The organism is Saccharothrix isguenensis, assembly GCF_052936305.1.
On record NZ_CP193626.1, the window covers coordinates 5,843,219 to 5,900,889 of the forward strand.

The window sequence follows — 57,671 nt, forward strand, 5'->3', positions numbered from 1 at the left end:
CCGAGCAGGGGCGGATGGAACAGCTGCTGCGCACGCCGTTCCGCGGGCAGCCGGTGTCGCTGCTCAAGGGCGACGAGTTCTTCCTCCCCCGGCTCCGGGAGGCCCTGGAGCGGCTGACCGCGGACTTCGACCCCACCCCGCAGGACGCCCGGCCGGTGGACCTGCGGATCACCACCACCCTGCTGGCGGGCGTGCCGACGGTCACCCACGACGACCTCGGCCAGACCCTCGTGCAGGCCTCCCACCAGGGCAGCTTCTCGTTCCGCCGCGACCCGGGCGGCCGGGACGACTTCAGCGCCGACAAGCTGCCGAGACTGGTCGACCGGATGGCGCTGGCCGCACGGTCGTCCGCCTCGTTCCCGTTCGCGTTCGAGCCGTCGTTCATCCCGGTCGCACCCGGCGCGCCCGACGGTGACAAGCCGAACATGGCCGACGTCGCGTCCTGGGCCAACGGCACCGACAACCGGTCCCGCTACGCGGTCGACGGCGGGGTGCTGGTCAACACGCCCACCAAGGAGGCGCTGGACGCCATCGACCGGATGCCCGCCGAAGGCCCGGTGCGGCGGGTGATGCTGCTGGTGTTCCCGCACGCGCCCGAGGCGGTCGTGGAGCCGGTGGCCCCGGTGGACGGCGCGCTGCCCAGCACCATCGCCACCGGCGCCAAGCTGCTCGGCGCGCTGACCAGCCAGAGCGGTCGCACGTACGTCGAGCGCATCGAGGAGCACAACCGCGACGCCGCGTCCCGGCGCGGAGGGCGGAACGCCCTGCTGGAACGCCTAGCGTCGGGCGGTTCGGTCACCGGCAAGCTGTACGCGCTGGCCGCGACCCTGCACGACCACTACGAGGACGTCCGCATCCGGCACGCCGCCCGTGACGTCACCACCCGGCAGTTCGAGGTGCCGGGCGCGAACGCCGCCGGCTGGTCGTTCGAACGGGTGCGCGCGGCGGCCGAGGCGGCCCAGCGTGCGTACCGCGCGGAGCACGGCGAGCTGCCGTACGTGCCGACGAAGCCGCAGCCGGCCGCGTTGCCGGAGCACGGCTGGCCGTGGGGCATCACGATGGCCGACCGGCTCGCGTCCGCCGCGATGGACCTGCTCAAACGCCTGGTGTGGGTGATGCCGGACGCCCAGCGGCTCGCGCTGGCCCGGACGAACCTGTTCGACGTGCGGGCGAAGCTGCGCGCCGCCCGGGTCGAGCTGGACGAGCACTGGACCACCAACGCGCACGAGGACCTGGACCAGGCGTACTGGGATCGGCGGGTCCGCCGGTTCGCGCGGAAGATGCTGGCGGAACCCGACGGGGTCGGGCGGCAGGTCCGGCAGCAGGTGGAGCGGATCGCGGACGTCCTCGGTGACGCGCACGACATCCTCGACCAGCTGGACGACGACCAGCTGCGGGCCGGGTCGCTGCGGTCGTGGCACCGGCTGCTGACCGAGCCGCGCACCGACGCGGAGGCCGAGGTCGGGCTGGTGGCGGGCGACCTGTGGCTGTCCCGCGTGCTGGCGCTGGAGGTCGCGACGACGTGCCTGGCCGACGACTCGCGCGGCGGCATGGACCAGGCCGTGGAGCTGGTGCAGATCAGCCTGCAGACGCGCAACGCGTTCGCCGAGTACAGCCTCACCGCCGAGGACAAGGCGGGCGGGGCGTCGCTGAGCCGGTTCTCCGGGTTCCTGAAGCGGTCGTGGCGGGTGAACGACTGGATCTGGGGACGGCTCGACGGCGCCACCATGCTGTGCAAGGTGGTGTTCGACCCGAAGCGGCTGCTGCGGGTGGACCGGATGACCGGCGCGGGCGGCGACCCGGTGGACCGTGCGTCGGCCAAGGTCGACGAGCTGGTGCTGGAGCTGTTCGGCGAGGGGTTGCCGGACGAGCTGGCGCCCTGCGTGACGCGGGCGAAGGCGGAGCTGGCCGCCGTCTACGCCCAGCCGGACGGTGATCACCCGCCGACGTGCGCGGCGCTGGCGGAGTTGGCGGCGTGGGCGCTGCACATCCGGATCATCTGCGAGGAACTGCCCGCACTGCGCGCCGCGATCCTGGCAGACCGGCACGAAGGGGCGGACCGGCGGTCGCGGGGCGAGCTGTTCCTGGAGGAGCAGGCCGCGTTGCTGGCCCGGCTGCCCGTGCGGACGGACGCGGAGCGGGTCGAGGTGGGCGTGCGGGCGTTGAGCGCGTTCGACCGGGCGGGCATCGGGCGTGAGCCGCTGGTGCAGGAGGCGAGCAGCGACCAGGTGATCCGGACGGCGGCGACGGCCGCGGCGGTGGCGATCACCGTGGCGGACAGCGACAACTCCGGGTTGGGCACGGCGAAGCCGCTGACCAGGACGTTGCGCGGGGCGGCGCTGCTGCCGTACTGGACGATCACGGGGTTGACCCGGGGCGGGCAGTTGGCCCAGTTCCTGGGGCTGCTGGGATTCGCCCTGGGCGGCGCGCTGCTGGTGCTGGCGTTGTTCGACCTGCTGCCGCCGTGGGCGGTCGGTCCGTCGGCGGCGATCGGCGGCGGCACGCTGCTGGCCGCGTTCGGTTACGCCGCGCTGCGGTCCGGGACGTTGCTGCACGGGCTGGTGCTGCTGTCACCGGTGATCCCGCTGGTGACGGTGGCGATCGACCGGACCCGTGACGCGTTGGCGGCGGGTGACACCGGTGACCAGGCCGTGACGGGGATGGTGGCGGTCGGTGGCGTGCTGCTGGTCGTGGTGGGGTTGTTGATCATCGGCAGCCTGCCCGCGCCGGTGGGCACGCCGCTCGCGGTGCTGGGCAGGATCCGGTTCAGGCCGCGGCTGGTGGTGCGGGTGCTGGTGGCGGCGGCGATCGTGGCCGGGGTGTGGGCTGTCGTGCGGTACCGGTTGTACGACCTGGACCCGGCGTTGGTGGTCGCGGGGACGGTGGTCGCGATCCTGTTCGGCGCGGGGGCGTCGTACGTGCTGGGCAGCTCGCTGCGGCGGTGGCGCCAGGTGGACGGGGCGTGGGGCACGGAGGCCGCCGAGCCGCCCGCGTCCGCGACCGCCGGGTGGGCCGCCGTGTACGGGTCGGTGCTGCTGGTGATCGCGGCCGCGGTGCAGGTGTTCTCGCTGCGGTTCACCGGGTGGGAGGCGGTGCTGGCGACGGCGTTGTCGTTCGGGCTGGTGCTGCTGCTGGTGACGACGTGGTGGGTGCCGTTGCAGGCTCGGCGGACGATCGCCCGTTCCCTGGTCGAGCAGATGTCCATCGTGGACTTCGAGTCGGACGACGTGGCGGAGGCCTTGCTGAAGCGGCTGGAGGGCCACGGGATGCTGTTCAAGTTCCTGACCGAGCTGGACGGCACCGGCATCCCCCGCCTGAACTCCACCGGCCTCCGCGTGGCCCACCGCGCCGCCGGCCGTTCCGCCACCGGCCGCGACCCCCACTAACCTCCACCACCCGCGAGTCGTCCACTGCGACACCGCGAGTCCTCCACTCAGACACCGCGAACCTTCCAGTCGGGCACCACGAACCGCGCGCTCGTGGTGTCGGACCGGCTGGTTCGGGGTGTCCCAGTGGAGGACTCGCGGTGTCTGAGTGGAGGACTCGCGGGTGGGTGGGTTAGGCGGCCAGGGCGGGGGTCTGGTGGACGGTGGGGAGGCCGAGGGCGCGGGCGTAGAGGGACTCGAAGGTGTCGAGGGTGGTGTCGATGGCGTGGGCGGCGATCAGGTCGCCGCTGGCGGCGCCCATGCGGGCGGTGACGGCGGGGTCCGCGGTGACGGCGTGCAGGCGGTCGGCCAGGCCGCGGATGTCGCCGGGCGTGAACAGCCAGCCGTTGCGGCCCTGCTTGCACAGGTGCGGCAACGCCATCGCGTCGGCGACGACCACCGGCTTGCCCGCCGCCATCGCCTCCATCGTGGCCAGGCTCTGCAGCTCGGCGATGCCCGGCATGCAGAACACGTCGCTGCCGGCGTAGGCGTCGAGCAGCTCGGACTCGCTGACGAAGCCGCGGAAGCGGACCCGGTCGGCGATGCCGAGATCACGGGCCAGCAGCTCCCACTCCGCCCGGCACGACCCGTCGCCGACGATCTCCGCGTGCAGCCGGGGCACGAGCGCCAACGCCCGCAGCAGCTCGTCCACCCGCTTCTCCTCGTCCAACCGCCCCACGAACAGCACGGTCGGCGCGTCGGTGTGCCGCACGGGCGTCCGCAGCCGGTACCGGTCGATGTCGATGCCGCACGACACCGGCACGGCCCGCTCGGGGAAACCGTTGTCGTGCAACAACTGCACGGCACGCGGGGTGGGCGCGGTCACGACGTCCGCCTGCCCGTACACGCGCCCCAGGTCACGCCACGCCCACCGCGACGCCATGCCCTGCAACCACGCCGGCACGCGGGCGTGGCCGAACAGGTTCTCCGGCATGAAGTGGTTGGTCGCCACCGTCGGGATCCCCAGTGCCGCCGCCTGCCTCAGCACGTACCGCCCGACCACGAAGTGCGCCTGGACGTGCACCAGATCCGGCCGCAACTGCCCCAGCAGCGCGCCGACGTCCTTGCGCACCTCCCACGGCAGCCCGATGCGGAACGAGCGGTGGAACGGCGTGCGGTGCGAGCGCAGCCGGTGCACGGTGATGCCGTCGACGGGTTCCGTCCGGGCCGGGCCGTCCGGCGACACGCAGATCACGTGCACGTCGTGGCCGCGGCCCGCGAGGCCGGTGGCGAGGCTGTGGGCGAACCGGGCCGCGCCGTTGACGTCCGGGGGGAACGTCTCCGCGGCGATCACGATCCGCATGGCGCGTCCGTTGGTCACTGTCGTCTCCGATCTGGTGGGAACTGCGGGAGGAGTGCGGTTGCGGGCCAGCGCCACGACACCGGCGACGGCGACGGCCGCGCAGACGAGTTGGGCGGCGCCCACGAGCGAGCTGGTGCGGGTCGCCTCTCCGAGCAGCCCCGCGCCGATGCCGACGGCGACGAGCGGGTCCACCACGGTGAGGCAAGCGACCGCCACGTGCGGCGGTCCGCTGGCGTAGGCGTGCTGGATGAACCAGCCGCCGACGAGGAGTGCGGCGACGATGCCCGCCGCCGAGAGCGCGGTGGTCCACGCCAGTCCGCCCTGCTGGACGTCCTGGGACACCGACCGCATGAGCACGGAGACGAAGCCGTAGGCGACGCCGCCAGCCGAGCCGAAACCGAGGGCGCGCACCGCCGGACGGGTCGACAGCACACCGATCAGGCCGGGCACCGAGATCAGCCCGAGCGCCAGCAGGGCGGCCTTCAGCTCGGCCTCCGGCACGACCGCCGTGGACGTGGCGCTCCCGGCGGCGAGCAGCACGAACGCCCCCACGCCGAACGTCGTCCAGGCGACCGCCGGCAGCTCACGCCGTCGCCCGTCGAGCACGGCGGTGATGCCGATCGCGACCACCCCGACCGGCTGCACCACGCTCAACGGCGCCATCCCCAACGCCGCCGCGTGCACACCCGCGCCGACGACGAGCAGCACCAGGCCCAGCAGCCACCGCGGTCGGCCCAGCAGCTCCCGGACCCGCAACGCGCCCTCGCTCGCCCGCACCGCCTCGTGCTGGAGGCGTGCGGCGAACGCGAAGAACACGGCGCCGAGGACCGCGAGCAGCACGGCGAACCACGTCATGACGACACCTCACGGCGGAGGACGGCGGAGGCGACGGCGAACAGCAGGCAGTACAGGAACGCGAACAGGATCCGCTCGAAAAGGCCCAGCACGACCGCGCCGCTACCGGGGTAGAGCACTGTGGCGTGACTCAGCATGAATGCCACCGAGGTGATCCCGGCGGCGACCGAGAAACGGCGCACCGTGGTACTCGCGATGAACGTCCGGGAAATCAGCCAGCCCGCCAGCGGGAGGCTCGCGAACATCACCGCCCCCGCGTACCGGTGCACCGCGCCGGAGAACGACGTGGGCGCGCCGGCCGGGTCGGTCGGGAACACGGTGGCCACGGTCAGGCCCGCCGCCCACAGCCCCATCAGCACCGCCACCGGCCCCCGCCTGGGCAGACCGGATCGGACGAGGGCGACGAGCAGGCCGACCGACGCGGCGGCCAGGGACAGCGCGGTGACGGCCAGCAGCCCGCTGCCGTTGTCGACGAAGATGTAGTCGCTGATCGTGTGGCTGATCGGACTAAGTTCGCCCACCGACGCCACGTGCAGGTAAACAATCGGGAACAGCGACAGGACAAGGCCCACAACAGCCAGCGGCAACACCGCCGTCCGACTTTTCCCCCGGATCTCCACCACGAGGAAAATCTTGGTGCGAAATGGCGACCGAAGATATCCGGAACACCCCCGAGTCGACCCTGAGGCCACCCCGAGAACCCTGGTAGGGCTGACCCCACCACCGGGTGGGGTCGGGCACGCCCTAGGCTTCCGCGTCGTGAGCCCGCACCCCCAGCACCCTGCCGTGGAAGTGTCGGGGCTGGTCAAGCGCTACGGCTCCACCGTCGCGGTGAACGGACTCGACCTCACCCTGGAAACCGGCACGGTCCTCGCGCTCCTCGGCCCGAACGGCGCCGGGAAGACGACCACCGTCGAGGTGTGCGAGGGGTTCCGGACGGCCGACGGCGGCGCGGTGCGCGTCCTCGGGCTCGACCCGAAGCGTGACGGCGACAAGCTGCGCCCCCGGATCGGCGTGATGCCGCAGGGCGGCGGCGGCTACCCCGGCGTGCGGGCGGACGAGATGCTGCGGCTCATCGCCGCGTGCGCCGCCAACCCCCTCGACCCCGCGTGGCTGATCGACGTGCTGGGCCTGTCGTCGTCGGTGCGCACCCCTTACAAGCGGCTCTCCGGCGGGCAGCAGCAGCGCCTGTCGCTGGCCTGCGCCCTCGTCGGACGCCCTGAGCTGGTGTTTCTGGACGAGCCGACCGCCGGCATGGACCCGCAGGCCCGCCGCCTGGTCTGGGAACTGGTGTCGGCGCTGCGCGCGGACGGCGTCACCGTGCTCCTCACCACGCACCTCATGGACGAGGCCGAAGCCCTCGCCGACCACGTCGTCATCGTGGACGCGGGCCGGGTCGTCGCCGAGGGCAGCCCCACCGAGCTGACCGAACACCACGCCGACGACCGGCAACTCCGCTTCCGCGCCCGCCCCGGGCTCGAGCTGACGCTCCTGCGCGACGCCCTGCCCGAGGGCCTGAACGTGCGGGAAGCCAGCCGGGGCACCTACCTCGTCCAGGGTCACATCGACCCGCAGGTCCTCGCCACCGTCACCTCGTGGTGCGCCCAGCAGGGCGTGCTGGCCGAAGAGCTGACGGTGGCGAGGCGCAGCCTGGAGGACGTGTTCCTGGAGCTGACCGGCAGGGAGCTGCGCTCGTGACCGAAACCTCCGGCACCGAATCCTCCAGCACCGAGTCCTCCGGCACCCCCGGATCGGGCGCCTTCGACTCCGGTTCCGTCGACTCCGGCTCCGTCAGCTCCGGCACGTTCACGCCGGGCACGTTCACGCCCGCTCCCGGCCGGGGCAGGCTCGGCCGGATGCTGCTCGCGCAGGCCCGCACCGAGACCGTGCTCACGCTCCGCAACGGCGAGCAGATCCTGCTGACCGTGCTCATCCCGGTGGCGCTGCTGCTCGCGATGGGCCTGATGGACGTCATCCCGGTGCCCGAACCGCGCGTCGGCTCGGCCACCGCACGCATCCTCGCGCTCGCCGTCATCTCGTCCGCGTTCACGGGGCAAGCGATTGCGCTGGGCTTCGACCGCCGCTACGGCGTGCTGAAACGCCTCGCCGCGACCGCGTTGCCACGCTGGCTCCTGGTCGCCGGACGGGTCGCCGCCGCACTCGCCGTGGTCGCCGTGCAGGTCACGATCATCGCCGTCGTCGCACTGCTGATGGGCTGGCAGCCGCCGTCCGCGACCGGCGTGCTGTGGGCGGTCGCGCTGATCGTGCTCGGCACCCTGTCGTTCGGCGCGCTGGGCGTGCTGCTGGGCGGGGCGCTGCGGGCGGAGATCGTGCTCGCGCTGGCGAACATCGTGTGGTTCGGGCTGCTGCTCGTCGGCGGCCTGTCGCTCGGCGTGGACAGCCTGCCGACCTGGCTGGCGACGGTCGTGGACGCCCTGCCTTCGGCCGCGCTGGCCCAGGCCCTGCACAACGCGGTGGTCGACGGGACCGCGCCGGGCCTCGGTCACGTCACCGTGCTGGTCGTGTGGGGTGTCGTGGCCGGCGCGATCGCCACGAGGACGACGAAGCTCGGCTGACACCCCGGCGGGCCGGTCTCAGGGTGCGGTACCTACCATCGGTTCGTGTCCGCCCCATCCTGGCTCACCACCTTCCTGAGCACGTTCCAGCGCACGTTCGCCATCGCCGTGGTGATCGCCCAAGGTGGCATCGCGGTCACCGGGTCGATCGTGCGGGTGACCGGATCGGGCCTCGGCTGCCCCACCTGGCCGCAGTGCTTCGAAGGCAGCCTCGTGCCGGTCGAACACCCCGAGGTGGCGTCGCTGCACCAGTGGGTCGAGTTCGGCAACCGCACCCTCACCGGCGTGGTCGGCATCATCGCCGGCCTGTGCGTGCTGGCCGCGTGGTACAACCGGCCGCGCCGCAAGCGGGTGCTCACCCTGGCGTTGATCCAGTTCGGCGGCGTCGTGCTGCAGGCCGTGATCGGCGGCTTCACCGTGTTGACCGGCCTGCTGTGGTGGACGGTCAGCGTCCACTTCCTGGTGTCGATGGTGCTGGTCTGGTTCGCCGTGCTGCTCGTCGCGGCGCTCGGCGAAGGTGACGAACCCGCCCGTCCGCTCGTGCCGAAGCCGTTGATGACGCTCCAAGTTGTGCAGGCCGTCACCCTCGGCCTGCTGCTGACGGCGGGAACTTTCGTCACGGCCGCCGGGCCGCACGCCGGTGACGCCGCGACCCCTCGCCTGGAGCTTCCGGTGGACACGCTGTCCCAGGTGCACGCCGACCTGCTGTTCCTGTTCCTCGGCATGCTCATCGCGCTGGGGTTCGCGTTGCGCAGCCACCCGATCCCCCGGCGGCCCTACTACGCGCTCGTCGCCACGGTCCTCGCGCAGGGGACGTTGGGCATGGTCCAGTACTGGACCGGGGTGCCGGAGGTGCTGGTCTCACTGCACGTGCTGGGCGCGGGCGCGGTCGTCGTCGCCACGGCCGCCCTGTGGGTGTCGACCCGCGAACGGCCTCACCGGGAGGACGAGGGCCTGCGCTCCCAGACGGCCGGCAGCTCGGTCGCCAGCCACGTGTAGAGGTCGTCCACGGTCCGCAGCCGCATGGCACGCTCCGGGTCGCCGCTCATCAGCCGCATCCCGGACTCGGTCAGCTGCCGCACGCTCACCAGCGCGTCCAGCTTGCGCTGGATCAGGTCCACCCACCGCTTCTCGTCGATCCGGTACTGCGCCGCCTGCCGCCCGCGCCGGGTGCGTTTCGTCACCAGACCGGCGTTGACCAGGAACTTCAGGTTCGTGCTGATCGAGCCGCTGCTGGCTTCCAGCTCCTGCGACAGCTCGGCGGCCGTGCGTTCCGTCGGCTGGCACACCAGCAGGTAGCCCAGGATGCGCCCGCCGATCAGCGGGATGCCCTCCTCGGCGAAGTGCGCCGCGAACCGCTCGATCCACGCCGACAGCCGCGTTTCCCGTCCGACGCTCATCCGACCCCCTGTGCTCCCGGACCGACACTTCGGTCGACACTGAAGTGATAGTAGGTCGGATGCTGATCATCGCGCAAAGGCCACGCCGTCCGAGCGTTGCATTCGGGGGGTCAGGAACGGAGGACACGGTCGTCCTGGACGTAGGACTCACGCGCTCCGGAGGTAGGGCTCTCGGGTCAGAGGCGGCGGAGGCCTGCCAGGACCCGTTCCATCAGGCCGAGGTCCGGCTCGTCGCCGTCGGTGGTGGCCGTGCGGTGGACCTCGATCAGACCGCGCTCGGCCATGTCGCCGAGGAGCACCTTGGCGACGCCCAGGGGCAGGCGCAGGAGCGCGGCGATCTCGGCCACCGACCGCGGCCGGGCGACCAGCGCGATGACCTCGTTGTACTCGGCCTTCATCCCTCCCGGGTACTCCCAGTCCACCGCCGAGACCAGCGTCTCGATCTCCAACTGGTACGACGACGTGGTGCGGCCACCGGTCCACGAGTAGGCGCGGACGATCGAGGCCGCCTCCTCCCGCGGGTACTCGAAGTCGTCCTCGTCGTCGAACACCGGCCGATGCGGTTTGGTGTCGCTGGTAGCGGGTTCCACGGGCGGCTTCGGCTTCTGCGGCGGCTTGCGCCGCCGCGAGGAGTCGAGGCTGAACCCGTTGAGCAGAGCGGCGAACGTCTCGTCCGACGCGGGCTCGTCGTTCCGGTCCATGACCACCTCACGCAGACGGGCGGGCCATCATCCGCTTCGCGCCGTGGAGCTGGGCGCGCAGCTCGGGGGTCAGGAGCTGACCGACCTGGTCCACCACCACGGTCATCTCGTAGGCGACCTGGCCGACGTCGGCGTCCGGCGCGGCCAGCACGGCCAGGCACGAGCCGTCGCGGATGGACATCAACAGCATGATCCCGTACTGCATCTCGACCACCGAGCGCAGCACGCCACCGCCGTCGAAGCACCGCGCCGCCGACTCCGTCAGGCTCGCCACGCCCGCGGCGATCGCGGCCAACTGGTCGGCCCGGTCGTCCGGCAGACCGCTCGACGCGGTCAGCAGCAGGCCGTCCACCGAGATCACCACCGCGTGGGCCACCCCGGGCACGCGTTCGGCGAAGTTGCCCACCAGCCAGCCGAACTGGTCGACCTGTCGCGACTTCTGCGTGCTCATCCGTTCTCCTGCCCAGCTCGATTTTCACCGGATCCCCGCACACTCTGCCGGATTCCGGTCTGGTAGCTGGCGAGAAACCCGCGTGTCGCCTGCGGATCCCTCCGAACGGGTGCGATCGCGTCAGGCGCGTTCGGCCGTTCGGCCACCAGATTGGTCCGCGGCTGCCGTTTGGGCAGTTCCGCCGGATTGTCGTTCACTGGCTTCTCGTGCGCTGGCTTGTCGTTCACGGGCGCCTCCCCGCGCGCGTGGATGTCCCCGGCGCGGTGCCGCGCCGGTTCCGCCGGCCCGGCGGGCACCGAGCCGCCGCCGAACCAGGTCGAAGCCGTCCGCCGCGGCGGGGACGCCGGTGCGGACGGAGGTGTGTCGACGGTGCGACCCCGGAACGGCGCCCATCCGTCCTGGGTCGACGGCACGGCCGGCGGTAGGGCCGGCTGTGGCAGACCCGACTGCCGGCCCGAATCCGGCTGGCCCGAATTCGGCTGGCCAGGATTGTGGTGGCCAGGATTGTGGTGGCCAGGATCATGTTGGCCCGACCCCGGCTGCTGGGGCGGGACCGGGAGGTGGGACGTCGCCGGGGGCAGTGCCGCGCGCGGGCCCGTGAGGTGCGGCAGGGCGGGCTGCGGGCCGGTCGAGTGGAGCGGCGCGTACCCGTTCGGGTTCGGCAGGCCCGTGGAGTTGGCGAGACCTGCGGAGTTCGAGAGGCCGCTCGCGGTCGAGAGGGCCGGGGAGTTCGAGAGGGCCGCGGCGACCGGGGCCGCCGCCTGCGCGGGCACCGGTCGGCCGGACAGCGGGCCGGTCGCGCGCACGAGCTCGGCGGGCAGCCCCACCACCGCGCGCAGCCCGTCGCCCTGCTCGCGCAGCATCACCTCGATGCCGTGCCGACCGCCGAGCCGGCCCACCACGTACAGGCCGAGCTGGCGGGACACCGGCAGTTCACCGGAATCCTCCGACGCGGCCAGCGCGATCCGGCGGTTGGCCTGCGCCAGGTCCTCCTCCGACATGCCGACGCCCTGGTCGACCACGTCGACCAGCACACCGCCGCCGGGCCGCGGCCGTCCGCCGACCACGACCTGGGTGCGCGGCGGGGAGAACGCGGTCGCGTTGTCCAGCAGCTCGGCGACCAGCCGGACCAGGTCGCCCGCGGCGTAGCCGACCACCTCCACCGACGGGGTGGTCTGCACGACGACCCGCTGGTACTGCTCGATCTCGGACGCGGCGGCGCGCAGCACGTCGCCCAGCGGCACCGGTCGGGTGAACCGGCGGGCCACGTCGCTGCCGGACAGCACCATCAGGTTCTCGTTGTTGCGGCGCATCCGGGTGGCGAGGTTGTCCAGCTTGAACAGGTTCGCCAGCTGCTCGGGGTTCTCCTCCTGCCGCTCAAGCTCCTCCATCAGCTTGAGCTGCCGCTCCACCAGGCCCTGGCTGCGGCGGGAGAGGTTGATGAACGCGTTGCGCATGCCGGTGCGGAGGTCGGCCTGTTCGGCCGCGGAGCTGACCGCCTGCCGGTGCACCGCGTCGAACGCGCGCGCGAGCTGGCCCAGTTCCTCCCTGGTGTCCACGGGCACGGGTTCCACGGTGATGTCGTGCGCCGCGTTCTCCCGCAGCTGCGCCACCAGCGTGGGCAGGCGGTGTTCCGCGACGTCCAGCGCGGCCGTGCGCAGTGTGCGCAGGGAGCGGAGCAGGTAGCTGCCGATGACGTAGCCGACCGCGGCGGCGGCGAACAGCGACGCCAGCAGGATCACGGACGCCGCGCCCGCGCGGTCGCTCGTGGTGTCCTGCAACCGGGCCGCGGCGGCGGCGAGCTGGTCCTCCAAGGACCGCAGCACGACGTCGATCTGCTTGAGGGTGCTCTCCGCGCCGACGTCCCAGCCCTCGGGGTCGATCATCGTCTTGACCGCGCCCGGGTTGGTGCGGACCTGTTGGTACAGGCTGTTGCGGAGGTCGACCTCCTGGCCCGCGACGGTGCTGCGGTACTCGGCCTGCTGCTGCGGCGTGGCGACGGCGGAGAAGTCGGCCAGCTTGTCGTGCTGGCGGGTGTAGGACTGCTCCAGCATCGTGACCTCGGTGTCGAGCAGCCAGCCGCGGCTGATGCCGGCGTGCACGGTGGCGTGCTGCCACGACACCTGTTCGCCCGCCATGGCGAGGTTGTGCAGGGCGCCGGCGGTGCCGGACAGCGCCGGGTCGCCGAAGTCGCCGACCATCGCCAGGTCGAAGTCGAGCAGTGCTCGCAGGACCACGGTGTAGCCGCCGATGCCGCCTTCCAGGTCGACGCTGCCGGACAGCACGCGCTCACGCAGCTGCGGCAAGCCGTCGAGCTGGACGAGGACGTCGCGGAACCGGGCGTTGGCGACCTCGCCGAGCGACGTGGTGCGGTCCATCAGGTTCCGCACTCCGGCGGCGGCGGTGTCGGTGGCGCGCACCAGGTCCGGGTACTCGGCGGAGTTCGCGCCGGCGCCCTCGGGCCGTCGCGCCGACAACGCGCGCTCCGCCTGCACGCTCGCGATCAACGGGTCGAGGCCGCCGCGCAGCGTCACGATCCGCTGCATGGCGGCGTAGTTGTCCGCGCTCCTGACGTAGCCGTGGATCTGCACCACGCCGGCGCCGACGGCCACGAGCACGGGCACCGCCAGGACGGCGGCGAGCTTCACTGGCAGTCGCCAATTCCGCCAGTCCGCGACGGCGCTCCACCACTGCCTGCGCGCGTTGTTGTCGCCAGTCACCAGAACAAGCCCCGGGGAGTCCGTAGTTGGTTCGAGCAGAACGACGCCGACGCTGCATGACGGCGGACGCGGATGTTGCTGCGCGATAGTAGGTGGTCAACAGGCGTGGGACAACGACCTTGCAGTCGGTCCTCATCCGATCGGCGCAGCGTGACGACCGGGAAGACCATTGGCTCCAAACGAGACGTACAGCCGGTCTGAGGTGCCTCCCGGTGACACGATCGAGGCCTTCTCGTCGTTGACTGACGGCCTAACGCGGTTACGCTGAGCGCTCGCCGCCGGCCCGCGCATCCGCGTGCGCGGCGAGGCAAATCCCCGTGGAGGATTGATGACGAAGGCGATCCTGCCTCCGACGGATTCGCGACCCGCCAGAGGTGGTCGCGGCTTCGCCACCTTCGACGATCCGGGGTCGTCGCTGCTGGTCGACGAAACGGGCGCACCGGACTTCGTCGCGCTCCAGGACAGCGCCGATTTCCGCGAGCTGCGCCGGCGGATCGCCATCTTCGTGGTACCCGCCACGTGCGGGTTCCTGCTCTGGTACCTGGGTTACGTCGCGCTGTCGGCGTACGCGCCGGACCTCATGGGCACGCCGGTGTTCGGCGTCGTCAACCTCGGCCTGCTGTTCGGGTTGCTGCAGTTCGTGACCACGATCGCGCTGACCCTGGCGTACGCCCGTTACGCGCGGCGCAGGCTCGACCCGCAGGTCGACGCGGTCCGCAGGCTCACCGCGGAGGACGAGGACTGATGGGCGGCAACACCGCGATCAACCTGGGCGTCTTCGGCGTCTTCGTGTTGATCACTCTCTACGTCGTGTACCGGGCGGGCAGCCGGAACGCCACCGCGTCCGACTACTACGCCGCGGGCAGCAGCTTCACCGGGCCGCAGAACGGCATCGCGCTGTCGGGCGACTTCCTGTCCGCCGCGTCGTTCCTCGGCATCTCCGGCAGCATCGCGGTGAACGGGTACGACGGCTTCCTCTACTCCATCGGCTGGGTCGTGTCCTGGCTGCTCGGTCTGATGATCATCTCCGAGAGGTTGCGCAACACCGGCAGGTTCACCCTCGGCGACGTGCTGGCGTTCCGGATGCGGCAGCGCCCGGTGCGCGCGGCCGCGGCGAACGTGACCCTGGTGATCTCGCTGTTCTACATGATCGCGCAGATGGCGGGCGCGGGCGCGCTGATGGCCCTGCTGCTGGACGTGCACAGCAAGGTCGGCCAGGCGGTCATCATCGCCGTGGTGGGCATCGTCATGGTGCTGTACGTGCTGGTGGGCGGGATGAAAGGCACCACGTGGGTGCAGATCATCAAGGCCGTGCTGCTGATCATGTGCGTGACCCTGATGACGGTGTTCCTGCTCGGCAAGTTCGGGTTCAGCCTGTCGGCGATCCTGGAGACGGCGTCGCGGAACACCCCGCTGGGGCCGGGGGTGCTGGAGCCGGGCGTCCGGTACGGCAGCACGCCGACCAACAAGCTGGACTTCCTCTCGCTGGCGCTGGCCCTGGTGCTCGGCACGGCCTCGCTGCCGCACGTGCTGATGCGGTTCTACACCGTGCCGAACGCCCGCGAGGCGCGGCGTTCGGTGGTGTGGGCGACGTGGATGATGGCCACCTTCTACCTGTGCACGCTGGTCATCGGCTTCGGCGCGCTGGCGTTGGTGGGCAGCGAGGCGATCGCGTCGGCTCCCGGCGGTGAGAACTCGGCCGCACCGCTGCTGGCGTACGAGGTCGGCGGCGCGGTGCTGCTGGGCGTGGTGAGCGCGGTCGCGTTCGCGACGATCCTGGCGGTGGTGGCCGGTCTGACGCTGACCGCGTCGGCGTCGTTCGCGCACGACGTCTACGCCAACATGATCAAGCACGGTCAGGCGGACCCGCGGTCGGAAGTCCGGGTCGCCCGGCTGACGGCGGTCGTCGTCGGTCTGCTGGCGATCGTGGGCGGTATCGCGGCCAACGGGCAGAACGTGGCGTTCCTGGTGGCGCTGGCGTTCGCGCTGGCCGCGTCGGCGAACCTGTCGACCATCATCTACTCGATGTTCTGGAAGCGGTTCAACACCACGGGGACGCTGTGGGCGGTGTACGGCGGGCTCGTGTCGTGCATCTTCCTGCTCACCTTCTCCCCCGCCGTGTCGGGCGCGAAGTCGTCGATCTTCCCCGACGTGGACTTCGCGTGGTTCCCGCTGAGCAACCCGGGCCTGGTGTCGATCCCGTTCTCGTTCCTGTGCGGGTACCTGGGCACGGTGCTGGGCAAGGACAAGGCGGACCCGGTGAAGCAGGCCGAGATGGAGGTCCGCTCGTTGACCGGGATCGGGTCCGGGCTGAAGTAGCGCTGCTGGAGTAGCGCTGTGGGCGGGGGCCGGATCGCGTGGTTCGCGGTGCCGGACCGCGCGACTCGCGGTGCCCGAGTGGAGGACTCGCGGGTGTTGTGGGTCGGCGGTCAGCGCTGGGCGAGGGCGGCGCGGACGGCGGAGGCGAACCGGAGCGGCGCGGTGGCGTCGGCCTGGCGGAAGCCCAGTGACGGCTCGACCAGTTCCAGTTCCAGCAGCAGCGGCGCGCCGTCGGCGCCGGGGACGAGGTCGACCCGCGCGTACAGGAAGTCGTTGCGGCGCAAGCCGGTCAGCTCCGCGGCGGCGTCCATGACGTCCTCGGCGACGCGGCGCTGCGCGGGCGACGGCGACGCGCCGGACAGCCGCTCCACGACGTAGAGCCCGGATTCGTCGTACTCCGCGTCGGCCGTGAGCATCGCGCCCTTGGTGAACGCGTGCGAGTGCTGCCCGCCGAAGAACACCATCGCCGTCTCGCCGGAGGCGTCCACGTTCGCCTGGTACGGCTGCACGAGCGCGGGCACGTCCAGCGTGGTCAGGTGCGCGGCGGCGGCTTCGTGGTCGCCGGCCGGGACGCGCAGCGCTCCGCGCGACCCCGCGCCGACGGTCGGCTTCACCACGAACTCGCCGTCCGGCCAGTCGGTGAAGCCCGGCTCCGCCACCGCCGTCGGCACCACGGGCACACCCGCGTCCGCGAGTTCGACCAAGTACGTCTTGTCGGTGTTCCACCGGACCACCGACGCCGGGTTCACCAGCTTCGGCTCGGCGTCGCACCACGCCAGGAACTCCGGCAGCCGTTCCGGGTAGTCCCAGGTGGACCGCAGCACGACGAGGTCGGCGTCGACCGGCGCGCCCCATTCCGCCCACGACGCCGGCACGCCGACGTCGGCCAGGACGTCCACCAGCGCGCCGTCGTCGGCGTCCCCGGCGGGCAGCGCCGCGCAGGTGGCGAAGACGACCCTCACCGGCCCGCCATGCGGCGGCGGTGCGCCGGGCCGATCTTCACCGCCTCCGTGGTCTCGCGGTCCCACTCGTGCCGGTCCAGGTCCGGCACCGCCTCGATCACCGCTTCGGCCGACGCCACGTCCGGCAGCACCACGTCGCCCATGGCGCCGTCGTCACCGACCAGCACGATGCGCGCGCTCGTCCGCCCGACGTTCTCCACCACGGCGCGCGCGGGCTTGCCGTGCGCGGCCACGAACGCGGAAGCCGTCTTCACGGCGCGACCGATCTTCTTGTCCTCTGCCACGTCGATCAGACTAGAACCTGTCGGTAACTTACGCGCACGTGACCGCACTCACGGCACCTGACTCCCTTGCCGCAGGTCGCGGATCGCTCTCCTTCTCCCAGCGGGGAACGTAGAGCGTCGACAGGCAATGCCCAACAGGATTCCGCCGCCACCCGATCCGCGCCGACGCGGGGTAGCTTCCGTGGTCGTGACCGGAAACGCACCCCTCGGCCGATTGGTCGAACAGTTCCTGAGCTGGCACTTCGACCACAACCCGGGCAACGCCGCGATGCTCGGATCACTGGCCCACGACCACACGCTCGGTGATTTCTCCGCTACCGCCTTCACCGAGTACGAACGCGGCGCGGAAGCGTGGCTCGACCGCTTCACCGTGATCGGGACCGACGACCTCCAGGGCTCGGTGGACCGCGACCTCGTCGTCGCCGTGCTGCGCGGCACGCGGGCGAAGGCGACCTGGCCGGTGTGGCGGCGTGACCCGTCCGTGTACACCGGCGCGGTGCTGTACCCGTTGTTCAGCGCGTTCCTCAACCGGCTGCGGCCGGAGGCGGAGCTGGTCGCGACAGTGGTGAAGCGGCTGGCCGAGGTGCCGGAGGTGCTGGCCGCGTGCCGGGCGAACCTGGACCCGGGGCTGGCCTCGCCGAAGATCGTGCGGCGGGCCGCCGACCAGGCCAGGACCGGTCGGGCGTTCCTCACCGCGACGCTGCCCGCCGAGGTGTCCGACCCGGCTCTGCGCGCGGAGGTGGCCGAGGCCGCCGAACCGGCCGCACGGGCGTTCGACGAGCTGGCGGCGTTCCTGGACGAGTTCGCCGGACGGGCCGCGGGCGACTGGCGGATGGGCGAGGAGCTGTACTCGACGCTGCTGCGCGACCAGGAAGTCCTGGGCTACGGGGCCGCGGAGCTGCACGAGCACGGCAAGGCCGCCTACGCCGAGCTGGAAGCGGAGATGCGCGAGCTGGCCGGGTCGGACGACTGGCACGCGGTGATGGCGTCGTTCCAGGACGACCACCCGCCGACGCCGGAGGCGATGCGCGCCGAGTACGAGGCGGAGACCCGGCGGGCGCGGGCGTTCCTGGTGGAGCACGGGCTGGTGACGTTCGCGGAGGGCGAGGAGTGCCGGGTGGTGCCCTCGCCGACGTTCCAGCGGCCGGTGCTGTCGGTGGCGTCCTACATGTCGCCGCCGCCGCTGACGGACCAGCGGACGGGCCACTTCTTCGTGCCCTTCCCGCCGGACGGGTTCACCGCCGAGCAGACCGCGCAACGCCTGCGCACCAACTCCCGCGCCCAGCTGGCCACCATCGCGGTGCACGAGGCGTACCCCGGCCACCACTGGCACCTGTCGTGGCTGGCCGCGCAGGACCGGCCGGTGCGCAAGGTGTTCCGCACCCCGTACTTCTCCGAGGGCTGGGCGCTGTACGCCGAGAAGCTGCTGCGGGAGCACGGCTACTTCACCGCCGAGGTCGTCGGCGACGCCGCCAAGGCCCGCGCGCAGGAGCTGGCGCACGTCGAGGCGCGGCTGTTCCGGGCCGCGCGGATGATCGTGGACACCGCGCTGCACTGCGGCGACATGAGCGTCGAGGAGGCCGAGGAGTTCATGACGACCAAGGCGTCGCTCACGCCCGGCACGGCGACCGGTGAGGTCAGCCGGTACTGCGCGTGGCCGACGCAGGCGCCGTCGTACCTGACCGGGGCGTTGGAGATCGAACGCATCCGGTCCGACTACACGGGCTCGCTGCGCGAGTTCCACGACACCATCGCCGGTGCGGGCGCGCTGCCGCTGGGTCTCGCGCGCCGGGTCGTTCTCGGCAGCTGAGAAGCGCCGGACCGCGGAACACACCGGCCGTTGGGACGGTTGGCGTACTGACGTACGGACATCGCTAGAGGAGGACGACTCATGCCCAAGGCAGTGGTGGTGCGCGCGACCGGCGGGCCGGACGCGCTGGAGTTCACCGACGTGGACCCGAAGTCACCCGCCGCCGGCGAACTGCTGGTGGACGTGGCGGCGGCCGGGGTGAACTTCATCGACTGCTACCACCGCGAGGGCCGCTACCCGCTGCCGGTGCCGTTCGGGCCGGGGCTGGAGGGAGCCGGCCGGGTGAGCGCGGTCGGCGCGGACGTGACCGGCTTCGCGGTGGGCGACCGGGTGGCCTGGTCCCAGTCCCTCGGCAGCTACGCGGAACAGGCGGTGGTGCGCGCCGGGGACGCGGTGCCGGTGCCGGACGGCGTGGACGACGACACGGCGGCGGCGCTGCTGCTCCAGGGCCTCACCGCGCACTACCTCGTGGCGTCCACCTACCCGGTGCGGCAGGGTGACGCGGTGCTCGTGCACGCCGCCGCCGGTGGTGTGGGGCTGCTGCTCGTGCAGCTGGCGAAGGCGCGGGGCGCGCGGGTGATCGGCACGGTGTCCACGGAGGCCAAGGAGGCGCTGGCCCGGGAGGCGGGCGCCGACGAGGTGATCCGGTACGACCTGACCGACTTCGCGCCCGAGGTGCGGCGGCTGACCGACGGCGTCGGTGTCGCGGCGGTGTACGACGGCGTGGGCGCGACGACCTTCGACGGCAGCCTGGCGAGCCTGAAGCCGCGCGGCGTGCTGGCGCTGTTCGGCGCGGCGAGCGGCGCGGTGCCGCCGGTCGACCCGCAGCGGCTCAACCAGGCGGGGTCGGTGTACCTGACCCGGCCGTCGCTGGGCGCGCACCTGGCCACCCGCGAGGAGTTGGAGTGGCGGGCCGGCGAGCTGTTCGCGGCGATCGGGGACGGTTCGCTGACCGTGCGGATCGGCGGGCGCTACCCGTTGGCCGAGGCACGGCGGGCGCACGAGGACCTGGAAGGCCGCCGCACCACCGGCAAGCTGCTGCTCGTCCCGTGAACGAACGGGAGGGCGGCCCCGGTGCGGGGCCGCCCTCCCGGTGGAGCGGTCCGGCTCAGCCCTCGACCTTGACCGCGTCCACCACGAAGATCAGCGTCTCGCCGGGCAGGATGTCGCCCCGGCCCTCCGGGTAGCCCTTGTCGGACGGCACGACGAGCAGCCGGCGGCCACCCTCCTTCAGCCCGATCAGGCCCTCGTTCCAGCCCTGGACGACCTGGGCCTGGCCGACGTTCTCCACGGTGTACGGCTGGCCGTTGTCCCAGGAAGCCTGACGGGTCCGCTGGTCGCGGAACGTCGCCAGCACGTAGTGGATCGTGGCGTTGGAGCCCGGCTTGATCTCCGGGCCGGTGCCCTCGGTGATGTCCTCGACGACCAGCCCGTCCTGCGGCGTGCAGCCGGTCGGGACGGTGATCTCCGGCTTCTCGCCCGGCGCACCGGCCACCTCGTACTGCGAGACCTCGCACGGCGGGCCGCTCGGCTCCGGCAGCTGGGACCGGGTGGTCTCCCGCGCCTCGGGCTGGGCGGCGGTCGCGGACGGGGTGTTGGTGAGGGTGGACGGCCGGTCGCTAGCGGTGCACGCGGTCAGCGCCAGACCGGCGGACAACAAGGACACGAGAGCGAGGGCCGTGCGGCCGACAGTACGCATGGTTGTCGAGCTTAAGGTCAACGCCCGGACGCCCCGCCGCAGACCCCACCGGCAGGCCCAACGCGATCACGGTCCGTTGTCACCGGGTGCCAAATTAATCCGCAAATATGCCACTAATTGCGGCTTCCGCGCGTGCGTACTCACGAGTACAGTAACTCCGCGCACTTGATCGGACACCCAGAGCATTCGTCCGTTCGAGTGCCCATCAGGGAGGTGACGCTGTGTCCGCGGAGCCGAAGGGCGTCCGCACCACCTTGCTGCAGGAATTGTTCTGGACCCGGACCGGTCTGCTCCTACTGATCCTCGTCGTCACTTCCGGCAGTTGTCTCGCTATTTCCAGCACAATGGATCAAGGTGCCCTCCGCACGTTCCTCACGTCGGTGGGCACCGGCACGTTGATCTCGGCCGTGGTCGGTTTCGGGCAGACGCTGATCACCAGCTCGGCCGCGCAACGGGCGTTGATCACCCCGGTGGTGGAGGAGAGCCGCAAGGCGCTGCGCGACCTCACCGCCGAGTACCGGGCGCTCGACCGCGAGTTCTTCCCCAGCCACGTGTTCGAGCCGACCGCCAAGCCCGACCCGGCGTTCAACCAGGTCATGATGCAGGACCTGGACCGCACCCGGCTGTACGTGTTCCGCGGCTTCGCGGGACGCTACGCCGCCTGCCGGTTGCTTCTGTCCCACACGGAGTGCGAGCTCAAGGCCGTCCTGGCCGATCCACGGGACGGTGACGCGCTCAGCGGGCGGGCTCGGTACCTGCTGCGCAACGAAGGCGCGGACGGCGACTACGACGCGATCGTGGCGAGGCTGCGCGAGCAGATCTACGTCGGCCTGGTGGGCCTGTTCCTGGCCCGCGGCCGGTGCTCGCGGATCGACCTGACGATCGTGTCCGACCCGCCGCTGGACCGGCTGGAGCTGTTCGACGACAGCGTGTGGCTCACCCTCTACAGCAACACCAGCGCGGGCGTCGTCCGCCTTTACCCGCGCACGGTGCGGTTCACCGAGGGCTCGTTCGTCTACGGGATGGAGCGCGCGGAGTTCCTGCGCATCAGCAATTCCAAGGCAGGGCTCCACGTCGTCATCACACCGGGAACCAGTCGGGCGGACTTCCTCGCCCTGTTCGAGAAGATCACCGGGACCGCGCTCACGGAGGACGGGTTCCGGTCACTCGAGGAGAAGTTCCACCTGTTCCGCAAAGAATTCTCCGCCTTCGCCCAGTTGGGGAGCTGATAAGTCGTGCTGACCGAGTTCACCGGGTTCTCCGCCCTCGCGGAGCTCGCCAGGATCGTCGCCGTGGCCGACCCCCCTGTCGTCGACCACTGGGAACACGTCGAGAGGCGGTTCCGCGAGTGGGCGGGTGGACCCGGCCTGAGGGAGAGGCTGCGCGGGCACCTGCGCGCCCTCTCACCGCAGGACGAGATGCGCGTGGTGGCCAGGTCCCGCGAGACGACCACGCACTTCGCGTGGTGCCTGCGGGACGAGCCGGCCGAGCCGTTCACGTTCTGGCTGCACGAGTACAAGCCGCAGCGCGACTGGCGCCCCGGCTACGCCGACTCCATCCACAACCACCGCTACCACTTCTGCACCATCATCCTGTCCGGCTCCTACCTGCACGAACGCTTCACCGCGGACGTGGCGGACGACGGTCGGGCGATCCTGTCGACCACCCTGCTCCGCAGCGCCGAGGCCGAGGAGGGCACCTCGGGGACCATGCTGGCGCACGAGTTCCACCGCATCCCGAAGGCGGCGGACGACACCATCACCTTCCTGGTGAAGTCACGCGCGGTCCGCCCGTGGAGCCTGAGCTACGACCCCGACACCCGGACCAGCCACCGGCACGTGCCGGTCGAGGCCCGGTTGGAGGTCCTGACGAACAGCCTGTAACCAGCGCCGAGGATCATCCCGCGCCCTTACCATCGGCCCACCCGGCACGGGAGGGTCCAATGAGCACTGTCACGAGTGGTGTCACGGCGCGGGCGATCTCCGAGGTGGAGCACGAGGTGTGGCGACTGTGCCGCGACCTCGCCGCGAAATTGCAGTTCCACGGCTGGCACCACGTCAGCTTCGTGCGGGACAAGGCGGTGCACTTCGCCCGGCGGAACGGTTCGGACGCGCCGCTGGTCGAGGTGGCCGCACTGGTCCACGACGTCAACTACATGGTCCGCCGCAACTCGCTGCCGGTGGACGGCCGCCGGCTGCGGCTGGACATCCTGACCCGCGCGGGCGTGCCCTCGGGTGTCGCCGCCAGGGTGGACGAGGTGGTGGACGAGGCCGAGATGCGCACCCGCCACCGCGACATCTCGCTGGAGGCGCAGGCCCTGTCCGACGCGGACACGCTGTTCAAGGCGCTGCCGGTGACGCCGGTGGTGCTCGCGCCGAAGTACCTCGAAGAGAACGGGATCACGCTGAAGGAGCTGGCGCACAAGATCGTCGGCGAGCAGCGGGACAAGCACGACGCGGGGTACTACTTCTACGACCCGGAGGCGGCGGCCACCTATTCGCGGTGGGTGAGCGCGAACCTGGAGCTGTGGTCGTGCATCGTGGAGTCGCTGGACGACCCGATGGTGAACGACCTGCTGTCCGCCGTGTCGTAGGACCTGCCGCCTCCCGCCCCTCCGAGGTCTTCACGCAGACCGCCGCGCCCTCCCCCACCTTGATCGACTCGACGTAGTCGTCCAACCCGGTGGCCGCGGCGCAGTCCTCGCGCGACGGCGGCGCGTCGAGGCCCTTCTCGGCGACGACGACGATGTACGGGGACCGGGAGCCGCCCTCGTAGGTCAGGTCGGTCTTCAGCGACGACTTGTCGGTCACGCCGCCGTTCTCACCGGTCGAGTCCAGGTCGATGAGGAGGCCGGCTACCCGCAGAAATGCGCTTAGAACGGCCAGCCGAGGACGGGCAGGCCGACCACCGCGTCCACGGCGAGGCCGCAGAACACGAGCATCAGGTACAGGTTCGAGAGGTGGAAGAACTTCATCGTGTTCGTCGACCCGCCGCGCCGCACGACCCCGTGCAGCCGGTGCGCGAACACCGCGAACCAGAGGCCCGACACGGCGGCCACGGTGACGTAGATCCACGACGTCACCGGCGCCAGCAGCAGCGTGCACACGACCGTGATCCACGAGTAGATGACGATCTGCCGGGTGACCTGCTGCGCCGTCGCCACCACCGGCAGCATCGGCACGCCCGCCCGCGCGTAGTCCTCCTTGAACTTCATCGCGAGCGCCCACGTGTGCGGCGGCGTCCAGAAGAAGATCACGCCGAACATCACCAGCGCGGGCCACTCCACCGTGCCGGTCACCGCGGACCAGCCGATGATCACCGGCATGCAGCCGGCCATGCCGCCCCAGATGACGTTCTGCGAGGTGCGGCGCTTGAGCACCAGGGTGTAGACGAAGATGTAGAACAGGATCGTGGCCACCGCGAACACGGCCGACACGAGGTTCGTGGTCAGCCACAGGAACCCGAACGACACCACCCCGAGCACGATGCCGAAGATCAGCGCGTTGCGCGGCGGGATGGAGTCCTTCGCCAGCGGCCGGGCGCTGGTGCGCTTCATGACCGAGTCGATGTCGGCGTCGAGGTAGCAGTTCAGCGCGTTCGCCGAGCCCGCCGCCAGGGTGCCACCGGCCAGCGTGCAGGCGATCAGCCACAGCGGCGGCAGGCCGCGGGCGGCCAGCAGCATCGCCGGGATCGTGGTGATCAGCAGCAGCTCGATCACCCTGGGCTTGGTCAGCGCGACGTAGGCGCCGACGACCTGCCGGGGCGACCGCGCCGGAGCCTCGGTGACGGCACTCATCGCGTCACGCTCCTCGTCAGCTCAGGGATGTGCGCAGATCGTAACCGCGGGTTCCGCGAGCAGCCCGTTCGGGTACTCCCAGAACGCACCGACCACGCCTGTGCGTACACCCACAGAGCGTGAGTAGTACGAGTGTCCGCTCGTCAGACTAGGCTGGCTGCGGACCTTGGTAGCCGCGGATCGGGCCTGACGGGATCGATTAAGTTCACCGCCGGCCGTCACAACCGCCGCCTAGTGAGTTTGGAGCTGGAAGTCAGTGTCCGTCACCGATGACATCGCCCGGTTGACCGAAGCCCACCTGCCCGAGGACTGGACCGACCTGGACAAGCGCGCGGTCGACACCGCCCGCGTCCTGGCCGCGGACGCCGTGCAGAAGGTCGGCAACGGCCACCCCGGGACCGCCATGAGCCTCGCGCCGCTGGCCTACACGCTGTTCCAGCGCGTGATGCGGCACGACCCCGCCGACGCCGACTGGATCGGCCGCGACCGGTTCGTGCTCAGCGCCGGCCACTCGAGCCTGACGCTGTACGTGCAGCTGTTCCTCAACGGCTACGGCCTGGAGCTGGACGACCTCAAGGCGCTGCGCACGTGGGGCTCGCAGACCCCCGGCCACCCCGAGCACCGCCACACCCGCGGTGTGGAGATCACCACCGGCCCGCTGGGCCAGGGCCTCGCCTCCGCGGTCGGCATGGCGATGGGCGCGCGCCGCGAGCGCGGCCTGTTCGACCCTGACGCCCCGCTCGGCGAGAGCCCGTTCGACCACCACATCTTCGTGATCGCCTCCGACGGCGACATCGAGGAGGGCGTGACGTCCGAGGCGTCGTCGCTGGCGGGCACCCAGAAGCTGGGCAACCTGACCGTGATCTACGACGACAACGAGATCTCGATCGAGGACGACACCGCGATCGCGCTGTCCGAGGACACCGCGAAGCGGTACGAGTCCTACGGCTGGCACGTGCAGGTCGTCGAGGGCGGCGAGAACGTCCAGGGCATCATCGAGGCCCTGGAGAACGCCAAGGCGGAGACCGACCGCCCGTCGTTCATCGTGCTGCGCACGATCATCGGCTACCCGGCGCCGAACAAGCAGAACACCGGCGCGGCGCACGGCGCGGCCCTGGGCGCGGACGAGGTCGCCGAGGTCAAGCGCATCCTGGGCTTCGACCCGGAGCAGACCTTCGAGGTCTCCGACGAGGTGCTGGAGCACACCCGCTCGGTGATCAAGCGCGGCGAGGCGGCCAAGTCCGAGTGGCAGAAGTCCTTCGACGCGTGGGCGCAGGCGAACCCGGAGCGCAAGGCGCTGCTGGACCGACTGATCGGCCGCGGCCTGCCCGAGGGCTGGGCGGACGCGCTGCCGACGTGGGAGCCGGACGCCAAGGGCGTCGCGACCCGCAAGGCCTCCGGCGAGGTGCTGAACGCGCTGCGCGACGTGCTGCCGGAGCTGTGGGGCGGCTCGGCCGACCTCGCGGAGTCGAACAACACCACCATGAAGGGCGTCGACTCGTTCGGCCCCGAGGCGATCTCCACCAAGATGTGGAACGCCAACCCGTACGGCCGCACGCTGCACTTCGGCGTCCGCGAGCACGCCATGGGCTCGATCCTGAACGGCATCGCGCTGCACGGCCCGACCCGCCCGTACGGCGGCACGTTCCTCGTGTTCAGCGACTACATGCGGCCGGCGGTCCGGCTGGCGGCGCTGATGAAGTCCGCGGTCACCTACGTGTGGACGCACGACTCCATCGGCCTCGGCGAGGACGGCCCGACGCACCAGCCGATCGAGCACCTGGCCGCGTTGCGCGCCATCCCGGGCCTGACCGTGCTGCGCCCCGGTGACGCGAACGAGACGGCCGCCGCCTGGCGCGCGGTCATCGAGAACCCGACCGGCCCGGCTGGCATCGCGCTGACCCGGCAGAACCTGCCGGTGCTCGAAGGCACCAAGGAGAAGGCCACCGAGGGCGTCGCGCGCGGCGGTTACGTGCTGGAGGGCGACGGCGAGCCGGAGCTGATCCTCATCGCGACCGGCTCCGAGCTGCAGATCGCGGTGGAGGCCCGGAAGGTCTTCGAGGCCGAGGGCGTCGCCGCCCGCGTGGTCTCCATGCCGAGCGTCGAGTGGTTCGACGCGCAGGACGAGTCCTACCGCGAGCAGGTGCTGCCGTCGTCGGTGAAGGCGCGCGTGGTGGTCGAGGCGGGCATCGCCCAGCCGTGGCACCGGTTCGCCGGCGACGCGGGCGAGATCGTCTCCATCGAGCACTTCGGCGCTTCGGCGGACTACCAGACGCTGTTCCGCGAGTTCGGCTTCACGACGGAGAACGTCGTCGCGGCGGCCCGCCGGTCGTTGTCCCGAACCAAGTAGGCGCCGAACCAAGTAGGCGCCGAACCGAGCAGGCACCGCGCCCAGTAGCCACCGGGCCTGGCGGACACCGGGCCAAGTGGACACCGGACCGAGCAGACACTTCAGGGAGTTGACGAGATGACCACCACACCGCTGGCCGCGCTCAGCGACGCGGGCGTGTCGATCTGGCTGGACGACCTTTCGCGCGAGCGACTGAACACCGGCAACCTGGCCGGCCTCATGGCCGACCAGCACGTCGTCGGCGTGACCACCAACCCGACGATCTTCGCCGCCGCCCTGTCCAAGGGCACGGCGTACGACGAGCAGGTCCGCGAGCTGGCCTCGCGCGGCGCCGACACCGACGCGGCGGTCCGCGAGATCACCACCACGGACGTGCGCAACGCGTGCGACCTGTTCCGCGACGTCTACAACGCCACCGACGGCGTCGACGGCCGCGTGTCGATCGAGGTCGACCCGCGGCTGGCGAACGACACCGAGGGCACCGTCGCCGAGGCGCTCGACCTGGCCAAGACCGTGGACCGGCCGAACCTGCTGGTCAAGATCCCGGCCACGGTCGAGGGCCTGCCCGCGATCACCAGGGTGATCGCCGAGGGCATCAGCGTGAACGTGACGCTGATCTTCTCGGTCGAGCGGTACCGGCACGTGATGGAGGCGTTCATCGCGGGTCTGGAGCAGGCCAAGGCGAACGGGCACGACCTGCGCGGCATCCACTCCGTGGCGTCGTTCTTCGTGTCCCGCGTGGACAGCGAGATCGACAAGCGGCTGGACGCGCTGGGCACCCCGGCCGCGGCCGAGCTGCGCGGCAAGGCCGCCATCGCGAACGCGGTCCTGGCCTACGCGGCGTTCCAGGAGACGTTCACCGGTGAGCGCTGGGAAGCGCTGACCGGTGACGGCGCCCGCGCGCAGCGTCCACTGTGGGCGTCCACCGGCGTGAAGGACCCGCAGTACTCCGACACCCGGTACGTGGACCAGCTCGTGGTGGCCGACACGGTCAACACGATGCCGGAGAAGACCCTGCACGCGGTCGCCGATCACGGCAAGATCGAAGGCGACACCGTGACCGGCCGTGCGACCCAGGCGCAGGAGGTCTTCGACGGGCTGGTCGAGGTCGGCATCGACCTCGACGACGTGTTCGTCGTGCTGGAGACCGAAGGCGTCGACAAGTTCGAGAAGTCGTGGGTCGAACTGCTGGAGACGGTGACCGGACAGTTGAACCAGGCCAAGGGCTGAGGCCGAGCCAGATCGGGAACGGGTACAGAAGATGACCGAGGTGATCTCCGTGGAGATCGTCCGCACGCCGAACCAGGACCAGGTCGACACCGTCATCGGCGACCTGGTCCGGGATTCGGCGCCGAGCAGGCTGACCGCCGGCGACCCCACCCTGTGGGGTTCGGAGGCGGAGTCGGAGGCGTCGATCCGGCTGGCGTGGACAACCTTGCACGAGACGTCCCGCCCGCTGGTCGCGGAGATCACCGCGCTGCGCGACGAGCTGCTGGCCGACGGCGTGGACCGCGTGGTCCTCGCCGGCATGGGCGGCTCGTCGCTCGCGCCCGAGGTGATCACCGGCACCGCGGGCGTGCCGCTGGTCGTGCTCGACACCACCGACCCCGGCCAGGTGGCCGAGGCGCTGGCGGGCGACCTCCAGCGCACCGTGCTCGTGGTGTCGTCGAAGTCCGGCGGCACCGTCGAGACCGACAGCCACCGGCGGATCTTCGAGGCGGCGTTCGAGGCGGCGGGCATCGACCCGTCGTCGCGGATCGTCGTGGTGACCGACCCGGGCTCCCCGCTGGAGGCGGCGTCCGCGGAAGCGGGCTACCGCAGGGTGTTCCTGGCCGACCCGCACGTCGGCGGCCGGTACTCGGCGCTGACCGCGTTCGGCCTGGTGCCGTCGGGCCTGGCGGGCGCGGACGTCGGCAAGCTGCTGGACGAGGCCGCCTCGGCCGCGCCGCTGGTGTCGGCCGACTCGCCGGACAACCCGGCGGTCGTGCTGGCCGCCACGTTCGCCGTCGCGCACGCTCACGGCGCGGAGAAGGTCGTGTTCGCCGACACCGGGTCCGGAATCGCCGGGTTCGGCGACTGGGCCGAGCAGCTGATCGCCGAGTCGACCGGCAAGAACGGCACCGGCCTGCTGCCCGTCGTGGTCGAGGGTCCGGGCGCGGCCGGCTTCGTGGACGCCCGCACGGACGCCACGACCGTCGCGATCGGACCGGCCACCGGCTCGTCGTCCATCGCGGTGGAAGGCTCGCTCGGCGCCCAGTTCCTGCTGTGGGAGTACGTGACCGCGCTGGTGAGCCGGGTGCTGGAGCTCAACCCGTTCGACCAGCCGGACGTCGAGGCGGCGAAGAAGGCGTCCCGGTCCTTGTTGGACGCGTCCGCCGCGTCCCCCGTGGACCCGGCCTTCGTGGACGGTCCGATCGAGGTCTACCCGAGCGAGGGCTGGCTGTCAGCGGACGTCAAGACGGTCGCCGAGGCGTTGAAGGCGCTCGTCGCCGCCGCGCCGGAGCACGGCTACCTGTCCGTGCAGGCCTACCTGGACCGGATCGACGACGCGTCGTTCGCCCTCGTTCGCCCGGAGTTGGCGCAGCGTTCGCACCTGCAGACCACCTTCGGGTGGGGGCCGCGCTTCCTGCACTCGACCGGCCAGTACCACAAGGGCGGTCACCAGAACGGCGTGTTCCTCCAGCTGACCGGTGCGTCCGAGGCGCGGCTCGACGTGCCGGGCAGGCCGTACGACCTCACCACGCTGCAACTGGCCCAGGCCCTGGGTGACGGTCAGGTGCTCGCCGAGCGGGGTCGTCCGGTGCTCCGCCTGCACCTGACCGACCGCGTCGCCGGGCTCGCGCAGCTCGTCGAGGCAATCCAGGAGGATGGTTCGTGACGGCGCCTACGAAGCGCAACCCACTGCGCGATCCGCGGGACAAGCGGATGCCGCGCATCGCCGGGCCCTCCGGCCTGGTGATCTTCGGCGTGACGGGTGACCTGTCGCGCAAGAAGCTGATGCCCGCGATCTACGACCTGGCCAACCGCGGCCTGCTGCCGCCGGGCTTCGCGCTCGTCGGCTTCGCCCGCCGCGACTGGGCCGACCAGGACTTCATGCAGGTCGTGCACGAAGCGGTCAAGGAGCACGCGCGCACGCCGTTCCGGCAGGGCGTCTGGGACCAGCTCGCCGAGGGCATCCGGTTCGTCCAGGGCACCTTCGACGACGACGTCGCGTTCGACACGCTCGCCAACACGCTCGCCGACCTGGACCGCGACCGCGGCACCGGCGGCAACCACGCGTTCTACCTGTCGGTGCCACCCAGCGCGTTCACCACGGTGGTCAACCAGCTGAAGCGGGCGGGCCTCGCCACGCCGCCCACCGACAACCCCGGCCAGTGGCGCCGCGTGGTCATCGAGAAGCCGTTCGGCCACGACCTGGCCAGCGCCAAGCAGCTCAACAAGACCGTCAACGAGGTCTTCCCCGAGGAGTCGGTGTTCCGCATCGACCACTACCTCGGCAAGGAGACGGTGCAGAACATCCTGGCGCTGCGCTTCGCGAACCAGCTCTACGAGCCCATCTGGAACGCGAACTACGTCGACCACGTGCAGATCACCATGGCCGAGGACATCGGCCTCGGCGGTCGCGCGGGCTACTACGACGGCATCGGCGCGGCCCGTGACGTGATCCAGAACCACCTGCTCCAGCTGCTCGCGCTGACCGCGATGGAGGAGCCGGTGTCGTTCCGGCCCAGCGACCTCCGCGCCGAGAAGGTGAAGGTCCTGTCGGCGACCCGCCCGCTGGCGCCGTTCGACGAGACCACCGCGCGCGGCCAGTACACCGGTGGCTGGCAGGGCGGGCAGAAGGTGCCCGGCCTGCTGGAGGAAGGCGGCTTCGCGCAGGACTCGACCACCGAGACCTACGCGGCCATCACCTGCGAGGTGAACACCCGCCGCTGGGCGGGCGTGCCGTTCTACCTGCGCACCGGCAAGCGGCTCGGTCGCCGCGTCACCGAGGTGGCCGTGGTGTTCAAGCGCGCGCCGCACCTCCCGTTCGACGACACCGCCACCGAGGAGCTGGGGCAGAACGCCCTGGTGGTGCGGGTGCAGCCGGACGAGGGCGTGACCATCAGGTTCGGCTCCAAGGTGCCCGGCAACACCATGGAGGTCCGGGACGTCACGATGGACTTCGGCTACGGCCACGCGTTCACCGAGTCGTCGCCCGAGGCCTACGAGCGGCTGCTGCTCGACGTGCTGCTCGGCGAGCCGTCGCTGTTCCCGAAGAACGACGAGGTCGAGCTGTCCTGGGAGATCCTGGACCCGGTCCTCAGGCACTGGGGCGCCGACGGCGCGCCGGAGAAGTACAAGGCGGGCACGTGGGGGCCGGCGTCGGCGAACGACATGCTGGCCCGCACCGGCAGGCACTGGAGGCGTCCGTGATCATCGACCTGCCCTCGACGACCACGTCGCAAGTCAACAGCAAGCTCGTGCAGCTGCGCGAGGAAGGCGGCGCCGTCACCCTCGGGCGGGTGCTGACGCTGGTCATCGTGACCGACGACGGCTCCAAGACCGAGGCCGCCGTGGACGCGGCGAACGACGCCAGCCGCGAGCACCCGTGCCGGGTGATCGTGGTGGCCCGCGGCGCGCGCAAGGCCGCTCCCCGGCTCGACGCGCAGATCCGCGTCGGCGGTGACGCGGGCGCGTCCGAGGTCATCGTGCTGCGCTTGTACGGCGAGCTGGCCAACGAGGGCGCTTCCTGCGTCGTGCCGCTGCTGCTGCCGGACACCCCGGTGGTGGCGTGGTGGCCGCACGAGTCGCCCGCCGTGCCCGCCGAGGACCCGATCGGCCGGCTCGCGCAGCGCCGGATCACCGACGCGGCGGCGGAGAAGAACCCGATCCGGGCGTTGGAGCAGCGGCGCGAGTCCTACGCGCCGGGCGACACGGACCTGGCGTGGACGCGGCTGACGCTGTGGCGGGCCATGCTCGCGTCGGCGTTCGACCTGCCGCCGTACGAGAAGGTCACCGACGCCGAGGTGAGCGGGGAGAGCGACTCGCCGTCCACCGACCTGCTGGCCGCGTGGCTGGCGGGGTGCCTGAAGGTGCCGGTGAAGCGGGCGAAGGCCAGCCGCGGTGAGGGCATCGTGGACGTGCGGCTGGAGCGCCGGTCCGGTGTGGTGTCGCTGACCCGGCCCGACGGGAAGGTCGGCACGCTGCGGCAGCCCGGCCAGCCGGAGCGGCGGGTCGCGTTGCAGCGCCGCGAGGTGCGGGACTGCCTGGCGGAGGAGCTGCGCCGGCTCGACCCGGACGAGGTGTACGCGTCGGCGTTGCGGTCGCTGGGCAAGGTCGTGCGCGGCAAGCCCGCGACGAAGTCCGCCGCCGCCCGCAAGTCCACGTCGAAGCCGTCCTCCAAGCCCGCATCGAAGCCCGCCGGCAAGCCCGATGCCAAGTCCGGAGCCAAGCCTGACGGCGAGGTGGACGCCAAGCCTGCGTCTTCGGCTTCGGCTTCGGCTTCGGGTCCGGCTTCGGCTTCGGCTTCGGCCAAGTCGTCCGGCCGGTCGTCGTCGGGCAAGGCGAAGTCCGACGGTGAGCCCGGAGGCCAGGCGAAGTCCGCCGCCTCGAAGGCGGCCAAGGTCAAGGCCGGCTCGTGAGCCGCCCGGAGGTGGTGGTCCACCGCGACGGCGACCTGCTGGCCGCCGCCACGGCCGCCCGCCTGGTGACCAGCCTGGTCGACGCGCAGACCGCGCGCGGCTCGGCGTCGCTGGTGCTGACCGGTGGGCGAACCGGCATCGCGGTGCTGGAGAACCTGCGCGACACCCCGGCCCGGGACGCCGTGGACTGGACCCGCGTCGACCTGTACTGGGGTGACGAGCGGTTCCTGCCCTCCGGGCACCCGGACCGCAACGAGACCCAGGCGCGCGAGGCGTTGCTGGACCACATCCCGGTGCCGGTGTCGCGGGTGCACGTGATGGAGCCGTCGGACGGCCGGTTCGGTGACGACCCGGACGCCGCCGCCGACGCGTACGCCGAAGTCCTCGCCGCCGCGCGCCCGGAGGACCTCGGCCCGGTGCCGTCGTTCGACGTGTGCCTGCTCGGCGTCGGGGAGGAGGGGCACGTGGCCTCGATCTTCCCGGACAGCCCGGCCGTGCACGAGGGCGGGCGCAGTGTCGTCGGGGTGCGGGACTGCCCCAAGCCGCCGCCGACCCGGGTCAGCCTCACCCTGCCCGCGATCCGTGCGGCCCGCGAGGTGTGGCTGATGACCACGGGGACGGCCAAGGCGGACGCCGTGGCCACGGCCCTGACCGGCACGGCCGAAACCGACCTCCCGGCCGCCGGCGCCCTGGGCCGTCACCGCACCCTGTGGCTGCTCGACTCGGCCGCCGCCGCGAAGGTGCCGGACCCGCCCGTGGCGTGATGCTCGTCCAGCTGCCGCTGCCGCCGTCGCCTTCGGGCACGGCGGCAGTGGCGTCTCCGCGGGTGATGTGGCGCACTCGCCACCCGCCGCCCAGCCACGATGTCCGCTCACCGGACGTTCGCGCTCGCAATTTTGTTGGCTGCCCCGCGTCCCGTTCGGGTAATCAGCGCATCTCGAATGGTGAGCGGGTCGATCGAGCACGTCGGGGGCGGGAAGGCGGGTCATGCCAAGCGTGATGGCGGCGCAGTACGGTGAGGACCGGCGGATAGCTGACACAGGAGGTCCGACCCTGGCCGGCAATGCTGTCGAGAGGCTGCCGAGCGGTCGGGTCAACGGCGTTCCGACCGGACGGGTGCGCCGGCCTGCCGTGGTGGAGGCGCTCTCGCGGTTGGTCGGACGGCACCGGCAGTTGGCGTTCGACGTGGCGGCGGTGGCGATCGCGGCGCTGGACGTGTGGCTGCGGGTCGTGCCCGAGGCGGAGACCTACAACTACGTGCTGTCGATCGTGTCGGTGGCGGCGGTGGCGCTGCGGCGGCGGTTCCCGTTCCTGGTGGTGCTGATCGCGGTGCCCGGGTTCCTGGCCGGGTGGGCGCAGCTCGCGGCGATGATCGCGCTGGGCACGTTGGCGCGGCGGAAGCTGCTGTCGACGCAGACGTACATCGCGGCGGGGTTGGTGTGGCTGAGCCGGTTCTTCCTGTGGCCGCCGGCCGAGTTCCTGGCGTTGGACTGGAAGTCCCACGTGCACAACGCGATCTACGGGTGCATCGTGGCGGGGATGCCGATCGCGATCGGGTTGCTGGCGCACGCCCGGGAGGAGCTGTCGGCGCGGATCACGGAGCTGGCGGTGAGCCGGGAGCGGGAGCGGGTGCTGCACGCGCATGCCGTGCGGGCGGATGAGCGGGCGCGGTTGGCGCGCGAGATGCACGACGTCGTGTCGCACCAGGTGAGCTTGATCGCGATGCAGGCCGGTGCGCTGCGGATGGCGGCGGCCGATCCGGACGCGCGGCAGGTGGCGGGGACGATCCGGATGCTGAGCACGCGGACGTTGGACGAGCTGCGGCAGCTGGTGAGCGTGCTGCGGACCACGAGCGGCGACGACTCCCCCCAGCCCAGGGTCGAAGACCTGCCGCAGTTGGTGAGCAGTGCGGGGATTCCGGCGACGTTGACGGTGCGGGGTTCGGTGGACGACCTGCCGGCGCCGGTGTCCGGAGCGGTGTACCGGACGGTGCAGGAGGCGTTGACGAACGTGCGGAAGCACGCGGGTGGGGCGGTGACGTCGGTGTTGGTGGTGGCGGATGCCGAGGAGCTTCGGGTGGAGGTGCGCAACGAGGCCCCGAACGGTCCGCGCGAGTGCGGGACGTCGCCGTTGCCGAGCGGTGGGCACGGGTTGGTCGGGTTGCGGGAGCGGGCGGCGTTGCTGGACGGTGAGTTCGAAGCCGGCCCGACGGACGGCGGCGGCTTCGCGGTCACGGTAACGTTCCCCCTGGTCAGGCCCCGGACAACCTGACCCGGCAGGTACACCATCGGGTGATCATCAGATAACAACTCCAGAAAACGCTGTTATCGTCAACCTGAAACGTCGGTTGGAACAACGAGGCCCCGCAACCACCCGGTCCCCACCGACCGCAGACTCAGGCGCAGACTCAGGCGCAAACGCGGGTGCGGACGCGGACGCAGTGAAGATCAGCTCCAGCGAACACCTTCGCCTCGCGAAAGAGCTGGCCGAGGCAGGTTGGCAGGCAGGGGCCGCCCGACAGGAGGAGCTGAGCGGGCACCTGCCTAGCGGAGGGCGGCCCGGCGAGTGGCCACGGCCGTGCACACAGCCGCCGCCACACCCAGCCCGCCGCACACCAACGCCGGCCACAGGTCGGGCGTGTGGCGAAGCAGCACGGACGGCAGCAGCCACACCGCCACGCCCAAGCAGAAGCCCAGCGGCACCGTGACGATCACCGCCCCCGTACCCGCCTGACGCCGTCGCAGCGACCGCAGGATCGACTCCAGGTACGCGAGCGCGAACAGCAGCAGCACCACGCTGCCCGCGCCCATGATGCTGATCAACGGGTGCGTGTCCGGCTGGAGCGAGTACTCCTGCGACCTGCCGTCGACCGTCACCGTCGCCACGGCCGCGCCGCCCACGATCCAGCGGCTCGCGCCGGGGAGTTCGAACGCCGGCGGCACCGGGGTGCCGGGCGGTGTGGCCGGGTCGGCTGCCGGTGGGGTCACGGCGGGGACGTCGGCGAGGGTGATGCCGGCGGCCGTGAGGGTCAGCCGGGTGGTCGCTGGGTCGCCGGAGGTTGGGTTGCCGGTCGCTGGAGGGTTCGTGGCCGACTCGCCGGTGGTCGGCGAGCCGGTCGCCGGTGAGTTGACGGCTGCGGCTACCTCGACCGGCTTGCTGAGGTCGACCGAGAGGGTCGGCAGGTCGCGGTTGGCGATGGTGAAGGGGATGGCGAGCATCAGCGCCGCGGTGAGGGCGGCTGCGAGCGTGAACCAGCGGGCGGGTGCGGGGGACGCCAGGACCTGTGCCGCCGGCACCAGGGTCTGGGCGCCCAGCTGCACGGGCGGCGCGGACGGTGGGTCGGCCGGCGTCGCCCGGACGGGGAGGTTGAGGGTTTCGCGCTGCGAGGCGGGAACGGCGGTCGGCGGTCGGGTGACGGAGGCGGCGACCTGGGGGGACAGGTGGACCGGGATGCCCAGGCGGAGTAGCCAGTCCGGGCCGAACAGGGCCGCTGCGGCGCCTGCCAGGTCCACCGCGAAAGTCTCCGCGTTCCGGTACCTGGCCTGGGGGTCGCGCTCCAGCCCTCGCATGATCACCCGCGCCAGCGGGTCCGGCACCTCGACCAGTTGGCGCGGCTGCTGGTACACGTGCCGCTGGATCATCGCCAGCGCCCCGCCACCGCTGTCGAACGGCAGCCGCCCGCTCAGCAGCTCGTACAACACCGTCGCCGCGCCGTAGACGTCGGCGGCCGGGCTCAGGGGGTTGCCCAGAGCCTGCTCGGGCGACAGGTACGCGGGCGTGCCGAGGACCTGGCCGGCGTGCGTCACGAGGGTCGCACCCTCGCTCACCACCTGCGAGATGCCGAAATCTGCGACCTTCAGCACCCCGCCCGCCGTGAACAGCAGGTTCTTCGGCTTCACGTCCAGGTGCAGCACCCCGGCACCGTGCGCGGCGTGCAGGCCGGAGAGCACGGCCAGGCCGAAGGCGCACGTCTGTGCCGGCGTCACACCTGAATCGGTGAACTTCGACCACACCGTGCCGCCGTCGAGCTTCTCCATCACCAGCAGGTGCTCGCCGCGGTCCTGGACGTAGTCGTACACGGGCACGATGTGCGGGTGGTCCAGCCGCGCCAGCAACCGGGCCTCGTGCGCGAACCGAGCGCTCATCCGCTCGTCCTCCGCCAACACCCCCGGCAGCCGCTTGACCGCCACCGGCCGCCCCAACGGCCGGTGCACGCCCGCGTACACGACCCCCATGCCGCCGCGCCCGATCTGCGCGCCGATGTCGTACTGCGGCAGCGCCGCGACGACGTTCGCGGACACCGTCACGCCCCACCGCCGGGCAACGGCCGCGTGATGCGGTGCGTCGATTCCGGGTCGACGAAAGGCTGGTCGACGAAAGGCTGGTTCGCCGCAGGCGCATCCGGCGAAGGCCGGGCAGGGGGCGGGGCGGGAGGCGGGACCGGCGGCGGGTCGGGGCGCAGGTCGTCGGCGTCCGGGTGCGGCGTCAGGTAACCGAGGACGAACGCCGCGGCGGCAGCGCCGAGGATGAACGGGATCTCGGCGGCCGGTGACGGCGCCATGATCCGCAGCACGGACAGCGAGATCACCGCGACCAGCCCGGTGCCGACGCCGGCGGGCAGGAACCGCATCGCGCGCTGCCAGCGGTTCGCCGGCAGCCGACGCCGGGCCAGGGCGAACAGCGCCCCGGCCCACGCCAGCACGGTCAACCCGAACACGGCCAACCCGAACACCCCGTACACCGACCACATGGACCCGCGCACGTCCCCGGTCGTCTCCATCGACGCGATCACGTCGCGGTTCGCCGCCAGCACCTCCAGCTCGGTCGGCAGCAGGCCGGTCGCCTGCTCCCCCAGCTGGCCGAGGTCGAGCACGAACCCGCGGGTGACGCTCTGCTTCGCCGGCACGTCGAACGGCACCGTCGTGTCGTAGGAGAAGAACGTCAGCGCCAACGCCGTGCCCGACAGCCGGATCGTCTTGACGTGCCGGACGGTGTCCGTTCCGTTGTGGACGGTCACCGAGATGCGGGAGGAACCGGTCGGGTCGAGCAGCAGCTCGTCCTCGCCGACCGGGGTGCCGTCCACGGTGACGTCGATGGTGACCTCGTCACCTGCGGCGGCTGCCGGGCCGACGCCCAGGAAGATCCCGCACAGGAGCAGTAAACCGACGCTGCTCATAATGCGTCTCACAAGGACACCTCGTCGGGTGGGTAGCGGACTAGTCCGGGAGTCGGGTATGCGATCGGCAGGAACACTAGCTTTACTCGGTGCCTTGGCGTACGGCGTTACGGCGCTTGTGGCTGCACCGGTATCGGCGCAGCAGCAGGGAAGCGCCACCGCGACCCCCGATTCGGGACCGGCGGGGAGCACGTTCACGCTGAGCTGGTCCGGTGTGTACCTCGATCCGGACTGCCGCGACTACACCGTGCAGATCCTGTGGGACGGCAGGCAGGTCATCGGCAGCGGCACGCACTCGTGGCGCGGCTCGGGCTCCGGAACGGCGACCGTGCCCAACAAGGCGGACGTCGGAAGCCACCGGGTCACGGCGAAACCGGTGTGCGCGGCGACGTCGAACCCGACGGACGGCTTCACCGTGACGCCGACGGCACCCGTCACGACGACCACCCCGCCGCCGGTCGTCACCACGACCACCGCTCCCCCGCCGCCGACCACGACGACCCAGCGCGCGACGGTCACCACGACCACCACTACGACGACGACCACCACCACCACGAGCACGACCACGACGACCGAGACGCCACCGCCGGCAGTCACGACGACGCCGTTCGACGGTGACGGCGCGCTGACCCTGGACAAGGACAACATCCAGCCGGGCGATCCGCTGACCGCCACCGGCACCGGCTGTGATCCGGGTGCGTCGGTGCAGCTGAGTTCACTGGGCGAGGACGTCGGCACGGCGAAGGCGGACAGCTCGGGCACGTTCAGCACCAGGGTCGAGTTCACCATGATCCAGCCGGGCCGGCACGTGATCCGGGCGGACTGCGGTGTGGTGCTGGTCGGCAGCGTGGACATCGCCTTGACGAGTTCGACCGGCGGCACCACGTCCACGCTCGTGGTCCTGGTGTTCTTCGTGCTGGTGGGCGCGGTCATGGTCCGACGCCAGTTCACCGGCCTGTTCACCAAGCGCCGCTGAGGCAGCCGCCGAGGCGAGGTAGGCAGCTGAGGGACGACCGGAACGGCGACGGCCCCCGCGGGAATCCCGCGGGGGCCGTCACACCGTTCTCGCCTGACTAGGGCTCTTCGCGCTGCTTGCGCAGCTTGATGAGCGCCTCTTCCAGGATCGCCTCACCGTCCGCGTCGGAGCGCCGCTCCTTCACGTACGCCAGGTGCGTCTTGTACGGCTCGTTGCGCGGCGGAGCAGGAGGAGCCTGCTCGTCACGCCCGGCCGGCAGGCCGCACCGGGGGCAGTCCCAGTTCTCCGGGATCTCGGCTTCGACCGCGAACGACGGCCGAGACTCGTGCGCGTTCGCGCACCAGTACGACACCCGACGTCGGGGCGCGGACTCGCCGCGCTCCGATTCGCCCATCGGGCCTGCGCCGACGCGGGTACCGCGAATCGCGTTACCACCAGCCATCGACCCTCACACCCCCACCACGTGGTTTCCCTGCTGTCAGTTGACCTTCATCAGCAGTCCGACGCCCACGATGGCGATGACCCAGACCGCGCCGACGAACAGCGTCAGCCGGTCGAGGTTTTTCTCCACCACGCTGGAACCGGACAGGCTCGACTGCATGCCGCCGCCGAACAACGAGGACAGACCGCCGCCACGCCCGCGGTGCAGCAGCACCAGCAGGATCAGCACGAGACTGGAGACGATCAACAGGATCTGAAGGAACAGGATCATTTCTTCCTCGCTGTCAGGCAGGTGACGCCACAGAGTACCCGGTCGACTGCCGACCGTGGACCACCGTAGTAGGAGTGCGTGTCAATCACATCAGGGTAGAGGTCCGCCTGCGGCGAGCGCGCACAGCTTGGCGAATTCGTCCGCGTCCAGGCTCGCACCACCCACAAGGGCGCCGTCGACGTCCTTCTGGGCGACGAGTTCGGCGATGTTCCCGGACTTGACGGAACCGCCGTAAAGCACCCGAACGGCCGAAGCGACGTCCTCGCCGTACAGCTCGGCGAGCTTCACCCGGAGCGCCGCGCAGACTTCCTGCGCGTCCGCGGACGACGCGACCTTGCCGGTGCCGATGGCCCACACGGGTTCGTAGGCGACGACCACGTCGCGCACCTGCTCGGCGGTGAGGCCCTTGAGGCCCGCGACGAGCTGGTCGGTGCAGTGCTCGACGTGCCGGCCGGCCTCGCGGACGTCCAGCTGCTCGCCGAGGCAGAAGATCGGGGTGACGCCGTGCTTGATCGCCGCCTTGACCTTCTTGTTGACGGTGGTGTCGTCCTCGTTGTGGTACTCGCGGCGCTCGGAGTGGCCCACGGTGACGTAGGAGCAGCCGAGCTTGGCGAGCATCGCGCCGGAGATGTCACCGGTGTAGGCGCCCGAGTCGTGCGGCGACAGGTCCTGCGCGCCGTACTTGAGCTTGAGCTTGTCGCCGTCGCACAGGGTCTGGATGGACCGGATGTCGACGAACGGCGGCAGCACCGCGACCTCGACCTTGGCGAAGTACTTCTCCGGCAGCGAGAAGGCGATCTTCTGCACCAGTGCGATGGCCTCGAGGTGGTTGAGGTTCATCTTCCAGTTGCCCGCGATGAGGGGCTGACGCTGAGCCATCACGCCTCCAACACAGACACGCCGGGAAGTTCTTTGCCTTCGAGGTACTCGAGGGAAGCCCCACCACCGGTGGAGATGTGCGAGAACCCGTCCTCGGGGAGGCCGAGCGCGCGCACGGCCGCGGCGGAGTCGCCGCCGCCGACCACGGTGAACGCGTCGCTCTTGACGAGCGCCTCGGCCACCGCGCGGGTGCCGCCGGAGAACGCCTCGAACTCGAACACGCCCATCGGGCCGTTCCAGAAGACGGTCTGGGCGTCGGCGAGCTTGGACGCGAACAGCTCGCGCGTCTTCGGCCCGATGTCGAGGCCCTGCCGGTCGGCGGGGATGGCGTCGGTGGCGACGACCTCGAACTCCGCGTCGGGCGCGAAGTCCACGGCGGCGAGCACGTCGACGGGGAGCACCAGCTCCACGCCGCGCTCCTCCGCCTGGGCGAGGAAGCCGCGGACCTGGTCGAGCTGGTCCTCCTGGAGCAGCGAGCCGCCGACCTCGTGGCCCTGGGCCTTGAGGAAGGTGTAGGCCATGCCGCCGCCGATGAGGAGCCGGTCGACCTTGCCGAGCAGGTTCGCGATGACGCCGAGCTTGTCGGAGACCTTCGCGCCGCCGAGCACGACGACGTACGGGCGCTTGAGGTCGTCGGTGAGCTTGCGCAGCACCTCGACCTCGGCCAGCACGAGTCCGCCCGCGTAGTGCGGGAGCTTCTCGGCCACGTCGTAGACGGAGGCCTGCTTGCGGTGCACGACGCCGAAGCCGTCGGAGACGAACGCGTCGGCCTTGGCGGCCAGCTCGTCGGCGAGGGCGGCGCGTTCGGCGTCGTCCTTGCTGGTCTCGCGGGCGTCGAAGCGGATGTTCTCGAGCAGCACCACGGTGCCGTCGCCGGCGGTCTCGGTGCCGATCTCGACCGCCTGGCCGAGGAGCTCACCGAGCCGCGCCGCGACGGGCGCGAGGGAGAACTTGGGGTCGGGCTCGCCCTTGGGGCGGCCCAGGTGGGCGGCGACCAGCACACGGGCGCCCGCGTCAACGAGCGCCTTGATGGTGGGGACCGACGCGCGGACGCGGCCGTCGTCGGTGATCCGGTCGCTGTCGAGGGGGACGTTCAGGTCGGCGCGCACGAGGACGCGCCGACCCGAGACACCCTCGCTGAGCAGATCGTCGAGAGTCTTCACAGCGAGTGACCTGTTTCGCTCAGAGCTTGCTGGCGACGAGGTTGACCAGGTCGGCGAGGCGGTTGGAGTAGCCCCACTCGTTGTCGTACCAGCCGACGACCTTGACCTGGTTGCCGATGACCTTGGTCAGCGGCGCGTCGTAGATGCACGACGCCGGGTCGGTGACGATGTCGGCCGACACGATCGGGTCGGTGTTGTAGCGCAGGTAGCCCTTGAGCGGGCCGTCGGCCGCGGCCTTGTAGGCGGCGTTGACCTCGTCGAGGGTGACGTCGCGGCCGAGGGTGACGGTGAGGTCGGTGGCCGAGCCGGTGGGCACGGGCACGCGCAGGGCGTAGCCGTCGAGCTTGCCCTTGAGCTCGGGCAGGACCAGGCCGATCGCCTTCGCGGCACCGGTGCTGGTGGGCACGATGTTGAGCGCGGCGGCCCGGGCGCGGCGCAGGTCCTTGTGCGGCGCGTCCTGGAGGTTCTGGTCCTGGGTGTAGGCGTGGATCGTGGTCATGAGGCCACGCTCGATGGTGAAGCTGTCGTGCAGCACCTTGGCCAGCGGGGCCAGGCAGTTCGTGGTGCACGAGGCGTTCGAGATGACGGTCTGCGAACCGTCGTACTGGTCGTCGTTCGCGCCCAGGACCACGGTGAGGTCTTCACCCTTGGCCGGTGCGGAGATGATGACCTTCTTCGCGCCACCCTCGTCGACGTGCTTGCGGGCGGCCGAAGCGTCGGTGAAGAAGCCGGTCGACTCGACGACGACGTCGACGCCGAGGTCCTTCCACGGCAGCTTGCCGGGGTCGCGCTCGGCCAACGCCTTGATGACCTTGCCGTCAACCGCGATGCCCTCGTCGGTCACGGTCACCTCGCCGTCGAGACGGCCGAGGATGGAGTCGTACTTGAGCAGGTGGGCCATCGTGTTGACGTCACCGAGGTCGTTGAAGGCGACGATCTCGATGTCGTGCCCACTGGCCTGAACGGCGCGCCAGAAGTTGCGACCGATGCGGCCGAAACCATTGACACCTACGCGAACCGTCACGGTGAGTCTCCTCGGTACTCGACTGGCGTTGTCCGCCAGGGGCGTGCAAGTCATGGGCTGACCAGGCAGCCAGAGCCAGCCTAGCCTTCGCGCTGCGGCCCTGGTCACGTGGACCACCAGGATCTCTTTATCGAGCAAGAAAATCCAGCTCGACGGGCTTATTACTTCCAGGTAACACAGCGCCGGCCGTTCGGGACCCCGGAGTACGCGGCTCACGGGCGGCTCACCTGGACCGGCCCGGTTGCCAGCGTAGGTCTCACGGTGCGTGAACGCAGAACTCGCGGTGTCCGAGCGGACAACTCGCGGTGTCGGAGTGGAGAACTCGCGGGGTGGGGGGTGTAGTGCGGTCAGACCTCGGCGTCGAGCATGTCGGCGGTCACGGCGGACTCGGTGTCGGGCATGCCCAGCTCCTTCGCCCGCTTGTCCGCCATCGCCAGCAGCCGCCGGATCCGGCCCGCCACCGCGTCCTTCGTCATCTGCGGCTCGGAGAGCTGGCCCAGCTCCTCCAGCGACGCCTGCCGGTGCGCCAGCCGCAACTCACCCGCCGCCGCCAGGTGGTCCGGGGCCTCCGCGCCCAGGATCTCCAGCGCGCGCTGCACCCGGGCCGCCGCCGCCACCGCCGCCCGCGCGGAACGGCGCAGGTTCGCGTCGTCGAAGTTCGCGAGCCGGTTCGCCGTCGCCCGCACCTCGCGGCGCATCCGGCGCTCCTCCCAGGCCAGCACGCTGTCGTGCGCGCCGAGCCTGGTCAGCATCGCGCCGATCGCGTCGCCATCCCTTATCACCACGCGTTCCGCGCCGCGCACCTCACGCGACTTGGAGCCGATGCCCATCCGCCGTGCCGCGCCGACCAGCGCCAGCGCCGCCTCCGGCCCCGGGCACGTGACCTCCATGGAGGACGACCGACCGGGTTCGGTGAGCGAGCCGTGCGCCAGGAACGCGCCGCGCCACGCCGCCTCCGCGTCGCACACACCGCCGGACACCACGGGCGCGGGCAGGCCGCGGACCGGTCGTCCGCGCGGGTCGAGCAGGCCGGTCTGCCGGGCCAGGCCCTCGCCGTCCTTGACCACCCGCACCACGAACCGGGTGCCCTTGCGCAGGCCGCTGGAAGTGATGGTGAACACGTCGGACTGGTGCCCGTACAGCTCGTGGATCTCGCGCCGCAGCCGCCGCGCCGTGGAGCCCAGGTCCAGCTCCGCCTCGACGACCACCCGGCCGCCGACGATGTGCAGTCCGCCCGCGAAGCGCAGGAGGGAGGCGACCTCCGCACGGCGGCAGCAGGTCTTCGAGACGGCCAGCCTGCTCAGCTCGTCCTTCACCGCCGACGTCATCGCCACGGCGCCTCGCCTCCCCTGCTCGCACGGTCTTCCTGGAGGGTTGTACTCGACGCCCCGCCGGTCTCGTCACCAGGGCCGGCCAACGCCCGCTCGATGCTCGACGCCAGCGCGACCGGGTCGTGACGGTCCGGCGCGCCCGCCACCGCGATCGGCGCGAGGTGCGCCGCAGCGCCGAGAGCTGCGGCGGCCCGTCCCAGCCGGTCGGGCACGGGCACCGCGCCGACGTCCGCGATCACCGCGTCCACCCGCAACGCCGGCGCGTGTTCGCACAGCACGTCCAGGTGCAGCTCCGGCGAGAACCCGGCGGTTTCCCCCGGTTGGGGGACGAGGTTGAGCACCACGACCTTCCGCGCGGACGTCCGGACCAACGCGTCGTGCAGCTCCGGCACGAGCAGGTGCGGCAGCACGCTGGTGAACCACGAGCCGGGTCCGAGCAGCACGACGTCCGCTTCCAGGACCGCCTCGACGGCCTGGGCGCAGCCGCGCGGAGCCTCCCCCGGGCCGCCCGGACCGTTCAGCCGGATGCGCTGCACCCGGCCCGGCGTGGTGGCGATCGCGACCTGGCCGCGGATGCGGCGCACCACGTCGGCGTCGTCGTCCAGCCCGGTCACGTCGGCCTCGATCGACAGCGGCTCGGTGCACATCGGCAGCACCCGGCCGCGCACGCCGAGGAGCCGTCCGGCTTCCTCCAGCACCGCGACCGGGTCGCCCAGCTGCTCCAGCAGACCCGCGAGCACCAGGTTCCCCACGGCGTGCCCGGCGAGCGCGCCCGTGCCGCCGAACCGGTGCTGGAACAGGCGCGACCACAACGCGCTCGACGCGTCCGCGCCGGCCAGCGCGACCATCGCCTTGCGCAGGTCGCCGGGCGGCAGCAGGCCGAGTTCGCGGCGCAGCCGTCCCGAGGAGCCGCCGTCGTCGGCGACGGTCACCACGGCGGTCACGTCGTCGGTCAGCCGGCGCAGGGCGGTGAGCGTCGCGTGGAGCCCGTGCCCGCCGCCCAGCGCTACCGCTCTCCGGTTCACTCGCGTCCCAGGTCCCGGTGGACCACCTTGACCGCCATGCCGTCCTCGCTGGCCAGCCGGCCCGCCAGCTCCTCGGAGATGGCGACGCTGCGGTGCTTGCCGCCGGTGCAGCCGACCGCGAGCGTCAGGTACCGCTTGCCCTCGCGCCGGTAGCCGGCGCCGATGAGCCGCAGCAGCTCGTGGTAGCGGTCCAGGAACTCCTCCGCGCCCTCCTGCGTGAGCACGTAGTTGCGCACCTCGCCGTCCAGGCCGGTCTGCTCGCGCAGCTCCGGGATCCAGAACGGGTTCGGCAGGAACCGCACGTCCATCACCAGGTCTGCGTCCATCGGCAGGCCGTACTTGTAGCCGAACGACAGCACCGTGACCCTGGTGCGCATCGCCGACTCGGTGCCGAACGTGTCCTCGATCTTGGCCCGCAGCTGGTGCACCGACAGCGCCGACGTGTCCAGCACCAGGTCGGCTTCCTCGCGCAGCGGCGTGAGGAGGATCCGCTCGTTCTCGATGCCGTCGGCGAGCCGCCCGTCCGCCTGCAGCGGGTGGCCGCGCCGGACCGACTCGAACCGGCGGATCAGCACGTCGTCGGTGGCCTCCAGGAACAGCACCTTCGGCTTGTAGCCGCGCGCGTCCAGGTCCTTGATCACCGCCGCCAGGTCCTCGGTGAACGCGCGGCTGCGCACGTCCATCACGACCGCGACCCGGGTGATGGCGCCCCTGGCCTGCGCGCCCAGTTCCACCATGGTCGAGATCAGCTCGGGCGGCAGGTTGTCCACCACGAACCACCCGAGGTCCTCCAGGCACTTCGCGGCGGTGCTGCGGCCCGCGCCAGACAGGCCCGTCACCACCGCGACCTCGATGCCGGACTTCTCGCCGGCCTGTGCGCTCACGTTCGCTCCTGTCCGATTGTCGACTCCGTCGACGGTCCTCCACTGCCGGCCGCGCCCAGCGTCGCGTGCACGGCCTCGGCGGTGCGCCGGCCCACGCCGGGCACCCCGCTGATCTCGTCGATGCTCGCCTCGCGCAACTTCTTGAGCGAGCCGAAGTGCTTCAGCAGCGCGGCTTTGCGCGACTGGCCCAGACCCGGCACCTCGTCCAGCGCCGAGGTCGTCATCCGCTTGGACCGCTTCTGCCGGTGGTAGGCGATGGCGAACCGGTGCGCCTCGTCGCGCACCCGCTGCAGCAGGTACAGGGCCTCGCTGGTGCGCGGCAGGATCACCGGGTCGGGCTCGCCGGGCACCCAGACCTCCTCCAGCCGCTTCGCCAGGCCGACCACCGCCACATCCGTGATGCCCAGCTCCGCCAGCACGTCGGAGGCTACCTGCGCCTGTGCCGCGCCGCCGTCCACGACCAGCAGGTTCGGCGCGTAGGCGAACTTGCGCGGCTTGCCCGTCTCCGGGTCTATGCCGGGCGTCGAGCCGTCCTTGTCGTCCCGGTTGTCGCGCAGGTAGGCCTGGAACCGCCGCCGCACCACTTCGGCGATGGAGCCGACGTCACCCTGGTCGGCGCCCTCCCGGACGGCGAACCGGCGGTACTCGGACTTGCGGGCCAGGCCGTCCTCGAACACGACCAGCGACGCGACCACGTCGGTGCCCTGGACGTGGCTGATGTCGGTGCACTCGATGCGCAGCGGCGCGGTGTCCAGGCCCAGGGCCTCCTGGAGTTCCTGGAGGGCCGCGGAACGGGCCGTCAGATCGCCCGCGCGGCGCAGTTTGTGCTGCTGGAACGCTTCCTTCGCGTTGCGCTCCACCGTCTCCATGAGCGCGCGCTTGTCACCGCGTTGCGGCACCCGCAGGGCGACCTTGCCCTTGCGCAACGCGGACAGCCACTTCTCGACCGCCTCCGCGTCGTCCGGCAGTTCCGGCACCAGCACCTCGCGCGGCACCGGCGCCGCCTCCACGCCGCCGGCCAGGGCGGACTCGACCTGCTCGCCGTAGAACTGGGTGACGAACTGGTCGACCAGCCCGGCGACGCCCGTCTCGTCCACCTTGTCGACCACCCAGCCGCGCTGGCCGCGCACCCGTCCGCCGCGCACGTGGAAGACCTGGACGGAGACCTCCAGGTCGTCCTGCGCGAAGGCGACCACGTCGGCGTCCGTGCCGTCACCGAGGACGACGGCCTGCTTCTCGAGGGCGCGTTTGAGGGCGGCCTGGTCGTCCCGGAGGCGGGCGGCCTTCTCGAACTCCAGCTCCTCGGCGGCGGCCGTCATCTCGCGTTCGAGGCGGCGCACCATCGAGTCCGTCTTGCCGGCCAGGAAGTCGCAGAAGTCCTCGACGATGTCGCGGTGCTCGTCCGCGTCGACCCGGCCGACGCAGGGGGCCGAGCACTTGTCGATGTAGCCGAGCAGGCAGGGGCGGCCGATCTGGCCGTGGCGCTTGAACACGCCCGCCGAGCAGGTGCGGGCGGGGAAGACGCGGAGGAGGAGGTCGAGGGTCTCGCGGATCGCCCAGGCGTGCGCGTAGGGGCCGAAGTAGCGGACGCCCTTGCGGCGCGGGCCGCGGTAGACGTGCAGGCGGGGGAACTCCTCGTTCAGCGTCACGGCGAGGACCGGGTAGGACTTGTCGTCCCGGTAGCGGACGTTGAAGCGCGGGTCGAACTCCTTGATCCAGTTGTACTCCAGCTGGAGGGCCTCGACCTCGGTGCCGACGACCGTCCACTCGACCCCCGCCGCGGTGGTCACCATCTGCCGGGTGCGCGGGTGCAGGCCGGCGACGTCGGCGAAGTAGGAGTTCAGGCGTTGCCGCAGGCTCTTGGCCTTGCCCACGTACACCACGCGACCGCCGGCGTCGCGGAACTTGTACACGCCGGGGGCTTCGGGGATGGTGCCTGTCGCGGGGCGATAGGTCGACGGATCGGCCACGGCGCAAGCCTACTGTGCTGAATTGCCGTGCTGAATCGCCGCTGCTCCGCAGGCGGCGGCTCGGTCACCTGGAAGTCGACCGCTCGCGACCCGTTTTCCGACGATCGAAGAGCGTGATCGCCGGAAGACGGGTCGCGAACGGTCGACGCGACCTCGCGGGGTGGTTCTGTTGGGGGCCGGTGGTGCGGGCCGGGGGTGACGGTGAGGGCGCGGGGCGCGGGTGCGGGGCGCGGGTAGAGCCGGGGAGTCCGCTTGTGGTGGGGGTGGCGCGCGGGTAGGGCCGGGGGGCGGGGCGCGAGGGGCGGCTCGCGGCGCCGGCTGCCCGGATTGGGCGGGTGGTGGGGTTAGGCCAGGACGATCTGGCCTGCTTCCACCTTGACGGGGACCTCGGTCAGGCCCTTGGTGGACGGGCCCTTCGTCACCGCGCCGTCCGAGGCGTTGAACGTGCTGCCGTGGTTCGGGCACGTGATGACGCCGCCCTCGGGCGGCGACACGGCGGTGCCCTGGTGCGGGCAGGTGGCGTCGTAGGCCTTGACCGTCTCCCCCGTGCGCACGAGCACCAGGGGCTTGCTGTTGGACGGGTTGCCGGCGAGCGTGCCGCCACCGTCGGGCACGTCGGCCAGCGCGGCGATGATCGCGGGGCCGGACGGGGTGCCGCCGGGGGTGTCACCGGCCGGCGCGGTGCCGGCGCCGGGTGGTGTGGTCTCGCTGCCGCAGGCGGCCAGTCCGCCCGGCACGGCCAGCGCGACCAGCACGCCGCACAGCATCGAGCGGCGAGACAGCGCTGTCTTCTCCACGGAACTCAAAACGATCCTCCGCTGCGTGGTGGGTAGTCGTTCGGATGCACAGGGAATACGACACCACGTGAAAGCGGGGTTCAACGCGCCCAGCAGTTGGGATGGTTCTTTCAGGAAAGCACCACGTCGGGCCCGGACACGGCGACCGCGATCCCGGTCAGCCCCCGGGGTGACGGGCCGGACAGCACGGCCCCCGAAGCGGGGTCGAACGCGCTGCGGTGCGTGGGGCACGTGATGACGCCGGCCGTGGGCGGGTTGACGGTCGTGCCCTGGTGGGGGCAGGCGGGGTGGAACGCCCGCACCTCCGACTCCGACGGTCTGACCAGCAACAACTGGCCGTCGTCACCGACGTCGACGAGCGCCCCGGATCCCACCGGCACGTCGGCGAGCGCGGCGATCCGCTCCCCCGGCCGGGCCGAGCCGACACCGGGTTCGCGCGCGGGCGCCGCTGTTCCGCACGCGGTCAGCGGCGCGCCGGCGGTGAGGGCGAGCAGTCCGCACAGGAGGGTCCGTCGGTCCACCCGCCCATCCTCGCCTACCGGTCCTTCGCGGCCGCCGTCCGGGCCAGGGCCAGCACCGCGGTGAACGGCGGGAACCAGTGCCGCGAGTGCGACGGCGGGTTCGCCCACCTCAGCGACCCGTACCGGGTCATGGTGGGTGGCAGGGCGATGCGCTGGGGCGAGCGGACGAACTGCACCTCGGCGGGCGCCTTCAGGTGCGTGGGCAGCAGCGCGACCAGCTCGGCGAGGAAGATCCAGTGCTCCCGCGGGCCGGGGATGACGGTGACGGGGCCGGCGAGCATCCGGGCCTTGAGGTCGGCCAGGACGCGGGAGCCGATGCGGGCGGGCATGGCGAGTGCGGTCGTCGCCGGGCCGAGCGGCAGGAAGACGCCCTGCTCGGTGACGGACACCTTCCAGCCCAGCAGGCGGTAGCCCGCGATCGCCTCGCCGAGTGCCTGCTGGTGCGCGCGGTCGCGCGGGCCGGATCGCGGGCCGGTGTCTGCGGTGGTGGAGGCGGTGATGCTCATGGGCGGAGGTCCCTCCCCGGTCGGGTGGAGCGGGCGGAGCGCACGGGCCGCGAGGTCGTCCCGGCACTGGCGCACACCACGGAGGGTCCGACCATCCGGCGCACTCCACAACACCGTTGTCGGGTGGGAACCATGCACCGTGCGGATCCACTCCATCCACCACACGGCGTCACGGGGGCTCCGGCATGGGGCCCACCGCCGCTTATGCACGAAATGCATGGACTCCCGATCACATCTCTATAGACTGGTGACCACGCTCAGTGACGGGAGCGAGCCGATGGAACGCAAAGCTCGAAGAGCAGCCAGTACCAGACGCGCATGCCCGTCGTGCGGGGCGTTGATCGCCGCCGACAACACCGACCTGCTCTGCCAGCGTTGTCGCCGCAACGCGCGGACGGAGCTCTACGGACCACCCGAGGTCCCCGGGGACTTCTGGGACCACGAGGCGATGACTGCCGCATTCGCCGACCGGGACATGGGCGCCCTCCTCGCCGCCTACCGGCACCACCCCCAGCACGTCAGCCGCGTCACCCAAGACCGCATGGCGTCCTGGTTGGGCATCTCCCAGGCACAGCTGTCGCGCTACGAGACCGGTGAGAACCCGATCGACCGGATCGACCGCCTGCGCCACTTCGCGCGGGTGCTCGGCATCCCGGCCGACCGGCTGTGGTTCGACCGCGTCGGAATCCCAAGCCAGGCGGGCCCCGATCGCGGTGCCCCGCCCGATGTGCTCGGCGCGGCGTGGGACGCGTCGAGCATTGCCAGATCGGTCGAGGAGACGGCGAGGAACGACTTGGCGATCAGCAGACGAGCGGCGCTCACCGGAGCTGCCGCGGTGGCGATGGGTCCCGCACTGGTCGAACCGCTCCAGCGGTGGCTCCACCCGTTGCAGCCCCTGTCCAAGTGGTCGTCCAGCGCGGCGATCAGCGAGGAGGAGTTGGCGGCGTTGCAGCGCGTCGCCGACGGGCTGCGCGGGTGGGGCGGACGAGGCGGGTACGGGCTGGCGCGCAAGGCGGTGCTCGGGCAGTTGGAGGAACTGGCCGAGCGGTTGTCGCGTGCGCCGGCGGGCCCGACGACGGAACGGGCGTTCTTCATCGGGGCGGAGTTGTCCAAGGTCGCGGCGAGCATGTCGTGGGACGCGGGCATGCACGACGCGGCGCAGCGGTACTACGTGCTCGGCGTGCGCATGGCGAAGGCGGGCAAGAACGATCCGTTCGCCGCGCTGTGCCTGGCCGCGATGGCCCGGCAGATGTTCGACCTCGGCCGCCCCGAGGACGGGTTGGAGCTGGTCCAGCTGGGCCAGTACGGCACCAGGCGGACGGCCACGCCGACGTTACAGGCGCTGCTGCTGACCCGTGAGGCGTGGGCTTACGCGCAGATGGGCAGGGTGCGGGAGTTCCACCGGGCGGTCGGCGAGGCGCAGGACAGCTTCGCGCAGCGGCGGTCCGGTTCCGACCCGTGGTGGCTGGACACGTTCGACGAGGCGGAACTGGAAGGCGTCATCGGGGCCCGGATGCGGGACTTGGCCGGGCACGACCCGAAGCAGGCGCCGATGGCCGAGCAGCACATCCGGCGGGCGCTGAGCCTGCGGGACCCGTCACGGGTGCGGAACAGGGCGTTCGACGTCATCGGGTTGGCCCGCACGAAGATGGTGGCGGGCGAGCCGGAGGAGGCGTGCGGGTTGATCCAGGAGGTGCTGCCCACGGCGGCGGGCCTGGCGTCCGGGCGGGTGGTGCGGAAGCTGCAGGACTTCGCCAAGGAGGCCGAGCGGCACCGCGACCTGGCCGTGGTGCGGGACACCCGTGAAGCGATCCGCGGGGTCCGGACGGCCTAGTGATGCGGGTGGGAGTCACCGGGCACAGCAAGCTGATGCCCGATTGCGTCGACGCCGTGCGTGGAGCGATTCGCTCGGCGTTGGAGGCCGAGGCGGCGGGCGGGTCATCCCTGGTCGGGGTGACCTGCCTGGCGCCGGGCGCGGACCAGCTGTTCGCGCGGGTGGTGCTGGAGCTGGGCGGGCGGGTCGAGGTCGTGCTGCCCGCGATGGACTACCGGGACAAGCTGAAACCGGAGAAGCGGGCCGCTTACGACGAGTTGCTGGCCCAGGCGCACGTGGTGAGCGTGCTGCCGAACGAGCTGTCGGGGCGGCACGCGTACGTGATGGCGAACGAGCGGATGCTCGCGTCGGTGGAGCTGCTGATCGCGGTGTGGGACGGGCAGCCGCCGGACGGGCGTGGCGGCACGGCGGACGTCGTGGAGACGGCGCGGGCGTCGGGTGTGCCGGTGGTGGTCGTGTGGCCGGAGGGTGCGCGACGCGGACAGTAGTTGTCCGCGTTGGCCGGCAGACTCCGGCTCATGCTGGAGACCTCGGCCCGTCTGCTGAAGCTGCTGTCGCTGTTGCAGGTGCGCCGCGACTGGACCGGTGCGGACCTCGCCGAGCGGCTGAGGGTGGACGTCCGGACCGTGCGGCGGGACGTGGACAAGCTGCGCAGCCTCGGCTACCCGGTGAACGCCGCGCCCGGTGTGTCGGGCGGCTACCAGCTGGGTGCGGGCGCCGAGCTGCCGCCGCTGCTGCTGGACGACGACGAGGCCGTGGCGGTCGCGGTCGGGTTGCGGACGGCGGCGAACGGGACGGTGGCGGGCATCGAGGAGACGTCCGTGCGGGCGTTGGCGAAGCTGGAGCAGGTTCTGCCGTCCCGGTTGCGGCGGCGGGTGAACGCGTTGCAGGCGCACACCATCGCGTTGCCCGCGCGCGGGGTGCAGGTGGACGCGGGCACGTTGACCACGATCGCGAGCGCGTGCCGTGACCACCAGCGGCTGCGGTTCCCGTACGCGGGGCGTGACGGGGACACGAAGCGGCACGTGGAGCCGTTCGGCCTGGCCCACACCGGGCGGCGGTGGTACCTGGTGGCGTGGGACGTGGACAAGGCGGACTGGCGGACGTTCCGGGTGGACCGGATCGAGGGGGAGCCGACGCTGGGCGCCCGGTTCACGCCTCGGGAGCCGCCGGCGGAGGACCTGGCGTCGTACGTGTCGCGGCAGCTGTCGGTGGCGCCGTACCAGCACGAGGCCCGGTTGATCATGCACGCGCCCTACGACGTGGTCGCGGCGCGGACTTCGTACACCTCGGTGCACCTGGAGCGGATCGACGACGAGCGGACGTTGCTGACGGTCGGCACGCCGGCGTTGGAGGACGTCGCGCCGTGGATCGCGATGATCGGGGTCGAGTTCGAGGTGGAGGGCCCGGAGGAGCTGAAGCAGCACCTCCGGGCCTTGGCGGAACGGCTCTTCCGGGCGTCCGGCGGCACGTGACGGCCGCGTTCCGCCGAGGGCTCAGAGGGTGAGCGGCGGGAAGCCGTCCACCGCCTCCACCACTGCCTGCGCCAGCCGCTGCTCGAACGCCTCGTTGGGCTGGGTGCCGTCCAGCAGTCCGGCTTGCGCCTTCTCCGGCGCGGCCGGGTCGCGCACCGCCGCGTCGAAGTCGACGAACTGGTCCGCGCCGAGGTCGATGTAGCTCGCCCGGATCAGGTCGTTGACCTGCTTGCGCAGCACCTCCGTGGGGTCGGTCGCGCTCAACCCCTTCGGCGGGATGGTGGTGAGCACGACCGACAGCGGCGTGCCGTCGGTGCGGGAGAACTTGCGCAGGCCCAACGGGCTGTTGGCGGCCATCAGCTTCTCCAGGCGCTGCCGCACCGAGGCCGGTGTGTCATTGGTGCCGACCTGGTTCATGTTGACGATCACCGTGCGCACACTCGGCTCCGCGAGCACGAACCGCTCCCTGGACCGGGCGGCCTCGTCCGCCCCCGGGTAGCCGACGTGGGTGATGCTGCCGGGCAGCCGGTCGCCGAGCGCGGACGACAGGAAGTCGGTCCACACCGGCGACCACTCCGGGTAGCGGTCGCCGTAGGAGAACCAGTCGTCGCTCAGCACCGCCACCGTGCCGTGGGTCGGGTCGGTGGAGCTGATCTCGATGCCGCTCAGGTAGTAGGAGTTGCCGTAGATCGACGCCCACTGGTCGCCGTACGGGACGCCGTCCACGTTGCCGGTCACGTCACCGGGCGCGTCGAACGCCATGTTGTTCCCGGTGACGTTGGTCGCCACCTGGGGCGCAGACGGCGGCAGCGCGACGCTGACCACCAGGTTGCCCGAACCTCCCGCCGTGCTGGGGAACGCGACGGGGTCGCTGAAGACATCGCCGCCCGCCGGGATGGTGACGCTCGCGCTGCCGTTGAACAGGACCGCCGTCGGCGTGGCCATCGCCGCGGCGGCGATGCCGGATTGCGCGGCCACCGTGGTGCGCAGGATGGTCGCGGGCACCGTCGCCCCCGTGTTGGACAGCCGGATCCGCATGGTCTGCCCCTGCTCGGAGGGCCGCACGACCATCCGGAACGTCTGGCCGGCCGGGCTGCTCTTGTCCTGCGTCTGGTCGATCGGCGCGGCCCACGCGCCGAGCCACCCGGCCGCCACCGGGGCAGGGGCGATCGACAGCACGTGCAGCGCGGGTGCCGGACCGCAGGTGTTGCTCATGAACGCGGTGCCGGTGTTGGGCAGGGTGATCGACGCGAGGGTCTTGGTCGGGTCGACCGGTGCGAACACCGCGTACGTCTTCGGCTTCTTCGTCGTGTCGGGCGTCGTGCCGCCGAGCCAGTGGGACAGCGTGGCGGCGGCTGCCGGCTGTGAGCCGCTGATCCAGTCCGGCACGCCCGGCACGACCGGGTTGGACGTCGTGCCGTCGGTGTAGGTCACCGTGGCCGTGGTGGGCTCGGTGTCACCGCACGTGCTGATGGCCAGCAGGCCGATCGCGGTCGCCTTCACCCGGTGCTCGGCGGGCAGCGGGATGGTCTGCCCCATGGCCACGACGTTGTCGTTGCCGGTGACCGGGTTGGCGGTCGGAATGGTGAACGTGGCCCGGCCATGGGTGACCTTCGTGCCCGGCTGGAGGCCGGCCGCCGCCAACGCGGTGCTCGACAGCGACTGGCCGTTGAAGTCCAGGCTCGCGGCCGTGGTGCCGTCGGTGCCGAAACCCCGGTTGTTCATCGCGTCGGTGAAGCTCGCCGCCGTGACGCCGTTGATCGCGACCGCGGTCAGGTAGTCGACGCCCGCCGTGTACCCGGACGAGCCGTCGTTCTTGCCGACGACCGTGATGGTGAGCCGGTGCTGACCGGCCTTGAGGTGCGCGCCGCCCAACGGCAGGTACGCCACCTGTCCATCGGTGGCCTGGTACCCGTCCCACGGTGCGGTGTCGGTGCGCCGCAAGGGCACGCCGTCCACCGCGATCCGCAGTTTGCCCCGGTCCGCCCGCTTGCTCAACGCGATTCCGAGCGCGTAGTCGGCCTCGTCGCGCACGGTGAACACCAGGTCGAACGACTTGTTCTGCACCGTCGCGCCGAACAGCAGGTGCGCCCCCTCGGAGAACGGGCCGTTGCCGCCGGCCTGCTGCTCGACGGTGAGCGGCACGCCCTGCCCGGTGGGCTGCGACGGCGTCACCTGCGCGGGCAGCTCGGCCTCGTAGCGGGTGGTGTGCGCGATCGTGATGTGGTCGAGGCCCGCCTTGTAGCGCAGCCCGACCGTGCTCGGGTGCGTGCCGGTGACGGTGACCTTGAACGTGTGCGTGCCCGCGGTCAGCCGCCTGATGCCCAGGTTGGTCAACGCGTTGATCGGCTCCGGGTTGTACCCCTCGATCGGGCCGACCGCGGCGGCCGGGTTGCGCCGTCCGATGGGCTGCCCGTCCAGGCTGAACGCGGCCTGTCCGTAGTCGGCGGACTTGGTCATGCCGATCGACACCTGGTAGTCGGCCTCGGTCGCCACGGTGAAGGAGACCGTGAACGACTGCCCGGCGGCGTCGCTCGACATCTCCAACTGCCGGTTCCCGGACCAGGTCAGGTTGCAGCACTGGTCCTGCCGCACCAGCGGCTTGTTCTGCCCGGTCGGCTGCGAGTGCGGCAGGTCCTCGGCCTCGTAGCGGATCGCGGCCTGTCCGGTGTTGGGCGCGACGTAGAAGACGTGCGCGGACGACTCAGGGGACAGGTTGTGCGCGTGGTCGAAGCCACGCACGTGCATGGTGTGGTACCCGACGCTCAGCCCGTGCGGGATGGGCAGCCAGGTCGGACCGTCCGCGCTCGCCGGCGCGAAGTTGCCGTTGGCCGTGTACCCGGCCGGTGTGTAGTCGCACGTCGTGGTGTTCGGCACCGGCTCGGTCCCGGAACCGGAGAACGTGTAGGTGAAGCCCGCCAGTCCGGTGGTGCCGCCGGAGTCGACCGCGATCGCGCCCAGCTCCCCCTTCGGCGCGCCCCAGTAGTTCGCCGGGTAGTCGACCGACGAGACGATCCGAGGGGCGGTGGCGGGAGCTGTGGCCTTGACGCGGAACCAGTGCCACGGCGACCAGGTGCCGTTCCACAGGTTCTTGGCGGGGTCGCCGGGGAACACGTTGTGGACCGCGATCCGGTAGGCGTAGTCACCGTCGGGGAGCGCGTTGGCCGGAGCCCACCCCTGCCGCACGCCTGACGCGCCGGACGTGGTGCCACTGGCCTTCAGCGCGATGCCGTCGCTGTCCCACACCTCGAAGGCCAAGGCGACGTTGAGCGGCGGGCTGTTGTTGTCCGACGCGGTGCCGTACAGCGTCGGCCGGGCGTCCGGGGTGATCGCCAGGCCCGTGCAGGCCACTGCGTTGGACACGCCGTGCACCGACGCCGGGCCGGGCGGGAAGCTGAACACCACGTCGAAGTGCGGCGCGGCGGTGCCGCTGGTGGCGAACTTCTTCCACTGGTAGTCGTTGCCCTCGTTGGGCGCGGCCAGCGCGACGTGGACGCTGCCCCAGTTGTTGTTCGCGCTGGTCTGCGCGTAGTTCTTCACGGCCGCCGCGTTGAACCTCACGCCACCCGGGCCCGAGCACTGGGTGCCCGCGCCCGAACTCCTGGTGTCCAGCGCGTTCGACAGCGTGCCGGTGCCCAGCGGCTGGTTGGACCACGTGATGCCGCTGTCGAAGTAGCCCGACGAGTACAGCGACACCGGTTCGGCGACGCACAGGTGCGCGCCCCAGACCTGGGTGAACCACATCTCGGCGGAGAACACCACCGCGGTGTAGCCGTTGCGCTTCTGGAGCGGCGCGGTGTCAAGCCGGAAGTAGGAGCGGGCGAGGGTGAGCGAGCCGCAGTGGCCCTCGCGGTTGTAGCAGCGGCCCACTTGGGCGTCCATGGCGGCGTTCCAGTACTTGTAGCCGTTGGCGGTGACCTCGGCCCACGCCTGCTGCCCGCCGGCCATGCCGGGGTCGATGTAGACCGGGTAGGTCACGCCGGGACCGGTGAGCGCGGCGCGGTCCGGCTGGACGCGCAGCTCCTTCACCTCCGACCGCGCGGCCTTGCGGGCCGTCAGGCCGACCTTGGTGACCTTGGCCCCGCCGGGGTCGGTGGCGGTCGGCGCGGGGGCCTTCTCGTCCTGCCGGGAGCCGTCCCACATCACGGGGGTGGAGCCCGCGAACACGAGTGCGCCCTTGGCGTCACGGGCGTTCAGCACGCCTTCGCCCACGTCCAGCGTCAGGCCCTGCGTCTCGGCGGTGAGCACGATGTCCAGCAGGGCGGGGTTGGCCGCCGCCTTCGCGTCGCGCACCACGAGCACGTGCGAGTAGCCGACGACGCTCGCCGCGACCACCAGGTCGACGCCGGGGAACACCTCCGGGTAGGTGGCCTTCGCGCCGTCCACGACGGGCGCGGGCAAGGCGGTCGGCCAGCTCAGCGAGACCCGGGCGTCGCCCTCGCGCAGGCTGATCACCGGCCCGGTGCCGCCGCCGGAGAACGCCACGTCCACCAGCGCGGCGGCGGGCGAGAGCGTGCCGTCCGGGTTGGCGCGCAACGACGTGTCGACCGGCGTCCACGCACCGTCCCGCTTCACCCGCTGCGGTGCGGCGTACGTGCGCAGGGTGAACGTGCCCTCCGGGTTGGCCAGCACCTCCCGCGTCTCGGTGGTGTGCTCGGGCACGACCACCTGTCTACCGGTCTCTCTCGCCTCGTCGAGCGCGGTGCGCTCGGCGGGCGTGGCGGGTCCTTGGACCTGCTCGGCCGCAGCCGCGGGCTCCGGAGCCGGCGGCTCCGGAGCCGCAGCCGCCGGTGCGGCGGGTACCAGCACGGATGCGGCGACGACCAGCGTGAGGATCGCGCGGCAGATCGCCGCGCGAGGTGTCCGTTCCACGGAAAAGCCCCCTGGGAAAGCGGATGAACGACATGTGGTTGACAAGTGGGGTTCTGGTCGCTCGGCTTTCCGTTGAACGTCCTCGACACCCGTGGGTCTATGCGGGCCCGACCCGGAGGATGACCCTGCGGCCCCGCTCGGCGTGCTCGATCACGACAGCCTCGACCGGCGTGCCGACGGCCGGAAAGGCCACCGGCTCCACGACTGCGCCGCCGGGGCGGTAGGAGTCGGTAGGGATGAAGGCCGCGACA

General features: G+C 71.6%; 48 protein-coding genes (2 of these 48 running past the window's edge). 22 read left to right on the forward strand and 26 right to left on the reverse strand.

Annotation, left to right across the window (positions count from 1 at the left end; all coding sequences use genetic code 11):
• Positions 1 to 3,386 carry the 3' portion of a patatin-like protein gene (locus ACRAKI_RS25820; RefSeq protein WP_447003102.1) on the forward strand. The gene continues 268 nt to the left of window position 1, outside the view, so 3,386 of the gene's 3,654 nt are visible here — the last part of the coding sequence; its start codon lies off the left edge, out of view; it ends in the stop codon at positions 3,384 to 3,386.
• Positions 3,387 to 3,558: 172 nt separating this feature from the next.
• Here ACRAKI_RS25820 and ACRAKI_RS25825 read toward each other — a convergent pair whose 3' ends face one another.
• Entirely contained in the window at positions 3,559 to 5,583 is a 2,025-nt protein-coding gene (locus ACRAKI_RS25825; RefSeq protein WP_447003103.1) for a glycosyltransferase, read from the reverse strand.
• A complete protein-coding gene (locus ACRAKI_RS25830; protein ID WP_447003104.1) occupies positions 5,580 to 6,155 on the reverse strand; it encodes a DUF998 domain-containing protein in 576 nt (191 codons plus the stop codon). The genes ACRAKI_RS25825 and ACRAKI_RS25830 overlap by 4 nt, the downstream gene beginning before the upstream one ends.
• Positions 6,156 to 6,342: 187 nt before the next feature.
• On the opposite strand from ACRAKI_RS25830, the gene ACRAKI_RS25835 reads away from it, so the two are divergent.
• From ACRAKI_RS25835 to ACRAKI_RS25845, 3 genes are all read left to right on the forward strand, one after another.
• Complete coding sequence (locus ACRAKI_RS25835; RefSeq protein WP_447003105.1) at positions 6,343 to 7,281, forward strand: ABC transporter ATP-binding protein; 939 nt, start codon at positions 6,343 to 6,345, stop codon at positions 7,279 to 7,281.
• 158 nt (positions 7,282 to 7,439) lie between these two features.
• Complete coding sequence (locus ACRAKI_RS25840) at positions 7,440 to 8,159, forward strand: ABC transporter permease (protein ID WP_447008511.1); 720 nt, start codon at positions 7,440 to 7,442, stop codon at positions 8,157 to 8,159.
• A gap of 45 nt (positions 8,160 to 8,204) precedes the next feature.
• Positions 8,205 to 9,158 (forward strand): COX15/CtaA family protein, encoded by a 954-nt coding sequence (locus ACRAKI_RS25845; protein WP_447003106.1) that lies wholly within the window; start codon positions 8,205 to 8,207, stop codon positions 9,156 to 9,158.
• Here ACRAKI_RS25845 and ACRAKI_RS25850 read toward each other — a convergent pair.
• The 4 genes from ACRAKI_RS25850 to ACRAKI_RS25865 form a co-directional block, all read right to left on the reverse strand.
• A complete protein-coding gene (locus ACRAKI_RS25850) occupies positions 9,095 to 9,559 on the reverse strand; it encodes a GbsR/MarR family transcriptional regulator (RefSeq protein ID WP_447003107.1) in 465 nt (154 codons plus the stop codon). The genes ACRAKI_RS25845 and ACRAKI_RS25850 overlap by 64 nt on opposite strands.
• A 176-nt stretch (positions 9,560 to 9,735) precedes the next feature.
• On the reverse strand, positions 9,736 to 10,260 hold the full coding sequence (locus ACRAKI_RS25855; protein WP_447003108.1) for a DUF742 domain-containing protein: 525 nt from the start codon (positions 10,258 to 10,260) through the stop codon (positions 9,736 to 9,738).
• Between the two features lie 7 nt (positions 10,261 to 10,267).
• On the reverse strand, positions 10,268 to 10,711 hold the full coding sequence (locus ACRAKI_RS25860) for a roadblock/LC7 domain-containing protein (RefSeq protein WP_447003109.1): 444 nt from the start codon (positions 10,709 to 10,711) through the stop codon (positions 10,268 to 10,270).
• Positions 10,708 to 13,431 (reverse strand): nitrate- and nitrite sensing domain-containing protein, encoded by a 2,724-nt coding sequence (locus ACRAKI_RS25865; RefSeq protein ID WP_447003110.1) that lies wholly within the window; start codon positions 13,429 to 13,431, stop codon positions 10,708 to 10,710. The genes ACRAKI_RS25860 and ACRAKI_RS25865 overlap by 4 nt, the downstream gene beginning before the upstream one ends.
• 328 nt (positions 13,432 to 13,759) lie before the next feature.
• Here ACRAKI_RS25865 and ACRAKI_RS25870 point away from each other — a divergent pair, with 328 nt between their 5' ends.
• A complete protein-coding gene (locus ACRAKI_RS25870) occupies positions 13,760 to 14,176 on the forward strand; it encodes a DUF485 domain-containing protein (protein WP_447003111.1) in 417 nt (138 codons plus the stop codon).
• Complete coding sequence (locus tag ACRAKI_RS25875) at positions 14,176 to 15,750, forward strand: solute symporter family protein (RefSeq protein ID WP_447003112.1); 1,575 nt, start codon at positions 14,176 to 14,178, stop codon at positions 15,748 to 15,750. The genes ACRAKI_RS25870 and ACRAKI_RS25875 overlap by 1 nt, the downstream gene beginning before the upstream one ends.
• A 110-nt stretch (positions 15,751 to 15,860) precedes the next feature.
• Here the strand turns inward: ACRAKI_RS25875 and ACRAKI_RS25880 are convergent, their stop codons facing one another.
• Together ACRAKI_RS25880 and ACRAKI_RS25885 are read right to left on the reverse strand one after the other, a co-directional pair.
• Complete coding sequence (locus ACRAKI_RS25880) at positions 15,861 to 16,712, reverse strand: ATP-grasp domain-containing protein (protein ID WP_447003113.1); 852 nt, start codon at positions 16,710 to 16,712, stop codon at positions 15,861 to 15,863.
• A complete protein-coding gene (locus ACRAKI_RS25885; RefSeq protein ID WP_447003114.1) occupies positions 16,709 to 16,996 on the reverse strand; it encodes a hypothetical protein in 288 nt (95 codons plus the stop codon). The genes ACRAKI_RS25880 and ACRAKI_RS25885 overlap by 4 nt, the downstream gene beginning before the upstream one ends.
• 187 nt (positions 16,997 to 17,183) lie before the next feature.
• On the opposite strand from ACRAKI_RS25885, the gene ACRAKI_RS25890 reads away from it, so the two are divergent.
• Positions 17,184 to 18,806 (forward strand): DUF885 domain-containing protein, encoded by a 1,623-nt coding sequence (locus tag ACRAKI_RS25890; RefSeq protein ID WP_447003115.1) that lies wholly within the window; start codon positions 17,184 to 17,186, stop codon positions 18,804 to 18,806.
• Between the two features lie 81 nt (positions 18,807 to 18,887).
• Entirely contained in the window at positions 18,888 to 19,859 is a 972-nt protein-coding gene (locus ACRAKI_RS25895; protein WP_447003116.1) for a quinone oxidoreductase family protein, read from the forward strand.
• A 55-nt stretch (positions 19,860 to 19,914) separates the two neighbouring features.
• Here the strand turns inward: ACRAKI_RS25895 and ACRAKI_RS25900 are convergent, their stop codons facing one another.
• A complete protein-coding gene (locus ACRAKI_RS25900; protein WP_447003117.1) occupies positions 19,915 to 20,505 on the reverse strand; it encodes an FKBP-type peptidyl-prolyl cis-trans isomerase in 591 nt (196 codons plus the stop codon).
• 221 nt (positions 20,506 to 20,726) lie between these two features.
• On the opposite strand from ACRAKI_RS25900, the gene ACRAKI_RS25905 reads away from it, so the two are divergent.
• From ACRAKI_RS25905 to ACRAKI_RS25915, 3 genes are read left to right on the forward strand one after another with little or no spacing between them, the layout of a single operon-like run.
• Positions 20,727 to 21,734 carry a hypothetical protein gene (locus ACRAKI_RS25905; RefSeq protein ID WP_447003118.1) on the forward strand — a complete coding sequence of 336 codons (1,008 nt, stop codon included), beginning with the start codon at positions 20,727 to 20,729 and terminating at the stop codon, positions 21,732 to 21,734.
• A gap of 6 nt (positions 21,735 to 21,740) precedes the next feature.
• Positions 21,741 to 22,388: a hypothetical protein gene (locus tag ACRAKI_RS25910; RefSeq protein WP_447003119.1), complete on the forward strand. Its 648-nt coding sequence runs from the start codon at positions 21,741 to 21,743 to the stop codon at positions 22,386 to 22,388.
• A 59-nt stretch (positions 22,389 to 22,447) separates the two neighbouring features.
• Positions 22,448 to 23,098 (forward strand): HD family phosphohydrolase, encoded by a 651-nt coding sequence (locus tag ACRAKI_RS25915; RefSeq protein ID WP_447003120.1) that lies wholly within the window; start codon positions 22,448 to 22,450, stop codon positions 23,096 to 23,098.
• A 279-nt stretch (positions 23,099 to 23,377) separates the two neighbouring features.
• Here the strand turns inward: ACRAKI_RS25915 and ACRAKI_RS25920 are convergent, their stop codons facing one another.
• The gene (locus tag ACRAKI_RS25920; protein WP_447003121.1) at positions 23,378 to 24,301 is read right to left on the reverse strand and encodes a heme o synthase; all 924 of its coding nucleotides are present in this window, start codon (positions 24,299 to 24,301) and stop codon (positions 23,378 to 23,380) included.
• A 256-nt stretch (positions 24,302 to 24,557) separates the two neighbouring features.
• Here ACRAKI_RS25920 and tkt point away from each other — a divergent pair, with 256 nt between their 5' ends.
• The 7 genes from tkt to ACRAKI_RS25955 all read left to right on the forward strand — a co-directional run bounded on the left by tkt (position 24,558) and on the right by ACRAKI_RS25955 (position 34,546).
• A complete protein-coding gene (gene tkt / locus ACRAKI_RS25925) occupies positions 24,558 to 26,651 on the forward strand; it encodes a transketolase (RefSeq protein WP_447003122.1) in 2,094 nt (697 codons plus the stop codon).
• Between the two features lie 117 nt (positions 26,652 to 26,768).
• A complete protein-coding gene (tal, locus tag ACRAKI_RS25930; protein WP_447003123.1) occupies positions 26,769 to 27,881 on the forward strand; it encodes a transaldolase in 1,113 nt (370 codons plus the stop codon).
• 31 nt (positions 27,882 to 27,912) lie between these two features.
• Positions 27,913 to 29,529, forward strand: a complete 1,617-nt coding sequence (locus ACRAKI_RS25935) for a glucose-6-phosphate isomerase (RefSeq protein ID WP_447003124.1) — start codon at positions 27,913 to 27,915, stop codon at positions 29,527 to 29,529.
• A 47-nt stretch (positions 29,530 to 29,576) separates the two neighbouring features.
• Complete coding sequence (gene zwf / locus ACRAKI_RS25940) at positions 29,577 to 31,067, forward strand: glucose-6-phosphate dehydrogenase (RefSeq protein ID WP_447008512.1); 1,491 nt, start codon at positions 29,577 to 29,579, stop codon at positions 31,065 to 31,067.
• The gene (opcA, locus tag ACRAKI_RS25945; protein WP_447003125.1) at positions 31,064 to 32,275 is read left to right on the forward strand and encodes a glucose-6-phosphate dehydrogenase assembly protein OpcA; all 1,212 of its coding nucleotides are present in this window, start codon (positions 31,064 to 31,066) and stop codon (positions 32,273 to 32,275) included. The genes zwf and opcA overlap by 4 nt, the downstream gene beginning before the upstream one ends.
• The gene (pgl, locus tag ACRAKI_RS25950) at positions 32,272 to 33,039 is read left to right on the forward strand and encodes a 6-phosphogluconolactonase (protein ID WP_447003126.1); all 768 of its coding nucleotides are present in this window, start codon (positions 32,272 to 32,274) and stop codon (positions 33,037 to 33,039) included. Before opcA ends, pgl begins: the two co-directional genes overlap by 4 nt.
• 223 nt (positions 33,040 to 33,262) lie before the next feature.
• Positions 33,263 to 34,546, forward strand: a complete 1,284-nt coding sequence (locus ACRAKI_RS25955) for a sensor histidine kinase (protein ID WP_447003127.1) — start codon at positions 33,263 to 33,265, stop codon at positions 34,544 to 34,546.
• A 272-nt stretch (positions 34,547 to 34,818) separates the two neighbouring features.
• On the opposite strand, the gene ACRAKI_RS25960 is transcribed toward ACRAKI_RS25955, so the two are convergent.
• A complete protein-coding gene (locus tag ACRAKI_RS25960; protein WP_447003128.1) occupies positions 34,819 to 36,582 on the reverse strand; it encodes a protein kinase domain-containing protein in 1,764 nt (587 codons plus the stop codon).
• Entirely contained in the window at positions 36,579 to 37,451 is an 873-nt protein-coding gene (locus ACRAKI_RS25965) for a hypothetical protein (protein WP_447003129.1), read from the reverse strand. The genes ACRAKI_RS25960 and ACRAKI_RS25965 overlap by 4 nt, the downstream gene beginning before the upstream one ends.
• A 118-nt stretch (positions 37,452 to 37,569) precedes the next feature.
• Here ACRAKI_RS25965 and ACRAKI_RS25970 point away from each other — a divergent pair, with 118 nt between their 5' ends.
• Positions 37,570 to 38,427 carry a hypothetical protein gene (locus ACRAKI_RS25970; RefSeq protein WP_447003130.1) on the forward strand — a complete coding sequence of 286 codons (858 nt, stop codon included), beginning with the start codon at positions 37,570 to 37,572 and terminating at the stop codon, positions 38,425 to 38,427.
• 97 nt (positions 38,428 to 38,524) lie between these two features.
• Here the strand turns inward: ACRAKI_RS25970 and ACRAKI_RS25975 are convergent, their stop codons facing one another.
• From ACRAKI_RS25975 to ACRAKI_RS26030, 12 genes are all read right to left on the reverse strand, one after another.
• Positions 38,525 to 38,869: an RNA polymerase-binding protein RbpA gene (locus tag ACRAKI_RS25975; RefSeq protein ID WP_033440747.1), complete on the reverse strand. Its 345-nt coding sequence runs from the start codon at positions 38,867 to 38,869 to the stop codon at positions 38,525 to 38,527.
• 36 nt (positions 38,870 to 38,905) lie between these two features.
• On the reverse strand, positions 38,906 to 39,139 hold the full coding sequence (secG, locus tag ACRAKI_RS25980; protein WP_184922264.1) for a preprotein translocase subunit SecG: 234 nt from the start codon (positions 39,137 to 39,139) through the stop codon (positions 38,906 to 38,908).
• Positions 39,140 to 39,229: 90 nt separating this feature from the next.
• Positions 39,230 to 40,018: a triose-phosphate isomerase gene (gene tpiA, locus ACRAKI_RS25985; protein WP_447003131.1), complete on the reverse strand. Its 789-nt coding sequence runs from the start codon at positions 40,016 to 40,018 to the stop codon at positions 39,230 to 39,232.
• The gene (locus tag ACRAKI_RS25990; protein WP_447003132.1) at positions 40,018 to 41,181 is read right to left on the reverse strand and encodes a phosphoglycerate kinase; all 1,164 of its coding nucleotides are present in this window, start codon (positions 41,179 to 41,181) and stop codon (positions 40,018 to 40,020) included. Before ACRAKI_RS25990 ends, tpiA begins: the two co-directional genes overlap by 1 nt.
• Positions 41,182 to 41,200: 19 nt before the next feature.
• Positions 41,201 to 42,205, reverse strand: coding sequence for a type I glyceraldehyde-3-phosphate dehydrogenase (gene gap / locus ACRAKI_RS25995; RefSeq protein ID WP_447003133.1), 1,005 nt, complete (start codon positions 42,203 to 42,205; stop codon positions 41,201 to 41,203).
• 347 nt (positions 42,206 to 42,552) lie between these two features.
• Positions 42,553 to 43,539, reverse strand: a complete 987-nt coding sequence (gene whiA, locus ACRAKI_RS26000) for a DNA-binding protein WhiA (RefSeq protein ID WP_033440743.1) — start codon at positions 43,537 to 43,539, stop codon at positions 42,553 to 42,555.
• Positions 43,530 to 44,561 carry a gluconeogenesis factor YvcK family protein gene (locus tag ACRAKI_RS26005; protein ID WP_447003134.1) on the reverse strand — a complete coding sequence of 344 codons (1,032 nt, stop codon included), beginning with the start codon at positions 44,559 to 44,561 and terminating at the stop codon, positions 43,530 to 43,532. Before ACRAKI_RS26005 ends, whiA begins: the two co-directional genes overlap by 10 nt.
• Positions 44,558 to 45,415: an RNase adapter RapZ gene (gene rapZ, locus ACRAKI_RS26010; RefSeq protein ID WP_376775426.1), complete on the reverse strand. Its 858-nt coding sequence runs from the start codon at positions 45,413 to 45,415 to the stop codon at positions 44,558 to 44,560. Before rapZ ends, ACRAKI_RS26005 begins: the two co-directional genes overlap by 4 nt.
• Positions 45,416 to 45,441: 26 nt before the next feature.
• The gene (uvrC, locus tag ACRAKI_RS26015; protein WP_447003135.1) at positions 45,442 to 47,415 is read right to left on the reverse strand and encodes an excinuclease ABC subunit UvrC; all 1,974 of its coding nucleotides are present in this window, start codon (positions 47,413 to 47,415) and stop codon (positions 45,442 to 45,444) included.
• A gap of 344 nt (positions 47,416 to 47,759) precedes the next feature.
• Positions 47,760 to 48,212, reverse strand: coding sequence for a Rieske (2Fe-2S) protein (locus ACRAKI_RS26020; RefSeq protein ID WP_447003136.1), 453 nt, complete (start codon positions 48,210 to 48,212; stop codon positions 47,760 to 47,762).
• Between the two features lie 110 nt (positions 48,213 to 48,322).
• A complete protein-coding gene (locus ACRAKI_RS26025) occupies positions 48,323 to 48,733 on the reverse strand; it encodes a Rieske (2Fe-2S) protein (protein WP_447003137.1) in 411 nt (136 codons plus the stop codon).
• 14 nt (positions 48,734 to 48,747) lie between these two features.
• Entirely contained in the window at positions 48,748 to 49,239 is a 492-nt protein-coding gene (locus ACRAKI_RS26030) for a hypothetical protein (protein WP_447003138.1), read from the reverse strand.
• Between the two features lie 448 nt (positions 49,240 to 49,687).
• Between ACRAKI_RS26030 and ACRAKI_RS26035 the strand changes: the two genes are divergently transcribed.
• Genes ACRAKI_RS26035 through ACRAKI_RS26045 form a run of 3 tightly spaced genes read left to right on the forward strand, consistent with a single transcriptional unit; the run spans position 49,688 to position 52,548 of the window.
• Entirely contained in the window at positions 49,688 to 51,073 is a 1,386-nt protein-coding gene (locus ACRAKI_RS26035) for a helix-turn-helix domain-containing protein (protein WP_447003139.1), read from the forward strand.
• Between the two features lie 56 nt (positions 51,074 to 51,129).
• Complete coding sequence (locus tag ACRAKI_RS26040; RefSeq protein ID WP_447003140.1) at positions 51,130 to 51,561, forward strand: hypothetical protein; 432 nt, start codon at positions 51,130 to 51,132, stop codon at positions 51,559 to 51,561.
• Between the two features lie 30 nt (positions 51,562 to 51,591).
• Positions 51,592 to 52,548, forward strand: a complete 957-nt coding sequence (locus ACRAKI_RS26045; protein WP_447003141.1) for a helix-turn-helix transcriptional regulator — start codon at positions 51,592 to 51,594, stop codon at positions 52,546 to 52,548.
• Positions 52,549 to 52,569: 21 nt separating this feature from the next.
• Here the strand turns inward: ACRAKI_RS26045 and ACRAKI_RS26050 are convergent, their stop codons facing one another.
• Positions 52,570 to 57,420, reverse strand: coding sequence for a LamG-like jellyroll fold domain-containing protein (locus ACRAKI_RS26050; RefSeq protein ID WP_447003142.1), 4,851 nt, complete (start codon positions 57,418 to 57,420; stop codon positions 52,570 to 52,572).
• A 97-nt stretch (positions 57,421 to 57,517) separates the two neighbouring features.
• Positions 57,518 to 57,671: the 3' end of a DUF7919 family protein gene (locus ACRAKI_RS26055; protein ID WP_447003143.1), read on the reverse strand. The gene runs 533 nt beyond the window's last position; 154 of the gene's 687 nt are visible here — the last part of the coding sequence; its start codon lies off the right edge, out of view; its stop codon occupies positions 57,518 to 57,520.

Coding starts and splice junctions, on each gene's coding strand:
- ACRAKI_RS25825 (WP_447003103.1), bottom strand. CDS start 5,583: ATGACGTGGTTCGCCGTGCTGCTCGCGGTCCTCGGCGCCGTGTTCTTC.
- ACRAKI_RS25840 (WP_447008511.1), top strand. CDS start 7,440: ATGCTGCTCGCGCAGGCCCGCACCGAGACCGTGCTCACGCTCCGCAAC.
- ACRAKI_RS25850 (WP_447003107.1), bottom strand. CDS start 9,559: ATGAGCGTCGGACGGGAAACGCGGCTGTCGGCGTGGATCGAGCGGTTC.
- ACRAKI_RS25855 (WP_447003108.1), bottom strand. CDS start 10,260: ATGGACCGGAACGACGAGCCCGCGTCGGACGAGACGTTCGCCGCTCTG.
- ACRAKI_RS25860 (WP_447003109.1), bottom strand. CDS start 10,711: ATGAGCACGCAGAAGTCGCGACAGGTCGACCAGTTCGGCTGGCTGGTG.
- ACRAKI_RS25870 (WP_447003111.1), top strand. CDS start 13,760: ATGACGAAGGCGATCCTGCCTCCGACGGATTCGCGACCCGCCAGAGGT.
- ACRAKI_RS25875 (WP_447003112.1), top strand. CDS start 14,176: ATGGGCGGCAACACCGCGATCAACCTGGGCGTCTTCGGCGTCTTCGTG.
- ACRAKI_RS25895 (WP_447003116.1), top strand. CDS start 18,888: ATGCCCAAGGCAGTGGTGGTGCGCGCGACCGGCGGGCCGGACGCGCTG.
- ACRAKI_RS25900 (WP_447003117.1), bottom strand. CDS start 20,505: ATGCGTACTGTCGGCCGCACGGCCCTCGCTCTCGTGTCCTTGTTGTCC.
- ACRAKI_RS25915 (WP_447003120.1), top strand. CDS start 22,448: ATGAGCACTGTCACGAGTGGTGTCACGGCGCGGGCGATCTCCGAGGTG.
- ACRAKI_RS25920 (WP_447003121.1), bottom strand. CDS start 24,301: ATGAGTGCCGTCACCGAGGCTCCGGCGCGGTCGCCCCGGCAGGTCGTC.
- tal (WP_447003123.1), top strand. CDS start 26,769: ATGACCACCACACCGCTGGCCGCGCTCAGCGACGCGGGCGTGTCGATC.
- ACRAKI_RS25935 (WP_447003124.1), top strand. CDS start 27,913: ATGACCGAGGTGATCTCCGTGGAGATCGTCCGCACGCCGAACCAGGAC.
- zwf (WP_447008512.1), top strand. CDS start 29,577: ATGCCGCGCATCGCCGGGCCCTCCGGCCTGGTGATCTTCGGCGTGACG.
- ACRAKI_RS25955 (WP_447003127.1), top strand. CDS start 33,263: ATGCCAAGCGTGATGGCGGCGCAGTACGGTGAGGACCGGCGGATAGCT.
- ACRAKI_RS25965 (WP_447003129.1), bottom strand. CDS start 37,451: ATGAGCAGCGTCGGTTTACTGCTCCTGTGCGGGATCTTCCTGGGCGTC.
- ACRAKI_RS25975 (WP_033440747.1), bottom strand. CDS start 38,869: ATGGCTGGTGGTAACGCGATTCGCGGTACCCGCGTCGGCGCAGGCCCG.
- secG (WP_184922264.1), bottom strand. CDS start 39,139: ATGATCCTGTTCCTTCAGATCCTGTTGATCGTCTCCAGTCTCGTGCTG.
- tpiA (WP_447003131.1), bottom strand. CDS start 40,018: ATGGCTCAGCGTCAGCCCCTCATCGCGGGCAACTGGAAGATGAACCTC.
- ACRAKI_RS26030 (WP_447003138.1), bottom strand. CDS start 49,239: ATGAGCATCACCGCCTCCACCACCGCAGACACCGGCCCGCGATCCGGC.
- ACRAKI_RS26035 (WP_447003139.1), top strand. CDS start 49,688: ATGACTGCCGCATTCGCCGACCGGGACATGGGCGCCCTCCTCGCCGCC.
- ACRAKI_RS26045 (WP_447003141.1), top strand. CDS start 51,592: ATGCTGGAGACCTCGGCCCGTCTGCTGAAGCTGCTGTCGCTGTTGCAG.